The sequence below is a fragment of the uncultured Sphingomonas sp. genome, from assembly GCF_934560975.1.
In the GTDB taxonomy this organism is placed as follows: Bacteria; Pseudomonadota; Alphaproteobacteria; order Sphingomonadales; family Sphingomonadaceae; genus Sphingomonas_I.
Genome location: NZ_CAKTFO010000007.1, coordinates 1 through 57,380, shown reverse-complemented (window position 1 = coordinate 57,380; position 57,380 = coordinate 1). Strand labels below are relative to the sequence as shown.

Genomic DNA, 57,380 nt, shown 5'->3' with positions numbered 1-57,380 from the left:
GGCCAACCCCTACAAGGTTGCCATCAACCCGGTCCTGAACGTCGACGAAGCCAGCTACGACCCCACCCGCATCTGGCCGGGCCAGGTCGGCATCCGCATGGGCCGCGACCATCCCGTCGCCTGGTACCACCGCTACGACGGCGGCCGCGTGTTCGTCACGACATTGGGTCACAATGTAGAAATGTACCGCGATTCCAAGTACCTCGCCCACCTGCTGGGCGGCATCTACTGGACCGCGACCGGATTGGGTCAACAGCACTGATCGGGCCGGTCCAGATATGCGTAACGCACATCGTGCCACTGTAATGGCCTGTATTGCAACCCCCGTGTAACACAACTCGTCATCTGTGTAAGACGACATTAACGCATATGTCCTACGCTTTCTCTATAAGGAGACAGTGATGCGGATGTTGCCCAATGAATTCGTCCTGACCACGGCCAAGCCGCTTCACCACGCGCCTGTAATGCCGCACCTCAGCGTTCCGGTCCTTGTCGCGATGCTGCCGCTCATGCTCCTGTGGTGGGCTGTGCTGTCCGTCTTCATCGGCGGAAAGGTCGCGGCAGGGGCGGTCACGTCGCTCCGCACGACCGGTCGAGGCTAACCGCAGACCTCGTACGCGAGGGGTATGTCAGCAACCGCTTCCGATCCACCCGACCCGCGCTCCTGCGAAGGCAGGAGCCCGGTCGGCGCGGGAATTACCGCAAGGTCTGGCTCCTGCCTTCGCAGGAGGACGGTGTGATGCATCCCGATCGCGAACCACTCTAGTCCCGACCTCAGCCGACGGCTTGACAAACCAGAACAAACCGTGTACAAGCCTTTCCGTTCCACACGTCCGGCCGGGGTGGGGGACAAGCTTGCTTCGCCTGCCTGGAAGGGTGGGGGAAGGACGACCGGTGCGGGGCCTGCCTCATGCGTCCAGCAGGAAGCGCTTCGCCAAAATGAGTCCGTCTCGTCCGCATGCTTCGCGCTGCGGTTCATGGACTGTCGACGTCGCGTGCCGGGGTGAGCGGGCGGCGTCATGATCCTCCTTCGGGCGGATCGAGACAGCAATTCCGCAAGCCCCCACCGTCGCCGGGCAGGACGACGGAACGCACCGGTCGCAAAGCTCGCCGCGGGCCATGTTCACGCCTGCGCGGCGTCATGCCCGCAAATCCTACATCTCCGCGTACGTCGCGCCGATCCCACGTCCGATGCCACACGTCCGGTCCCGCACCCCCGATCCCGGGCCTGCATGGAAACGCCGCGATCGCGCCCTACATAAAGCGCATGACCTTTCCTCCGATCGATCACGCCCTCGCTTTCACCATTCCGGACCGCCATGCCCGCGGTCGCCTCGTGCGGCTGGGCGAGACGCTCGATTCCATCCTCTCCGCGCACAAATATCCGCCCGCCATCGAAAAGGTGCTGGCGGAGGCGCTGGTGCTCGCCGCCTTGCTCGGCGCGACGCTGAAGGATGCCGCCGGGCAGCTGACGCTCCAGGCGCAGACCGAAAACGGCGTGATCGAGCTGCTGGTGGCCGATTATCGCGGCGGTCAGCTGCGCGGCTATGTCCGCCACGATCCCGATCGCGTGGCCGATCTGCCGGAGGATGCGACGCTGCCCGATCTGTTCGGCAAGGGTTATCTGGCGATCACCTTCGACCAGGCGGTCACCGGCGAACGCTATCAGGGCATCGTGCCGCTGGAAGGCGACAGCCTCGGCGAGGCGGCGCAATCCTATCTCGCCCAGTCGGAGCAGATACCCAGCCTGGTCCGCATCGCCGTCGAGCGCACGGGTGCCGGCTGCATCGCCGGTGGCCTGATGCTGCAACATCTGCCGGAGGGCGAGGAGGGGCGCGAGCGGTTGCACACCCGCCTCGACCATCCCGAATGGGGCCATGTCGCGGCACTCGGCGGCAGCGTGCGGGGGGAGGAGCTGGCCGATCCGGCGCTTCCGCTCCAGACCCTGTTGTGGCGGCTGTTCAACGAAGACGAAGTGCGCGTGTTTGAAACCTTCCCGCCGGTACGCGGCTGCCGTTGCGATCCCGGCCACGTCGCCAGGGTCATCGCCCGCTTCCCGGAGGAGGAGCAGCGCGCCATGGCCAATGACGACGGCCTGATCGAGGTGAATTGCGAGTTCTGCGCCCGTCGCTTCACCATCGAGCCGCTGTCGGCGTGAATTCCGTTAACCCGACGTTTAGCCCGATGGGGGTAGGGAGAAGTCGTGCCGGATCGGCACTGTCCTCCCTAGCGGCCATTGCGGCCGACACTCGGGCCGCCTCCCAAGGCGGCCCTTTCTTTTGCGCGTGACGCACGCATCCGGTATCGGGTCGAACATGACGGACAATGCGGACAATCCCGCCGGCGCGGCCGTGGTGCTGGTGTCGGGCGGACTCGATTCGATGGTGGTGGCCGCGCTCGCGGTGGAAGCGGGCAAGCGGCTGGTCGCGCTGACCATCGACTATAACCAGCGCCATCGGGTGGAGCTGGACGCCGCCGCGCGCATCGCCGCCCGGCTGGGCGCGGAACGCCATGTGGTGCTGCCGCTCGACCTGTCGCGCTTCGGCGGCTCCTCGCTCACCGACAGCGCCATGGCCGTGCCCAAGGACGGGGTCGGCCCCGGCATCCCGTCCACCTACGTGCCCGCGCGGAACACCATCTTCCTCAGCCTAGCCCTCGGCATGGCGGAGGCGAGCGGCGCGCGCGAAATCCACATCGGCGTCAACGCGCTGGATTATTCCGGCTATCCCGATTGCCGGCCGGAATTCGTCGCCGCGTTCCAGAACCTCGCCAACCTCGCCACCAAGGCAGGCGTGGAGGGCGACGCCTTTCAGGTGCGCACGCCCCTGCTCCACATGACCAAGGCCGATATCGCGGCGGAGGCGGCACGGCTCGGCATCGATGCGGGGCTCAGCTGGTCCTGCTATGATCCGCAGCCGGACGACCTGCATTGCGGGCGCTGCGACAGCTGCCGCCTGCGCGCCAAGGGTTTCCAGGAGGCGGGCCTGCCCGATCCCACCCGCTATGCGGTCGAGCCGGCATGAGCTACGCCGTCAAGGAGATGTTCCTGACCCTGCAGGGCGAAGGATTGCAGGCGGGCATGCGCGCGGTGTTCCTCCGCTTCGCCGGCTGCAATCTCTGGTCGGGGCGGGAGGAGGATCGCCACAAGGCCGACTGCACCTTCTGCGACACGGATTTCGTCGGCACCAACGGCGATGGCGGCGGGCGCTACCCCGATGCCGATTCGCTCGCCGACAAAGCGTGGGAAATGTGGTCGCTCTGGATCGAGCGGGCGGGCGGCTTTCCGATGGTGGTCATCACCGGCGGCGAACCGATGTTGCAGCTGGACGCCGCTTTGGTCGCCGCGCTCAAGGCCCGCGGCTTCCGCGTCTCGATCGAAACCAATGGCACCTTGCCGGTGGTGGAGGGGGTCGACTGGATCTGCGTCAGCCCCAAGGCCGGGACGGAGATCCGCCAGCGTACCGGCAACGAACTCAAGGTCGTGTGGCCGCAGAACGGGCTCGACCTGGAGGCGATGGAGGGCTGGGGCTTCGACCACCTTCTGGTCCAGCCGCTGGACGGCCCCAGCATGCGCGACGCGCGCGAGGCATGCATCAAGTTCGTGGTGGGGCACCCCCGCTGGCGCCTGTCGCTCCAGAACCACAAGATGATCGGCCTGCGCTGACCGCCCGCGGCCCGCACCTGATCCCGCGCTTCCACACCTGACCTGCGCTCCCGCACTACCCTCGTGCTCCCGCGAAAGCGGGAGTCCGGGCCCCGGCGCGGTTCCATCTCCTGGGCTCCCGCCTTCGCGGGAGCACGGTGTTGCGTTACCAAAGCGTCATTCGTGGGAGCGACCACGCACCGGCATCGCCGTCCCGCGACCCGGCGCACCCCGCCGTTACGAACAGACCTTCTTCATGCGGCCCTTCTTGTCGAAGCAGCCCGCAAATTCCGACGCACCGGCGACCTGGACCGGGATGCCGTTGCTGTCGAGCGAGTAATATTGCTCCCCGCGCGGGATCAGGCTGCCGCGAAACTCGCGCATCCGGGTGGTGGCGATCTGGGTCAGTTCGCCAGCCGGGCGGTCCAGCGTCTCGCGACCGATCGAAGATGCCGCCTCGCAGAAATTCAGCTGCGCGTTGAGCGTCGAGAAGCTGTTATACGTGCGGGTCGTATACTGATCCAGCGCGGTGGCCCATGTCTTGCCGGTCGTGCGCTTGAAGTAACCTTGCAGCGTCGTGTAGCTGCGCTGCAACTCCCCCGAATGCTGGCGCAGCATGTTGTTGTAGTTGACGACCGTGCGGAGCGAGGGCGCGAACTGGCACTGCAAAGCCGCGACGTTCAGGCCGGCGCGCATCGTCCACACCAGGTTGGCCAGCTGTTCCTTGGCCGTGGCGCCGGCCAGCGGCAGGGTGATGCCCGGCTCGCCGCCCGCCACCGGGCCGCCATTCTCCACCGTCTGCTTGTTCCAGAACAGGAACGCCTGGCCCGGAGTCGCCGCAACCGCCGTGACCGCCACCGCCACGATCGCCGCTACCCCGTCACGCCACCCCATACGCATCGCAATCTCCCTCACCCCTCCTGCCTAAGGGGCTTTGGGGGCAAGGAAAAGAGGGTGAACGCGTGATAGCCGTTCGGCTGGTCGCAGCTTAATGGCGATGGAGGTGCTTGAGCGCGTAACGACCTTCGCTGAACGGCTCGAACAGGCCGGGGATGGCGGGGTGATCGACCGGCTCGTCACTGGAATCGCGTTCCAGATTGCCCTGGCTGCAATAAGCGACATGGCTGCCGTCCGCATGTTCGGCCAGCAGGTGGTAGAAAGGCTGGTCGCGTTCCGGGCGCACATCCTCGGGAATGGCGGCATACCATTCCTCGCTGTTGGCGAAGACCGGGTCGATGTCGAAGATCACGCCGCGAAAGCCGAACAGGCGGTGGCGCACCACGTCGCCCAGCGCGAAGCGGGCATGGACCACCGGCGGCATGATCGGAAGATCGGAAGGATTGGACGGCAGGGCACGATGCGGAATCATGCCTACAATCTAGTGTCGCGCCGTCCGCAAGCAAGCACCGCTTGGCAAGCGCCGATTTGTCGGCTAACGGCCTCCTCCTTCGACCCACCCCGCTGCGGAGAGGTGCCAGAGTGGTCGATTGGGACGGTCTCGAAAACCGTTGTGCCTTTACGGGTACCGTGGGTTCGAATCCCACCCTCTCCGCCAGCCGGTCCGTGCCAGGATCGGCTGCCCCCCCGGGGTAAGGCCGGCAGCCTGCTTTCCCTGGTCAGTTCAGGTCCAGCATCACCACCGACCTTGGCGGCAGCGTCACCGTCAGCGTGCCGCCGTTCAGCTGTGCCGCGGAAAAGGCCCGTGGGACCACCGTGTCCGGCCGCTCGAAACTGTTGATCGAATCGATCGCCGGGGCGGTGATGATGCGGCCGGTCACGGCGCTTGCGGTCACGCCGGACAGGGCCGCCGTCACGGTCGCGGGCTTGCCGGGGTCAAGGTTGGCCAGGCTGACATGCACCTTGCCGCCCGTGTCGCGCACCGCCGATGCGCTCACCGCCGGCATCACATACTGGTCCTTGTTGTACCATGGGGACGTCAGCGTGATCGGCAGGCTGGTCGCGTCCTGATACGGCTTGTAGAGGTCGAACACCCAATAAGTGGGCGTGCGCACCATCTTCGCGCCGTCGGTCAGGATCATCGCCTGCAGCACGTTCACCATCTGCGCGATGGCGGTCATCTTCACCCGGTCGGCATGTTTGACGAAGATGTTGAAGTTGATCGCCGCGACCAGCGCATCCCGCAGCGAATTCTGTTGCCGCAGGAAGCCGGGATTGGTGCCGGGATCGGGGTCGTACCAGGTGCCCCATTCGTCCACCACCAGCCACAGCCGCTTGCCCGGATCATATTTGTCCATGATCGCGGCATGTTTGGAAATCAGCTCCTCCATCCGCAGCGTGTTGGCGAGCGTGCCGGCCCACGCCGCCTCGTCGAACCCCGTCGCCGGTCCCTTATGCTCCCAACTGCCGGGGAAGGTGTAGTAGTGCAGGGTCAGGCCGTCGATCTGGCGTGACGCCTCGCGCACCAGCGTCTCGGTCCACTGATAATCGTCGGAATTGGCGCCGCTCGCGAACTTCAGCGTGTGCGTGCCCGCCGGAACCTTGACGAAGGTGGCATAACGCTTGGTCACGTCGGCGGCATAGTCCGCGCGCATGTTGCCGCCACAACCCCACAGCTCGTTGCCGATCCCGACATAAGGCAGCGCCCATGGCTGCTTGCGCCCGTTCTTCGCGCGCTCGTCGGCCAGGCTGCCGGCGGGGGAGGTGATATATTCCACCCACTCGGCCAGCTCGCGCGGTGGCGCATTGCCGACATTGCCGGAGACATAGGCCTCCGCCCCGACCAGCTCGCTATAGTTCATGAACTCGTGGGTGCCGAAGCTGTTCGGCTCGGTCACGCCGCCCCAATGGGTGTTGATCTTGACCGGCCGCTTGGCCGCCGGGCCGACGCCCTCGCGCCAGTGATATTCGTCGGCGAAGCAGCCGCCGGGCCAGCGGATCACCGGCACGTTGATCGCCTTCAGCGCCTCCAGCACGTCGCGGCGATAGCCGTTGACGTTGGGGATCTTGGAATTGCGGCCGACCCACACGCCTTCATAGATGCCGTGGCCGAGATGCTCCGCGAACTGGCCGAAGACCTGGCGGTCGACCTTGGGGCCGGGCTGGTCGGCCCGCACCGTCATGGTGGCGGAAACCGCCGCAAGCTCGGGTGCCTGTGCGATGGCCGGCATCGCCGCCAGGATCATGGCCAGGCTTGCCGCAAGCAGCCTCCAACGGGTTTGGCGCATCACGCTCTCTCCACTTGGTTGGTCCGCTTCCGGGGCGGGCGGTTGTTTTGTCGGACCAGATCATGCGCCTCGATCAAGATCAAGCCGGCAGCGGGGGTGGGGGGCGTGGCGCGGCGCGGGAACGCGGATGCGGATCGGCCGTTCGATCGGGCAACCTAGCTGGACTTCACACGCATTTATGACCGATCCTGACACGGGCGCTCTCGCCGCGCTTGCCGAACCCGTTCCCGTTCCCGCGCTGGGTACTGGCGAAACCGCCGCGGCACTTGCCGAACAGCTGGAGCAGGGCGACCTGATCGCCGCCGCCGTCGACGAACCCACCGGCATCGCGATCGCCCAGGCGCTGCGGGCGGCCGCCCCCCACGCCGTCGTCCTGTTCTGTCCGGGCAGCGACGCATTGCCGGGCGACGATGCCCCGGCATCCCCGGCCAATGTCGGGCAGCGGGTCGCGGCCCTGCGGCAATTGCGGCTGCTTCGGGGCGACGCGGACGGTGACCGCGCGCCCATCGCCTGCATCACCACCGGCGAGGCGCTGGCCCGCGCCTACCCGCCGCCGCCCGCGTTCGAGGCGGAGCCGCCCGCCGTCAAGGTCGGGGCGGAGGCCGACCTCGCCGCCTTGTGCGAGCAATTGGTGGCGATCGGCTATGTGGTGGACGAACGGGTGGACGAACCCGGCGAAGTCGCCTTGCGCGGCCAGGTGCTGGACGTATTCCCCGCCGACGTCGACCGTCCCTTGCGGATCGAGGTCGCGGACGGGCGCATCGTTTCGATCCGCATCTACGACCCCGCCGACCAGCGCACGGTGGAGGAGGTGGACGCCCACGAACTCGGCCGCGTGGCGGAGCCGGCTCTGGGCGACGACCGCACCAGCCTGCTCGATCACCTGCCCGGCGCGCAGGTGGTGATCGGCGGCGGCGCGGACGAACGCCGCCGCCGCTTCCTGGCTTTGTCCGCCGATGCGGCCAAGCGCCGGCCGCAGCGTGCGATGCGCGACGTGATCGACCAGAAGGCCTGGAACAAGGCTGTATCCGGCCACCAACGGCTGGACCTTGCCCGCGAGGGCGAACCGCCCGCCCGTTTCGTGGAGGGCAAGGCGCCGCTGCGTGCCTTTGCCGCCGCCGTCCGCGCCGCGTGGAAGGCGGGCGAATGCGTCGTGCTGCTCGGCGGCGAACGCGACCTGCGCTTCCTCGGCCGGCGCGCGACCAAGGCGCTGAACACCGATGTGGTCCCGCTCGGCGGCTGGGCAGAGATACGCGGCAGCAAGGCGGACGGCCTCCTGTCGCTGCCGATGGCGGTGGATCGCGGCTTCCGGCGAAACGGCATCCTGGCCGTGGCGGCGGCCGACCTGCTCGGCAGCCGCGCCGAACGCGACACCGCCGCGACCAACGTCGCCGACACCGCCTTGTTCGACTTTGGCGAGATCCGCGCCGGCGACGTGGTGGTGCATGAGGATCATGGCATCGGCATCGTCGCGGGCCTCGACCGGCTTGCGGGCTCCGAAGGCGGCGACGATGCCGGCGACGCGATCAAGCTCACCTACGCCAATGACGGCGTGCGGCTGGTGCCGGTGGCGGAGGCGGACCGCATCTGGCGCTACGGCGCGGAGGCGGACGCGGTTGCGCTCGACCGGCTCGACGGATCGAGCTGGGAGAAACGACGCGGCGAGATCGATGCCGCCATCGCGGAGAGCGCCCGCACCCTGACCCGATTGGCGGCCGAGCGCGCGGAGCAGACCGCCCCCGTGCTCGACCCCGATCCCGCCGCCTATGAACGGTTCGCCGCCGGCTTCGCCTTCACCGAAACGCCCGACCAGGCCAAGGCGATCGCGGCGGTGCGCACCGATCTCGCCTCGGGCAGGCCGATGGACCGGCTGGTCATCGGCGACGTCGGCTATGGCAAGACGGAGGTCGCGTTGCGCGCCGCCGCCATCGCCGCTTTGGCCGGCAGGCAGGTCGCGATCGCCGCGCCCACCACCGTGCTCGCCCGCCAGCATATCGAAAGCTTCACCGAACGGTTCGAGGGCACCGGCATCGTCGTCGCCGGCCTGTCGCGCCTGTCCTCCGCCGCCGAGAAGAAGAAGGTCAAGGCCGGGCTGGCGGACGGATCGATCCATGTGGTCGTCGGCACCGGCGCCGTCGCCGGCAAGGGCGTTGCCTACAAGGATCTGGCGCTGGTCATCATCGATGAGGAGCAAAGGTTCGGCGCGGCCGACAAGGACCGGCTGCGCAGCCAGTCCGCCGGCCACGTCCTGACCCTGTCCGCCACGCCGATCCCGCGCACGCTTCAGATGGCGCTGGTCGGGCTTCAGCAATTGTCGGTGATCGCCACCCCGCCGGCGCGCCGCCAGCCGATCCGCACCGCCGTCGGCACGTTCGTGCCGGAAACGCTGCGGGCGGCCCTGCTGCGCGAACGGAGCCGGGGTGGGCAGAGCTTCGTCGTCGTGCCCCGGATCGAGGACATGGCCCCGCTTGCGGAAACTTTGGGCAAGCTGGTGCCGGAGCTGGAAGTGCTGCAGGCGCACGGCAAGATGCCGGCGGCCGAGATCGACGAGGCGATGGTCCGCTTCGGCCGGGGCGAAGGCGACGTGCTGCTCGCCACCAACATCATCGAGGCGGGGCTGGACGTGCCGCGCGCCAACACGATGGTGATCTGGCGCGCCGACCGCTTCGGCCTGTCGCAGCTGCACCAGTTGCGCGGCCGGGTCGGGCGCGGCAGCCGGCGGGGGCAGGTGCTGCTGTTCACCGATCCCGAGCATGAGATAGCGCCGCGCACGCTCAAGCGGCTGCGCACGCTGGAGGCGTTCGATCGCCTCGGCGCGGGCTTCGCGATCAGCGCGCGCGACCTGGACATGCGCGGCGCCGGCGACCTGCTGGGCGAAACGCAGGCGGGCCACATGAAGCTGATCGGGATCGACCTGTACCAGCAACTGCTGGAAAGCGCGCTGCGCCAGGCGCGGGGCGAAACGGTGGACCGCTGGACGCCCGAACTGCAACTCGGCCTCGACGGTCGCCTGCCCGAATCGTGGATCCCGGACGAGGAACTGCGCGTCACCACCTATGCCCGCATCGCCCGCCTGGCCGACGCCGATGCGCTGGCCGCGCTGGAGGAGGAGCTGGAGGACCGCTTCGGCGCGATGCCGGAGGAGGTGCGGCGGCTGCTCGCCATTGCCGGGCTGCGGGCCGAGGCACGCGCCGCCGACATCGCCCGCATCGTCGCGGGCCCCGGCGCCATCGCGATCGAGCCGCGTCCCCGCGTTAAGATCGACGCCAGGGCGCATGGTCTGGAGGAGAAATCGGGACGCTATCTGTTGCAGGAGCGGATCGAGGATCCCCGGCAGCGGATGGAGCGCGTGGGCGAGATCGTGCGCGCGCTGATCCCGGCCGACTGACGCGGCGGCGGCGCGCCGCGACCGACCGGGCGGCTGGCGATCGTCAGCCGGTTCGGCCGGTCCTCACTGCGCGCGGCCGGCCTGCATCCAGCCGAACGACTGCGCCGCGATTGCCACCTGGGTGCGGTTGCGGACGTTCAGCTTGCGCATCAATGCGGTCATGTGCGCCTTCACCGTCGCCTCGGCGATGCCCAGGTCGAATGCGATCTGCTTGTTGAGCAGGCCGGAATGCACGCCGCGCAGCACCTTCATCTGGGTCGGCGTCAGCTGGATGGAGGGCGCCTGCGCCGGATCGGCCCGTCCTGGCAAAGCGGATTCGTTCTGTTGAAGCATGGTCGCCATCGTCACTCTCCTGCGCGCGGCGTCTTGGTGTCCGGTGCCCGATCATTGCCGGGCTTGGCTGGACTCGCCTTGCAAAGGCAGGATTAACGGTATCTGTTGGACAACTTCAAGCGATTTCCGCCCATCATGGGCCCGAAATGAACAGCGGCACGATGGTCCGATGCGAAGCTGTCGGACAGGCGGAGCCGACGCGGCCGCTGCTTGTGACGCGAACGAAACCGCGCGATGCTGGCAGCATATTGGGGGTGACGATGAGCCAAGCACGGCTGGCCGACCGGGCCTATTCAGGCATTGTCGAGATGATCAACGTCGACCGGCTTGCCGCCGGCGATCGGCTGCCGTCCGAATCCCGTCTGGCCGAAATGTTCGGCATGTCGCGCACCATCGTGCGAGAGGCACTGGTGCGTCTCGCCTCCGACGGCATCACGGAGGCGCGGCGTGGGTCGGGATCGTTCGTGAAGAGCCGGCCGTCCGACCGGCTCGGCGCCTATATGCCACTTTCGGAATTGCCCGCGACGCTCGGCAGCTACGAAGTGCGCTTCGTGCTGGAGGCGGAGTCGGCCCGGCTCGCCGCGATGCGCCGGTCGGCGGAGGATATGGACGTGATCGAGGACGGGCTGGAGCAGTTGCGCGCCGCCTTGCTGTCCAGCGCGCCGGCCCATGCCGAGGACATGGAGCTGCACCGCCGCATCGCCCAGGCGACCGCCAACCCCGCCTTTCTGGTGGCGTTCGATTCGCTCCGTTCGGAAACCGACCGGATCATGCGCGCCGGCGTGGACATCTCCCGCTCGCGCCCGCCGGAGGTGATCCGGGTGATGATGCGGGAGCATGAGATGATCGTGGACGCGATCCATGCCCAGGATGCGGACGGGGCCGCGCTGGCGATGCGCTGGCACCTGTCGGAAGGCCGCAAGCGCCTGATGCCCTGAACCGGACTCCTGTTCGACCTACACCGATCTCCTCTCGTGCTCCTGCGCATCACAGGAGCACGCTTGCCAGCCCGGGCAGGACAGAGGCTGATCGATCAGCGGCCTCGTTTGAGGGTGCTACGCCCGCAGCCAGGCGAGCGCGTCGTCGCGCAGGCGTTCGGGTGGGGCGCTGGCGTCCAGGATCAACGCCGCCTCCTGCGGCTCCGGCCGCTCCAGCGTGGCCAACTGGCTCTCCAGCAAGGTCGGCGGCATGTAATGGCCTTGCCGGCTGGTCAGCCGCCGTGCCAGTTCCTGGCGGTCATTGTCCGGCAGCAGGAAGCGGGTCGGCGCGCCGATCGCCTCGACCAGCCGCGCCCGATAGCTGCGCCGCAGGGCCGAGCAGGCGGCGACCGCAATCCCCTCCGCCGCGACGCTGGCGCCGATCGCCGCGCCCAGCCGGTCCAGCCACGGCCAGCGGTCCTCGTCCGTCAGCGGGATGCCGCTCCGCATCCTGGCCACGGCGCTGTCGTCGTGAAACGCGTCGCCCTCCAGGAACGGGCAGTGCAGCGCCTCGGCGATCAGCGTGCCCAGCGTGGATTTGCCGCTGCCGCTCACGCCCATCACGATGATGGCCATGGGCGACCGGGCTGCGCGAGTGGGTGGTGGTTGCAAGCATTCCCCCGGCAAAAGCGGTGCATGGCCGATTGTCGGGGCGACATACCGGCCGGCATCATGGTCCGCATCTAACGACAAGCCAACGTCATCCGGAATTACGACCATGGTCGCGGATGCCGGGTCCAGCCGATCGGCCTAGGCCTGCATCAATGGCGGCATTGCCGGTCATCAACGACAGAGTGGTGGGAGTGGGCATGAAGGCTGGTTTGCTGGCGGCTGCCGCAATCGTGATGGTTCCTGTGAGCGGTTGGGCCGCGACCGGATCGGTGCTGCCGACCGCGCCCAATGATCCGCGCGCCGTTACCGTGCGCGGCAAGGGCGACGGGCGCACGGACGATAGCGCGGCACTTCAGCGCGCGATCGACGCGGCGCGCGACAAGACCGGGCACGGCCTCGTCTTCCTGCCGTCGGGGCGCTACCGCCTGACCCGCAGCATCCTGATCCCGCCCGGCGTCCGCATCCTCGGCGTCGGCCCGACCCGCCCGGTCCTGGTGCTGGGCGCCAACACGCCCGGATTCCAGAAGGGCGTCGCGACCATGGTCGTGTTCACCGGCGGCGACCAATATAATGTCGGCCAGGTCCCGGTCCCGGTGCCGACCGTCGTGCCGCCCAGCCTGCAGGTGCGCGACGCCAATAGCGGCACCTTCTATTCGTCGATGAGCAATGTCGACGTGGAGATCGGCAACGGCAATCCGGCGGCGGCGGCGGTGCGCTTCCGCATGGCGCAGCATGCCTTCCTGACCCACATGGACTTCCGCCTGGGCTCCGGTTTCGCGGGTGTCTACCAGGCCGGCAACGTCATGAAGGACGTGCATTTTCATGGCGGCCGCTACGGCATCGTCACCGAAAAGACCTCGCCCGCCTGGCAGTTCACGCTGATCGATTCCACCTTCGACGGGCAGCGCGACGCCGCCATCCGCGAACATGAGGTCGACCTGACCCTGGTCAACGTCGCCATCCGCGACACGCCGGTCGGGATCGAGATCGATCGCGGCTACAGCGACTCGCTGTGGGGCAAGGACGTCCGGTTCGAGAATGTATCGCGCGCCGGCGTGGTCATCTCGAACGAGAACAACGTCTATACGCAAATCGGCTTCGACAATGCGGTGGCGTCCAACACGCCGGTCTTCGCCCGCTTCCGCGAAAGTGGGCGCACCGTCGCCGGCAAGGGCCGCGCCTACAAGGTCGGATCGTTCAGCTACGGGCTGGCGGTGCCTGGCCTCGGCAAGATGGGCGAATACAAGACCGAGGCGGACGTGACCGCTCTGTCCGCGCTGCCGGCTGCGCCGGTGCAGGCGGTACGCGCCACGCCGCCTTTGTCCGAATGGACCAACGTCAAGGATCTGGGCGTCAAGGGCGACGGCCGCACCGACGATACCGCCGCGCTCCAGCGGGCGATCGACAGCCACCGCGTGCTGTATCTGCCGATCGGCTTCTACATCGTTACCGACACGCTGCGGCTGCGTCCCGACACCGTGCTGATCGGCCTGCATCCCGCGATCACCCAGTTCGTCATTCCCGACAACAATGCCCGCCATGCCGGGCTCGGCACGGTGGTGCCGGTGGTGGAGACACCGCGCGGCGGCGACAACATCGTCTCCGGCATCGGCATCTTCACCGGGCGCATCAATCCGCGTGCCTCCGCGCTCCTGTGGCGCTCGGGGGCGAACAGCCTGATGGAGGATGTGAAGATCATGGGCGGCGGCGGCACGCCCACCGTCGACACCAAGCCGCTGGGCGCGGCCAACGCCCACAGCGGCGATCCCGTGGCCGACAATCGCTGGGACGCGCAATATCCCAGCATTTGGGTGACGGACGGCGGCGGCGGCACCTTCACCGACGTGTGGAGCCCCAACACCTTCGCCCAGGCCGGCTTCTACGTGTCCGATACCAGCACGCCCGGTCACGTCTACGAAATGTCGGTCGAGCACCATGTCCGCAACGAGATCGTGCTCGACAATGTCCAGAACTGGGAGTTCCTGGCGCCGCAGACCGAGCAGGAAGTGGGCGAGGGGATGGACGCCATCTCGCTCGAAATCCGCAACTCCAGCAATCTCAGCTTCGCCAATTACCACGCCTATCGCGTGACGCGGACGTTCCACCCGAACGAGGCGGCGGTGAAGCTGTTCAATTCGTCGGACATCCGCTTCCGCAACGTCCATATCAATGCCGAAAGCGGCTATGCCGGGTGCGAGGAGGAAGGTTGCGGCACGTTCCTGCGCGCCAGCAAGTTCCCGTTCGACAACAGCATCCAGGATCGCACCAACGGGCTTGAACTGCGCGAGCGTGAGTTCGCCAAGCTCGACCTGCCGGCCAAATCCGACACCGCCAAGCCGCCGCGCATGGGCGCCGACGTCAAGAAGCTGGAAAGCGGCTTCTGGTCGATCTCCGGCGCGACGGTGGGCGCGGACGGCGCGCTCTACTTCGTGGAGCATCGCTTCCAGCGCATCTACCGCTGGACCGAGGCGCGCGGGCTTGAGGTGGTGCGCGACAATGCGCTCGACCCCGTCAATCTCGGCATGGACCGGTCCGGCAAGCTGCTGGTCCTGTCGTCGCTGGGCGCCAAGGGCGGCGTCTATTCGATCGATCCCAACGGTCCCAAGGACCAGCTGACCGTCATCCAGCCGACGCCGGCCCGGCCGCGCGCCGACGCCACCACCCTGCTGCCGGTGAATTGGTGGAACAATGGCGAGTTCCGCGACCAGCTGAACCCCACCACCTATCAGTTCACCACCCTGGCGGAAATGTTCGCCCGCGACGCCGGCACGCCCAAAGCGCGCGAATATGTCTCGCCGGACGGAAGCCTGGTGCTGCCGGCCTTCCGCGTGTGGCAGCAGGGCACGCCCGACCATGTCGGCTGGCGCTGGTCCGACACGCTCGACAGCTTCGGCCTGATCGGGGGCAAGCCGGGCAAGCGCGTCTATGTCGCCAACGCATCGGAGAACAAGACCTACAGCGCCATCGTCGGCGCGGGCGGCGCGCTGACCCAGATCCAGCCGTTCGCCAATCGCGGCGGGGAAAGCGTGACCACGGATGCGCGCGGCCGGGTCTATGTCGCGAACGGACAGGTGTTCGTCTACGCGCCGGACGGCCGCGAACTGGGCCGGATCGACGTGCCGGAACGCCCCCTTCAGCTGGTGTTCGGCGGGCCGGACAAGCGCACCCTGTTCATCCTGACGCACCACTCGCTCTACGCGGCCAAGCCGTAACCGCAATTCATCGCACAAGAATATCGACAGGTGAGGATTACCCAATGCGCCACATCGTAGCTGACACGCCCGAAGCCCCGTCGCGACAGCGCAGCCGCGCCATGCTGGTCACCACCAGTCTGGCCGCGCTCGCCATGGCCGCGCTGACCGGGCCGGCTTATGGCCAGACGGCGCCTGCGCCGGCGGCACCCGTGCCGGACCTGCCCGCCTCCACCCAGTCGGCCGATCCGGCCGCGCCCGCGCAACTGGTCGGGCCGGCCAATCCGGCGTCGCCCGCCACCACGCCCACCGCCCCCGGTGAGGCGGATATCGTCGTCACGGGATCGCGCATCACCTCCAGCGGCTTCAACGCGCCGACGCCCACCACCGTGATCGGCGAGGCGCAGATCGCCCAGAACGCGCAGCCGAACATCTTCAACACGATCGCGCAGCTGCCGTCGCTGCAGGGTTCGACCGGCGCCACCACCGGCACGTTCAGCACGTCCAGCGGCACGCAGGGCCTCAGCTCCTTCTCGCTGCGCGGGCTCGGCGCGATCCGCACCCTGACCCTGCTCGACGGCCAGCGCGTGGTCGGCGCGAACGTGACCGGCGTGCCGGACATCAGCATGTTCCCGCAATTGCTGGTCAAGCGCGTCGACGTGGTGACCGGCGGTGCGTCCGCTTCCTACGGGTCGGACGCGGTCGGCGGCGTGGTCAACTTCGTGACCGACACGCGCTTCGAAGGAATCAAGGGCAACATTCAGGGTGGCATCACCAGATATGGCGATGACGAACAGGGCCTGGTCCAGCTGGCGGTCGGCAAGGCATTCCTCGACAATCGCCTGCACGTCATCCTCAGCGGCGAATATGACCATGAAGGCGGCGTTGGCGCGGGCGACTTCGGCACCGACCTGGCCGGCAGCCGCAACTGGTATCGCGCGTCGACCTTGCTCAACACCGGCCAGCTCAACAATGGCCTGCCGCAGTTCAACTATCGCGACTATGCGCAGCCCTACCAATATTCGCGCTACGGCCTGATCAACAACGGCCCGTTGCAGGGCATTGCCTTCGACCAGAACGGAACGCCCTACAATTTCAACTACGGTTCCGGCGGGCGGCCGACCGGCACCGGCACCGTCACCGGCTGCTACACCGGCAACAGCTTCTGCGTCGGCGGCGACCTGACGGGCGCGCCGGGTTCGGGCGCGTCGCTGAAGTCGGAGCTGGAACGCCTCAACGGCTTCGGCCGGGTGGGGTTCGACTTCGCGCCGAACAACGAGATCTATGCCACCGTCAACGTGGCGCAGGTCAAGACCAACAACCAGCCGAATCCCGGTTATAACCGCCCCAGCCTGACGGTGCAGTGCGCCAATCCGTTCCTGCCGCAGCTGGTGCGCGATCGCTGCGCCACCGCCGGCATCACCCAGTTCGGCTTCGGCACCAGCAACGCCAACTTCCCCGATCCGCACGTCTATACCGATCGTCGCCAATATCGCTTCGTCGGCGGGCTGAAGGGCAAGTTCGACGTGGGCGGAACGGATTGGAGCTACGATGCCTATTATGAACATGGCATCACCATCTCGGACATCAACGTCCGCGATATCGTGCTGCAGAACCGCTACGTCGCCGCGACCAACGCGATCACGCTGAACGGCGCGATCGTCTGCGCCGATCCGGCGGCGCGCGCGGCGGGCTGCCAGCCGATCAACATCTTCGGCGGAGCCACGCCCTCGTCGTCGGCGCTGGCGTATGTCACCCCGGAAAACGGGCCGTTCCAGCATACCAAGCTGACCCAGGACGTGGTCAGCGTGAACTTCTCCGGCACGCCGGTGGAGTTGTGGGCGGGGCCTCTGTCCGTCGCGTTCGGCGGCGAATATCGGCGTGAATATTACCGCGTGAACGGCGATCCCTATGGCGCCGGCGTCACCGATCGTAGCCCCAACAGCGATGCCTATCCTGCCGATCCGCTGCTCAACTCGGCGCTCGGCAGCAACTGGGCAGCGGGCAATTACAAGAACGGCCGCGGCAAGTATGACGTGTATGAAGGGTTCCTCGAACTCGATCTGCCGCTGTTCGACAGCGAGACCTTGGGTCGCGCGAACCTGAACGGTGCCGGGCGCGGCACCCATTACAGCACGTCGGGTACGGTGTGGGCGTGGAAGGTCGGCGGCACCTGGGACACGCCGTTCGACGGCTTCCGCGTCCGTGCGGTGACGTCGCGCGACGTGCGCGCGCCGAACCTGTCGGAGCTGTTCGCCGCGCCGACCGTCACGACGGTGCCGAACTTCAACGATCCGTTCAACAACCAGGCGGTGCAGATCTTCCAGAACACGGTCGGCAACCCCGCCCTGAAGCCGGAAATCGCGCGCAACACGGAAGCAGGCGTGGTGCTGGCGCGTCCCTCCTGGCTGCCCGGCCTCAGCCTGTCGTTCGATTATTACAACATCAAGCTGAAGGGCGTGATCTCCACCCTGACGGCTGACCAGATCGTGCGCTTCTGCTTTGAAGGCAACAATGCCTTCTGCGGCGGCTTCACGCTCAACGGTCCGCAGGGCAGCAATTTCGTCAACGTGCAGCCGTTCAACCTGGCGTCGTGGAAGACCAACGGCTTCGATATCGAGGCGAGCTATCAGTGGCAGAAACCACTTGGCCTGGATGGCAGCTTCACCATCCGCGCGCTCGGCACCCACGTTCGCGAGTTCGTGGTCAGCGCCGGCGTGCCGGGCGTGAACCCGATCGATCAGGCGGGCGCCAACACCGGCAACACGCCCGACTGGAAGTGGCTGGCGGTTCAGACCTATGCCAATGACAGGTTCAGCCTGACGCTGCAGGAACGCTGGTTCTCCGACGGCGTGTTCGGCAACCAGTATGTGGTCTGCACCACCAGCTGCCCGGCCTCGACCGGCAACAATCCGACGATCGACTATAACCGGATGAAGGGCGCCTTCTACTTCGACGTGGGCGGTACGTTCAACGTCAACAAGGCGATCCAGGCCTATTTCAAGGTCGACAATGTGTTCGATCGCGATCCCACGCCATCGCCGCAGACCAATACCGGCATCGATATCAACCCGGCGCTCTACGATACGTTGGGCCGTATCTATCGCGCCGGCGTCCGCTTCAACTTCTAACTCCACCTGTCCGGCCGGGCGCCGGACAGAATCCCTTCCCCACCGACTCGTCCCGGCCGTGAAAAGCCGGGACGCCTTTTTCTTTGTTTCGGAGCGACGGATGACCAGCTGGAGCGGCGCGGGTTTGATGGCGATCACGCTGGCGGCACTCGCCGTTCCGGCTCACGCCTCTCCATCGGTCTTCACCTCCACCCCGGACGATCCCGCTGCCGTCACCGTGAAGGGCGTAGGCGACGGCAAGGCCGACGACGGCGACGCCCTGCAACAGGCGATCGACCAGGCCGCGACGCATAAAGCGGGCGGCATCGTCTTCGTGCCGCAGGGCACGTATCGCATCAGCCGCACCCTCTTCATCTGGCCGGGCGTGCGCGTCTATGGCGTGGGGGCCAAGCGGCCGGTGATCCTGCTCGGTCGCAAGACGCCGGGCTTCCGGCGCGGCCTGTCCAACATGGTGATTTTCGCGGGTGGCCGGCGGGAGCGCGATCCCGCCGACGCCCGTCGCATCGCCTTCCCCCCGCCGGGCAGCGTGCCGTTCAACAAGGATGTGGCCGACGCCAATCCCGGCACCTTCTACTCGGCGCTGAGCAATGTCGATTTCCGGATCGAGGCGGGCAATCCCGCCGCTACCGCCATCCGCTTCCACGCGGCGCAACATGCCTTCCTCAGCCATATCGATTTCGACATCGGCTCGGGGCTCGCCGGCCTCTACCATGTCGCGAACGAGGCGGAGGACCTGCACTTTCGCGGGGGCCGCTACGGCATCCTTGCCGAAAAGCCGTCGCCGGCCTGGCCGTTCGCTTTGGTCGATTCCACGTTCGAGGGGCAGCGCGACGCCGCCATTCGCGAGCATGAGGCCGGGCTGACCCTGGTCAACGTCGCCTTCCGCAACACGCCAATCGGGATCGAGATCGATCGCGGCTATGGCGACTGGCTGTGGGGGCAGGATGTGCGTTTCGAGGGCGTGAAGCGCGCCGGCCTGGTCATCTCCAACGAACGCAACGTCTATACGCAAATCGGCTTCCAGAACGTGTCGGCCACCGGCACGCCCACCTTTGCGCGTTTCCGCGAGAGCGGCAGGACGGTCGCGGGCAAGGGCGCGTCCTATCGCGTCGCGTCCTTCACCCATGGCCTGACCCTGCCCGGTGTCGGCCAGATGGGCGCCTATCGCACCGACATGAACGCCACGGCGGAGGCGGCACCCGCCGCCGCGCCGGAGCGCGCCATCCGCCCGCTGCCGCCCGTGTCCGAATGGGTCAGCGTGCGGACGCTGGGGGCGAAGGGCGACAACAGCACCGACGACACCGCCGCGCTCCAGCGCGCGATCGACACGCACCGCGTCCTTTATTTCCCGGCGGGCTTCTACCTTGTGTGCGACACGCTGCGGCTGCGGCCGGACAGCGTGCTGATCGGGCTGCACCCCAACCGCACCCAGATCGTCCTGCCCGACCAGACCCCGGCCTATCAGGGCGCGGGCGCGCCCAAGGCGCTGGTTGAATCGGCACAGGGCGGCGACAACATCGTCGTCGGGCTCGGCCTTTCCACCGGCGGCATCAACCCGCGCGCCACCGCCTTGCTGTGGACCGCCGGCGCCAATTCGTTGGTCAACGACGTCAAGTTCCAGGGCGGGCACGGCACCAACCTGTTCGACGGCACCCGTATCAGCCCCTACAATGCCAACCAGAGCGGCGACGCCGACCCCGCCAAACGGTGGGATGCGCAATATGCCAGCCTGTGGGTGACGCGCGGGGGCGGGGGCACCTTTGCCAATATCTGGAGCCCCAACACCTTCGCCCATCCCGGCATCTACATTTCCGACACGGACACGCCGGGCCGGATCATCCAGGCCTCGGTCGAGCATCACGGTCGTACCGAAATCGGCCTCAACCGTGTCGCAAACTGGGAATTGCTGGCGCCGCAGACGGAGGAGGAGGGCGGCGAAAGCCCGCAGGCCATCTCGCTCGAAATCCGCGACTCGCACGACATATTGGTCGCCAACTGGCACGCTTATCGCGTCACCCGCACGCATGAGGCGGTGTCGGCGGCGGCGCGGCTCTACAACGTCCGCGACATCCGCTTCCGCAACGTGCACGTAAATGCCGAAAGCGGGCTCGGCACCTGCGACGAAAATGGCTGCGCGACCTTCCTGCGCGCGAACAAATTCCCGTACGAGAATGCGATACAGGACGTGACGCACGGGCTGGACGTGCGCGAGCGGGAGTTCGCGGTGCTGGACGTGCCGGCCACGCCCGCGGCCGTCGCACCCGCAACCTTCGATGGGCGCTCGGTCGAGAAGGTCGCCGACGGCTTCCACTCGATCGGCGGCGCGGCGGTGGATGGGCAAGGCACGCTCTACTTCATCGATCGCCGGCGGCAGCGCATCTACAGCTGGTCGGACGCGCGCAAGCTGTCGATCGTCCGCGACCAGACGCTCGATCCCGTAAATCTGGCGGTCGACCGATCGGGCAATCTGCTGGTCCTGTCGTCCGATGGTCGCAACGGGACGGTCTACAGCCTCAAGCCCGGCAGCCCGGACGACCAGCTGTCGGTGATCCCGCCCACGCCCGCCGCGCCCCATGCCGGTGCCGCGACCGTGCTGCCGGTCAATTGGTGGAACAATGGCGAGTTCCGGGACCAGCTGAACCTGAACACTCTTCAGTTCACGACGCTGGCGGAAATGTTCGCCCGCGACATGGCCGTAGCCAAGGCGCGGGAATATGTCTCCCCGGACGGCAGCCTGGTCCTGCCCGCCTATCGCGTGTTCCAGCAGGGGCCGGCCACCTTCCGCGGCTCGCGTTTCTCCGACGCGCTCGACACCTACGGCTTCACCACGGCCAGACCGGGCGAGCGCCTGTTCGTCACCAACGCATCGGAGAACAGAACCTATAGCGGCCTGCTCGGGCAAGGCGGTGCGATCACCGACCTGCGGGTCTTTGCCGATCGCGGCGGCGAAAGCGTCGCGGTGGATGGCGACGGCCGGGTCTATGTCGCGAACGGCCAGGTGTTCGTCTACGCCCCGGACGGGCGGGAGATCGGCCGGATCGACGTGCCGGAGCGGCCCTTGCAACTGGTGTTCGGCGGACAAGACAAAAGCGACCTGTTCATCCTGACCCACCATGCTTTCTATCGAGCGGCGCGGCGGTAGAGCCCCGGCCTGCGCATTCCCGTCCTCCCGCAAAGGCGGGAGCCTGGCCGGCCGGCGATACAGTTCGGGTTCCGTCTGCGGGAGCACGAGGGTGTGTGATGATGGCCGACGGAGTCGTTAATCCTCCGCTTCTATTACCGCCGTGCGTGCCGGTTTTGGCTGATCCAGCATGACCTGCACCAACGCGCGATAGGCCGTGCCATCGCCGACGACACCCACCTCCGCCTCCAGCGCGCGGTAAGCCGACAGGACAGTGCGGCCGCATTCGGTCAGGCGCGCGCCCCGCTCGCGACCGCCGCCGGACAGCGTTTCCACCAGCCGTTCGTGGAAGCAGCGGTTCATCTCATCCACCAGCAGCCAGGTGCGGCGATAGCTCATGCCCAGCGCGCGGGCGGCGCCCTTGATCGATTGTTCGCGGGCGATCACGTCGAGCAGGTCGGCCTTGCCGGGCCCCATCGCGACCGCGTCTCCGCAAAACAGCTGCAGCTTCACCTTGAGTGGTCCGATGTGCATGGCGCCCGTCAACTGGTTCGATCCGAGGGGCAACTTGCCGCCACCGCCGGCCGTTGATCAAGCCATCCCATTCTTCGCATCCAAGGATCCGTTCCACGATGTTCAGCAGCGTCAACCCGGCCACCGGCGACACGATCGCCACCTATCCCGAACTCGATACGGCGGAGCTGGAGCGCAAGATCGCGCTGGCGACGCAGGCGTTCGACGGCTGGCCCGCCACGCCGGTCGCGACGCGGACCGATCTGCTTCGCCGCATTGCCGACCAGTATGACGCCAACACCGACCGGCTCGCCCGCATGGCGACGGCCGAGATGGGCAAGACGCTGGCGTCAGCGGTGGCGGAGGTGGAGAAATGCGCCGCCGCCTTCCGCTTCTATGCGGAGCAGGGGCCGGCCATGCTGGAGGCCCACACCACCACGCTGAAGGATGGCGGCACGGCGGAGGTGCATTGGCTGCCGCTGGGTCCGGTGCTGGCGATCATGCCATGGAACTTCCCCTATTGGCAGGCGGTCCGCTTCCTCGCGCCCACCATCCTGGCCGGCAATGTTGGCCTGCTGAAACATGCCAGCATCGTGCAGGGCGTCGCCGGCCTGATGGAGGAGATGGTGGTCGCGGCGGGCGCGCCGGAGGGGCTGTTCCAGAATCTGGCGGTGAAATCGCCTGCCGTGGCCGACATCATCGCCGACGACCGCATCGCCGCCGTTACGCTGACCGGCAGCGAAGGCGCCGGCATATCGGTGGCGGAGCAGGCGGGCCGTTACCTGAAGAAAATTGTGCTGGAACTCGGCGGGTCCGACCCGTTCGTCGTCATGCCCTCCGCCGACCTCGACAAGGCGGCGGAACAGGCGGTCAAGGCGCGCATCCAGAATGCCGGACAATCCTGCATCTGCGCCAAGCGGATGATCGTCCACGCCGACGTCTATGACGCCTTCATGGATCGGTTCGCGGCGGCGATGCAGGCGGTGCGGGTCGGCGATCCCCTTGCGGATGACAGCGACATGGGGCCGCTGTCCAGTTTCGAGCAGCGGGACACCGTGATCGGCCAGCTGGCGGAGGCGAAGAAACTCGGCGCGACCCTGCTGTTCGGTGGCGAGCCGCTGGAGGGGCCAGGCGCCTTCCTGTCGCCCGGCATCCTCACCGACGTGCCGCCCGACAGCCCGTTCAAGCATGAGGAGGTGTTCGGCCCGATCGCGATGGTGTTCCGCGCGCGGGACGTGGACGATGCGGTGCGGCTGGCCAACGACATCCCCTTCGGCCTCGGCTCGTCCGTCTGGACGGAGGACAAGGAGGAGCAGGCGCGCTTCACCCGCGACGTGGCGGCGGGCATGATGGCGATCAACCAGATGCTGGCCTCATCGCCCGAGGCGCCGTTCGGTGGCATCAAGCGGTCGGGCCATGGCCGCGAACTGGGCGCGTTCGGCCTGCACGAGTTCATGAATGCCAAGACCGTGCTGCGCGCCAAGGCCCTGCCCGCCACCCCGTCCGAACAGGTGGAGTGACGGGCACGGGCGACGTCACGGCTTGGGCTTGAATGAGAACAGTTCGGTCCGGATCGCGGGCGGCGCGCCGGGCTTGAACCACATCGTATCCTGGATGTGGCTGGCGGTGACGTAGATCGTGCCGTCCGGCCCTTCGGAGAAAGTGTCCGGCCAGCGCAGGCGGCGGTCGGTCAGCACCTTTTCCACGCCCCCGCCGTTCAGCCGCGTGATCGAGAAATCGGTGGGCGAGGTGAGGTAGAGCGTGCCCGCCTTGCTCATCCACAATCCGTCCGCGACATGGGTCTGGGCAACCGTGCGGACGGCGCGCGCGCGATCCTGGTCGCTGACCTCGGCGCGGAGCTGCGCGGTGTCGATCGCGTAGAGCGTCTTGCCGGTCAGCGCCTGCCAATACAGCGTGCGGCCATCGTTGGAGAGGGCGATGCCATCCGACGCGAAGGTCGGCTGGCGGCCGTCCGGGCGGACCAAGGGCTTGCCGTCGATCGTTACCTTGACCGTCTTGTCGATCTGGGTCGAGGGGTGCCCGTCCAGCGCGCGCCAGCTGCGGCCGCTGTCCAGGTCGACCACGATGATCGCCCCGCGCGTGCCGCTGTCGGTGATGTAGCCGAGCTTGCCGTCGGGCGAGAAGCGGATGTCGTTGAGGTAGGTGCCCTGCAGCGCCACGTCGCCGGGCACCGCGATCACCTTGACCACCTGATTGCTGGCCAGGCTGATCTTCACCAGCTTGGGCGCGCCCTCCAGGATCTTCTCGTTACCCGGCGCGCCGGGGTCCAGCACCCAGAGGTTGCCCTGGCCGTCCGGCACGATCGACTGCACGCACACGAAATAGTCGCTCACGGGCAGCTCGTTGGCGCGCGCGTTGCGCCAGCTGTTCCAGCGTGCGTCGGGATAGGGCTTGAGCGAGCCGTCCTGCATCACCTCCGCCACCGACACCGGCGAATCCTCGGTCCAGCGGGGGAAGTTGACGAAGCGGCGGCCTTCCGCCGTGACGGCCACGCCGGTCGCCTGATGCGGGAAGCTGGCGACCTTGGTCAGGCCGGATGCCTGCTGCGCCTGGGCCGCGCCGAACGCCCCGCCGGCCACCGCCGCCGCAACGGCTACGCCCGCAAACAGCCATGTCTTTCTGGTCATGCGCCTTCTCCTTCGTCCTCGACGAATTGTTGATCGGCCACCGAACCACCCGGACTTGCGTCCGTTCCACGCCGGATCGCGCCGCACCGTCCCAGCTCGACGCCGCCGAATGGCCGCCGGTCGGAACGTCTCGCCGCCCACCTTGTTACTGGGGCATGAGGAGTGGGGGCATGATCGTTAACGGGCCGGCACGCCGTCGCGCGGCCGCGTGCATTGGGGCAGATGGCGGCACGGCAGGGTCATGGGCGCGATGACAGGATTGCGGAACCCTGCCGCGGACGATGGCCGTCCACCGCCTGTCGACCTGCTGAACGGCGCGAGTCTGTTTCTCGACTTCGACGGCACGTTGGTCGCCATTGCGGAACGGCCGGACGCAGTGGAGGTCGACGCGGCGCTGGATAGCCTCTTGGACCGGTTGGGCCGGGTGCTGGCGGGGCGCGTCGCCATCATCAGCGGCCGTGCCCTGGCGGAGATCGACCGGTTGATCGCGCGTGGGCGGTTCGCGATCGGCGGCAGCCACGGACTGGAATTACGGTGGCCGGACGGCCGGCTCGACGCGCCGGCCGTTCCCGAATGTTTGGAGGAGATCATAGCCGAGATGCGAAGCCTGCAAGCCACCTATCCCGAGCTTGTGGTGGAGGAGAAGCCGTTCGGCGCCGCGCTCCACTACCGCCAGCTACCGACGGCCGAGCCCGAGTGCCGCGCCCTGGCCGCAAGGTTGGCGCGGCATGAAGGGTTCGCGCTGCAATCCGGCAAGATGGTGTTCGAGATTCGCGCCGCCGGGCACGACAAGGGATCGGCGGTACGCGCGTTGATGGGCGACCCCGCGCTGACCGGATCCCGCCCGATCTTCATCGGCGACGACGACACGGACGAAGCGGCGTTCCGCGCCGTGGCCGAACTGGGCGGCGCGGGCATCCTGGTCGGGCCCGGGCGGGGTACGGCGGCGCGCTACCGGCTGGCGGACGTGCCGGCGACACATCAATGGCTTCACCACGCAGCGGAGGCGCTGGCATGACCCCCGATCTCGATCTTTGGCCCATCGGCAATTGCCAGGTCAGCGCGCTGATCGACCGCGCCGGCAGCTTCGTCTGGGCGTGCGTGCCCCGCGTTGACGGCGACCCCGTCTTCTCGGCGCTGGTCAACACGCATGAGGGCGATCAGCACGGCATCTGGTCGATCGAGCTGGAAGGCGGCAAGGTCGTCGAACAATCCTATCGCCGCAACACCGCCGTGCTGGTGACCCGGCATGAGGACGAGCAGGGCAACGCGATCGAGGTGACGGATTTCAGCCCGCGTTTCCGCCACCACAACCGGCCCTATCGCCCGGTGGCGTTCGGGCGGATCGTCCGCCCGATCGCCGGCGCGCCGCGCATCACCGTCCGGCTGCGCCCCTCCTGTGGCTGGAGCGGCGAGACACCGGCGGTCACCAGCGGGTCGAACCATATCCGCTACCTGCTCGACGCGCAGACCCTGCGCCTCACCACCAACGCGCCGGTCGGCCTGGTGCTGGAGGAGCGCACCTTCCGGCTGGAGCGGGAGCAATGCTTCTTCCTCGGACCCGATGAAAGCTTCAGCGGCGACCTTGCCATCACGCTGGGCCAGATGCTGGCCGACACCACCGCCGAATGGCAGGATTGGGTGCGCGGCCTGGCGACCCCGGTGGAGTGGCAGGAGGCGGTGATCCGCGCCGCCATCACGCTGAAACTCTGCCAGCATGAGGAAACCGGCGCGATCGTCGCCGCCTTGACCACGTCCGTGCCCGAACATGCCGGGTCGCAGCGCAATTGGGACTATCGCTACTGCTGGATCCGCGACGCCTATTACACGGTGCAGGCGCTCAACCGGCTGGGGGCGCTGGACGTGCTGGAAGGCTATCTCGCCTATCTCCGCAACATCGTGGATGCCGCGCATGGCGGGCACATCCAGCCGCTCTACGGCGTGTTGGGCGAGGCGCAGCTGGAGGAGCGGGAGGCGCCCGCGCTCGCCGGCTATCGCGGCATGGGGCCGGTGCGCGTCGGTAACCAGGCCTATGAACAGATCCAGCACGACGCATACGGCCAGATCGTCCTATCCAACGTCCAGGCCTTCTTCGACCAGCGCCTGTTCCGCATGGCGGGCGACGAGGATTTCGACGCGCTGGAACGGGTGGGCGAACTGGCGTGGCAGGTGCATGACAAGGCGGATGCCGGCCTGTGGGAATTGCGCACCCGCCAGTCGGTCCACACCTATTCCGTCGCCATGTGCTGGGCGGCGTGCGACCGCCTCGCCAACGCCGCCGAGGCGCTGGGCCGGGAGGAACGCCGCGCCTTGTGGCAGGAGCGGGCTGACGCGATCCGCGCCACCATCGTCAACCAGGCCTGGCGGGACGATACGCAGCGCCTGTCCGCTACCTTCTCCGGCGACGATCTGGACGCCAGCCTGATCCAGCTGCTCGACCTGCGTTTCCTCCAGCCCGACGATCCGCGCTTCCTCAGCACTTTGTCGGCGGTGGAGGAGGGGCTGCGGCGCGGGTCGCACATGCTGCGCTATGCCACGGAGGACGATTTCGGCCTGCCCGAAACCGCCTTCAACGTCTGCACCTTCTGGCTGATCGAGGCGCTGCACCTGACCGGTCGCCATGCCGACGCGCGCACCCTGTTCGAGGAGATGCTGAGCCGCCGCACCCAGTCCGGGCTGCTGTCGGAGGATATTGATCCGGCATCGGGCGAATTGTGGGGCAATTTCCCGCAGACCTATTCGCTGGTCGGCATCATCAACTGCGCGGTGCTGCTGAGTAAGCCCTGGAACGCCATTCGATGAGCCGCCTGATCATCATCTCCAACCGCGTTTCCACGCCGTCGCCCAGCGGCGGGGCGCAAGGCGGCCTGGCGGTGGCGTTGCAGGCGGCGTTGCGGGAGTATCGCGGCCTGTGGTTCGGCTGGTCGGGCGAGACCACCGAGACCTTTACCGGCCACATCAACTTCCAGCGCGAGGCGGGCGTCACCACCGCCACCGTCGACCTGGAGGAACAGGATGTCGACGAATATTATAACGGCTACGCCAACCGCACCCTGTGGCCGCTGTTCCACTATCGCATCGACATTGCCGAATATGAGCGCGGCTTCGCCGGCGGCTATCAAAGGGTGAATGATCGCTTCGCCGATACCGTCCTGCCGCTGATCGAGCCGGACGACATGGTGTGGGTGCAGGACTATCATATGTTCCCGCTGGGCGAGGCGCTGCGCGGGCGGGGGGTGAAGAACCGGATCGGTTTCTTCCTCCACATTCCCTGGCCGCCGCGCCGGCTGCTGGCGACCCTGCCCGAGGCGGCGGAGCTGACGCGGACCATGTTCGCCTATGACGTGGTCGGTTTCCACACCGACGAATGGCTGGAATCCTTCCGCGACTTCGCCGTGCACGAACTGGGCGCGGTGGAGGAGCAGCCCGGTGTGCTGCGGCTGGACGGGCGCTGCGTCCGCCTGGTCACCGCGCCGATCGGGATCGACACAGCGGCCTTCGTGGACGCATCCCGCTCCACCCAGGCGCGCCTCTCCTATCGCCGGATGCGCGACAGCGCCGACGGGCGCGACATGATCGTGGGCGTCGACCGGCTGGATTATTCCAAGGGGTTGGAAGAACGCTTCCTCGGCTATGAACGCTTCCTCCAGGAGCATCCGGAGGAGCGCAAGGAGGTGTTCCTGCTCCAGATCGCGCCGCCCTCGCGCGGGTCGGTCGAAAGCTATCAACGCATCCGCACCTCGTTGGAGGCGTTAGCGGGGCGGATCAACGGCGCCTATGCCGACGTGGACTGGGTGCCGATCCGCTACGTCAACCAGGGCTATCCGCGCGACGTGCTGGCCGGCATCTACCGCGCCGCCCGCATCGGGCTGGTCACGCCCTTGCGCGACGGCATGAACCTGGTCGCCAAGGAATATGTGGCGGCGCAGGATCCGGAGGATCCGGGCGTCCTGCTCCTGTCCCGCTTCGCTGGTGCCGCCGCGCAGATGGAAGTGGGGGCCGTGCTGGTCAATCCGTACAGCGCGGAGGAAATGTCGGACGCGATCATGCTCGCGCTCAAGATGCCGCGCGAGGAACGGATTACGCGCTGGCGGGCGTTGATGGACAATGTCGCCAAGGAAGACGTGCTGTGGTGGCGCCAATGCTTCACCGACGCGCTGGAGGCGGTGGAGGCGTGATCGCCGGGCTCATCGAAGGAGCCCGGCGATCAAATACGACTATGCGGCGGCGATTGGTCGATCGTCATTTGCCGGGCGACGTCTGCCTGTGTTAACTTCTGATATACGGCCTTGGTTGATACCCAAATCGGCTGCTAGATCGTGCTGTATCTCGCCAGCGGCGAGCCTCCGCTGATTAACGCGGATAGTGTCGTCATTGAGTGTGTGCGCTCTGGTCTGGCAGCCATGTACAACTTGCCCCGATCCGAAGCTCCGACGCGCCAACGTCGGAGCTTCGCCCTTTATAGGGGCTATCAATCCATGTTCCCGGTTCTGAGTGGATCAATCGCAAAATTTGGGTGAGTCTAGTAAATTGCTCACCCAAAAGCACGCTTTACTCCGCCGCCACGCCGGTCGCACCGAACAGCCCGACTTCACCGCTTTCCTCCTCATTCGCCGCATTGCGGGCGGAGTTGGCGGCCTTGCGGCGGTCGAAGCTGTCCCACACGTCGCTCCACTCGCCGCGGGTGGCGGCCTTGGAATATTCGGTGGCGCGGGTTTCGAAGAAGTTGGCGTGCTCGACACCGTTCAGCAGGGGGGCGAGCCAGGGCAGGGGATGCTCCTCGATCATGTAGATCGGCTTGAGGCCGAGCTGCCCCAGGCGCCAGTCGGCGATGTAGCGGACGTAACGCTTGATATCCTTGGGCGTCATGCCGTTGACCGGGCCCATTTCGAACACCAGGTCGATGAACGCGTCCTCGATCTGCACCGTCTTGTGGCACATGTCGGTGATGTCCTGCTTCACCGCCGGCGTCAGGCAGCCGCGTTCCTTGCAGAAGGCGTGGAACAGGCGGATGATGCCTTCGCAATGCAAGGTCTCGTCGCGGATCGACCAGGTGACGATCTGCCCCATGCCCTTCATCTTGTTGAAGCGCGGGAAATTCATCAGCATGGCGAAGCTGGCGAACAGCTGCAGCCCCTCCGTGAAGCCGCCGAACATGGCGAGCGTGCGGGCAATATCCTCGTCGCCGTCCACGCCGAAGGTGGCGAGGTAGTCATGCTTGTCCTTCATCTCCTTATATTGGAGGAAGGCGGAATATTCGGTTTCCGGCATGCCGATCGTGTCGAGCAGGTGGCTGTACGCCGCGATGTGTACCGTCTCCATATTGGAGAAGGCGGTCAGCATCATCTTGACCTCCGTCGGCTTGAACACGCGGCCGTACTTTTCGTGGTAGCAATCCTGCACCTCCACGTCGGCCTGGGTGAAGAAGCGGAAGATCTGCGTCAGCAGGTTGCGCTCGTGATCGGACAGCTTCTGCGCCCAATCGCGGCAATCCTCGCCCAGCGGCACCTCTTCGGGCAGCCAGTGGAGCTGCTGCTGGCGCTTCCAATATTCGAACGCCCACGGATATTCGAAGGGCTTGTAGGAGCGGGAGGCCTGGAGAAGCGGCATGGGAGTAAACTCCGTCGGTTAAGCTGAATAAAGCCAGAAGGCGATGGCGAAGACGATCAGGATCAGGCCGAGGCTGGCGAGCATCGCGCCGGTGATCCTGAGCACATAGGCAAGCTGCGGCGTGGGCGCGAGGCCGAGCAGGCGGCGGACCCGCGCGGGGGCGAGCAGCACCGGCAGCCCCGCCAGCCCGATCACGACACCCAGCGCCGCCATGATCCTGAGCGATAAGGGCATGACCGAACTCATGCGGCTTTCCGCCGGGTCGCGCGTTCCACCGCCGCAACCTCAACCCAAGGAGTAGCAGAATGGCTGACCTGTCGCAGATCCGCGAGCATATGGAAGTGATCGGCGCCGATGGCGTCCACGTCGGAACGGTCGACAAGGTCGAAGGCGACCGCATCAAGCTGACCAAGAAGGATTCGGGTGCCGAAATCGAGGGCGCCGAGGGCGGCCATAGCGGACACCATCACTTCATCTCCGCCGGCCTGATCGCCGACGTCGAGGGCGACCAGGTCCGCCTGTCCGCCAACGCCGACGTCGCCGTGACGTTCGAAGAGGAAGAATAAGGCCGCGCCCTCCCTTCCCGCACGGGAGGGGAGGGGTGCCACCCCGGGCTTCATCCCACCGTCGCTCCTGCGAAGGCCGGGGCGCATTTCTGTTGAGGCTGGGTACAGGCCTTTGAAGTGCGCGCCGGGTGCCACGCCCCGGGCGGTGTCGCCGGACGTGAGAGGCCTGGGCCCCGGCCTGCGCAGGGGCGACAGGGTAGGAGAGAGGCGGACGTGTGCGCTCCCGCTCCGCCTACGCCTTACTGGCAGTCCGGAATGTCCCGCCCCGCCCGCAATCGGGAGGATTACCGGCAGGCAAGCATGTCCCACACCGCCGGTAATCCGGGGGTTTACTGGCAGGCCAGGCACTCGTCATAATCCTTGGCTTCGACCTCGATCTGGCGAAGCTGGGGCGTGTTGTCCGCCTCCACCCCGCCGGCGAAGCCCGCGCGCTGGATCGACTTGGAGCGGAGATAGTAAAGCGACTTGATGCCGAGTTCCCACGCGCGGAAGTGGAGCATCAGCAGATCCCATTTCTCCACGTCGGCCGGGATGAACAGGTTGAGCGACTGCGCCTGGTCGATGAAGGGCGTGCGGTCGGCCGCCAGCTCCAGCAGCCATCTTTGATCGATCTCGAACGAGGTCTTGTAGACGTCCTTCTCGTCCTGGCTCAGGAAGTCGAGGTGCTGGACCGAACCGCCCTGTTCCAGAATCGAGTTCCACACGGCATCGCTGTTCTTGGACTTTTCGATCAGCATCTTTTCCAGATAGGGATTGCGGATCGAGAAGCTGCCGGACAGCGTCTTGTGGGTGTAGATGTTGGCCGGGATCGGCTCGATGCAGGCGCTGGTGCCGCCGCAGATGATGCTGATCGACGCGGTCGGCGCGATCGCGGTCTTGCAGCTGAACCGCTCCATCACGCCCATGTCGGCGGCGTCGGGGCAGGGGCCGCGCTCCACCGCCAGGTTCATCGACGCCTCGTTCACCTGCGCCTGGATGTGCTTGAACATGCGCAGGTTCCAGCTCTTCGCCATCGCCCCTTCGAACGACAGGCCGCGCGCCTGGAGGAAGGAGTGGAAACCCATCACGCCCAGGCCGACCGACCGTTCGCGCGCGGCGCTATATTTGGCGCGCTCCATCCCCGGTTCGGCCCGGTCGATATAGTCCTGCAGCACATTGTCGAGGAAGCGCATCACGTCCTCGATGAACTGCCGGTCGCCATTCCACTGGTCCCACGTCTCCAGGTTGAGCGAGGACAGGCAGCAGACGGCGGTGCGATCCTGCCCGAACTGGTCCTTGCCGGTCGGCAGCGTGATCTCGGAGCAGAGGTTGGAGGTCGACACCTTCAGCCCGGCATCGCGATGATGCTTCGGCATCGCCCGGTTCACCGTGTCGGCAAAGACGATATAGGGCTCGCCGGTGGCCAGGCGGGTCTCGACCAGCTTCTGGAACAGGGCGCGGGCATCCACCTCGCCGCGCTTGGACCCGTCCTTGGGGCTGCGCAGCGTGAAGGGCGCGCCCGCGCGCACCGCCTCCATGAATTCGTCGGTCAGCAGCACGCCGTGGTGGAGGTTCAGCGCCTTGCGGTTGAAGTCGCCGGACGGCTTGCGGATCTCAAGGAACTCCTCGATCTCCGGATGCGAGACGTCGAGATAGCAGGCGGCCGAACCACGACGGAGCGAGCCCTGGCTGATCGCCAGCGTCAGCGAGTCCATCACGCGCACGAACGGAATGATGCCGCTGGTCTTGCCGTTGAGGCCGACCGGCTCGCCGATGCCGCGGACATTGCCCCAATAGGTGCCGATCCCGCCCCCGCGCGAGGCAAGCCACACATTCTCGTTCCAGGTGTTGACGATCCCGTCGAGGCTGTCGTCGACCGAGTTGAGGTAGCAGGAAATGGGCAGGCCACGGCCCGTGCCGCCGTTGGACAAAACCGGCGTCGCCGGCATGAACCACAGGCGCGAGATGTAATCGTACAGCCGCTGGGCGTGCGCCTGATTGTCGGCATAGGCCGAGGCGACGCGCACGAACAGGTCCTGGTAGCTTTCGCCGGGCAGGAGGTAGCGGTCGCGCAGCGTGTCCTTGCCGAATTCGGTCAGCAGCGCGTCGCGGCCATGATCCACCTCAAGCGGAAAGGGCGTGTCGCGCCGGCGGGAACCGGTGGCGGGTGCTTCCGCCGCATGATCGATCAGGGTGGCCATGTCGTGTGTCGCCGTCTCGCCGCTGCCAGAAAGGTCCATTGCGAATCCTGCCCTTGTTCTCGTTCCGTTCGTGCCCGCGCGTCAAGCCCCAGGCCTGATGCATCGCCGCCATCGGGCGGAAAAAGCCGCATACGCGCGCAAAGCCGTTCCATCCCCATGACATAGGAAATGGTTGGTTCTCGGCAGCGATATGGTGGTCGCTCCAGCACATCTCAACTGACTGTCGCGCCTTACGCTCGACACAAGGGATAGTGTCACCGGAGAATCGCGCGCACAAGATGTTTAATTGTCGCCCGGTAAGATTGTCCGCTTGACGGAGAAGAAAGCGGCGGAATTTCGCGCCTGCACCGGCGAGGTAAAAGCGGCTGTCGAGGCCCGACGCGCCGGCTCTAGCCGGCGGTCAGGACGCGCCCCGCCAGCGCAGCCAGCGCCACCACCGCGATCGCCATCTGCGGCGGGCGGAGGCGGGCGAAATGGGCCGGGGCCAGTCCCTGCCGGGCGGCGGACGGATCGTTCGCGCCGACCAGGGCATAGCCGATGGCGAGCAGCGGAAAGGCGACGGTGAGCGGGGTGGCAAGCGCCGCCAGTCCCAGCAGGAACAACAGCATCATCAGCACGATCTGGCGGGGGCGCGGGCCACCGTCCGTCGCGAAGCTGAGTCCACGCGTGACCCCGGACAGGAACAGCAGGATCGCCGACCCCCACAGCCATGCGCCGGCCACCGCCCACCGCCCGCTTTCCACCGGCAGCAACCATGATGCGACCGCCAGCAGCAGCAGCAGCAGAACAGGCCCATAGCCGAAGATCAGGCTGAGCGGCGGAATATTGGGGGAGCGATCCATGGATGCGCGAACGGGCAGGCGCGCTTCGGGTTGCGCCGGACAGGCACGACGCTTGCGCAATCCGGTACGGGTCCGTACCGAACGATCGGCATATCGTTCGCGGCATAATGACGGAACCGGATGCGGAGCCGGCGCTTGCATATCCGACCAAGGTCAAGAGGGGCTTCGAAGCGACAATGCGATGCGGCGGCTGGGACGATCTGGAAGAGGTGCTCCGGCCATGCGGCGGGCGTTGAGGGTTGCGGGCACGGTGCTGCTGTGGCTGGCCGTCGTGCTGCTGTTGCTGCCGGCGCTGCTGCCGCCGTTCCTTGACCGCATCTATTATCGCGGGCCGGTGAGCGACCACTATAACGGCGCGCGCTTCTTCAACCCGGATGGCGAGTTCGGAACGGGCGGCTCGCAGAAGCGGCGGCCGATCGGCTGGATGATGCGCTTCATGAGCGGCGGCGGGCGCACGCCGTGGCCGAAGCATGTCGCCGTGCCGCCCGGTTATCCCGCGGCGGCGGGCACGGCCTGCCCGGTGACGCCGAACCGGGCGCGCGAGAATTGGGGCCGCTGCGTCGACCATGTCGATCCGACCCGCATGTTCGCGACCTGGGTGGGCCATTCCACCGTGCTGGTGCAGGCGGGCGGGATCAACATCCTGACCGATCCGGTCTGGTCCGAACGGGTGGGGCCGTTCGGCGTCACCGGGCCGAAGCGGGTGCGCAATCCCGGCATCCGCTTCGACGATCTGCCCAAGATCGACCTGATCCTGATCAGCCACGACCATTACGACCATATGGATCTGGCCACGCTGAAGCGGTTGTGGGCGCGCGACCGGCCGCTGATCGTCACCAGCCTGGGCAATGACACGATCCTGCGCGGCGTGGGCGTGCCGGCGGTGGCGAAGGATTGGGGCGAGACGGTGGCGGTGCCGCGCGCCAAGGGTGCCGCGGGCGGGCCGATCACGGTGCGGATCGAACGGGTCCACCATTGGGGTTCGCGCTGGATGCAGGACCGCAATCGCGCCTTGTGGTCGGGCTTCACCGTGGCCTTGCCGGGCGGCAACCTGTTCTATGCGGGTGATACCGGCTTCGGCGACGGCAGCTGGCCCAACGACGCGCGCAAGGACGGGCCGTTCCGGCTGGCGATCATCCCGATCGGCGCGTTCCGTCCGCGCAACGTGATGAGCGGCAACCATATCGGCCCGGAGGAGGCGGCGGAGGTGTTCCAGCGCGTGGGTGCGGCCCATGCGCTGGCGGTGCATTGGGGCACGTTCCAGCTGTCGGAGGAGGGGATCGACCAGCCGCCGATGGTGCTGCGCCAGGCGCTTGGCCGGCGCGGCATCGCCCCCGGACGCTTTCGGGCCATGGAGGTCGGGCGCAACTGGGAGGTTCCGCCGCTACGCTGAACGCGGGCGGCTTTGGCGCATGGCGAGGGTGGCGATCAGCGCCACCGCGATCATCGCCGTGACGTACCAGAAATACAGGCTTTCGTGGCCCGCGCGCTTGAGGCCGAGTGCCACCGCCTCGGCCGATCCGCCGAAGATCGACTGGCTGATCGCATAAGGCAGGCCGACGCCCAGTACGCGGACGTGGGCCGGGAACAGCTCGGCCTTGACCACCGCATTGGTGGCGGTCGCGCCCGACAGGATCGTCAGCGCAGCCAGCACCAGCAGGAACAAGAGGAGCGGATCCTGCGTGCGGCCGATCAACGTCATCAGCGGCACCGTCATCAGGATGCCGCCGCCCGCGAACCAGTAGAGGAGCGGCTTGCGCCCGATCCGGTCGCTCAACCCACCCAGCAGGGGCTGCAGCAGAATCGCGACGACGGTAGCGGCAGCACAGATCTGGCTGGCGAGCGGCTTGGCTACACCCGACGTCACCACCAGATATTTCTGCATGTAGGTGGTGTAGGTGTAGAAGGCGACATTGCTGCCCACCGCCAGCCCGAAGGCGATCAGCACGCCGCGCCGGTGATCGCGCCACAGCACGCCCACGCCGCCGTCGCGCCGGGCGCCCTGCGGCTCGGCCGCGAAGTCCGGCGTCTCGGCCAGGTTGCGGCGGAGCAGGAACACGCCGCACGCCAGTAGCGCGCCCATCACGAAGGCCAGCCGCCAGCCCCAACTGGACAAGGCCGCCTCGCCCAGGCCGATCCCCTGCATCCCCAGCAGCAAGGCGAGCGCGAGCAGCTGCCCGCCATAGAGGGTGACATATTGGAAGCTGGACCACAGCCCGCGCCGGCCGGGCGGCGCGACCTCGCTAAGATAGGTGGCGGCGGCGCCATATTCGCCGCCTAGGCTGAGGCCCTGCACGATCCGGGCGAGCATCAGCAGCAGTGGGGCGGCGATCCCCGCCTGCGCATAGGTCGGCGCGCAGGCAACCATCAGCGACCCGCCGCCCATCAGCCCGACGCTCCAGGCGAGTGCTGCGCGACGGCCATGGCGATCCCCGATCCGCCCCATCAGCCACCCGCCGAGCGGGCGCATCAGGAACCCGATCCAGAAGATGCCGCTCGTCGCCAGGAATTGCGCGGTCTGGTCGCCGCCGGGAAAGAAGGCGTTCGCGAAATAGAGCGAGAAAGCGGAATAGACGTACCAGTCGAACCATTCGACCAGGTTGCCGGCCGACCCGCCGACGATCGCGCGGGCCTGTTCCCGCGTCACGGCGCGTCGAACAAGCCCAGCCCGGCAACCTCCTCCGCCGTCAGGTCGAGCCCGAACAGCAGGCTCAGCCGCATGCGGAAGACGCGCGGATCGTCGATCACGCCTTCCGCCTCCCGGTCGCCGTTGCGGCGGCGATAGGAGCGATCGGTCAGGCTGGCGAAGCCCTGCGGCAGGACCAGGCTGACGATGCTGGTCTGGCGGAAACGGCTTTCCGGCGCGGTCGACGTCCAATGGTTGGACAAAGCGAGGTCGGCGGGAAAGACCGGATCGAGCGTGAAGCTGAACTGCGGATGCCGCCCGGCGGAGGTGGTGCGCCCGTCGGTGAAGCGGTGATCGCCCTCCCGCTCCAGCATCCAGCCGTGCAGCGGGTCGTGGGCGAGGTGAAAGGTCGCGCCGTCGGGGGCGGATGCGGTCTCCCCCTCCGCCAGCGGCATGGGCGGGGCATAGGAGCCGCCGAAGCCCGCATCCGCGATCCAATCCTGCCCGTCGATCGTGACCAGGGCCAGGGTGTGCGTCCGGGGCGGGATCGGCCCGGGCTGGCCCAGCCACACGCGGGCGAGCAGCGGACGCGCGACAAAGCCGAGCGCGTTCAGCGCGTCCAGGAACAGGCGGTTATGTTCGAAGCAATAGCCGCCGCGCCTGGCGGTCACCAGCTTGGCGAATACCGCGCCGCTGTCGATCGCGATGCCGCGCCCCAGCAGCACGTCGAGGTTCTCGAACGGGATGGACAGGCGATGCGCGCGTTGCAGCGCGACCAGCCCGACGGCGTCGGGATCAGGCCGGGCGGAGAGGCCGATGCGGGCGAGGTAGAGGTCGAGATCGAAGGACACGGGCTAGGACATGCCCGCCCCGACACCCCCGGCGCAAGCCTGTTCTGGCCCGATCCTGTTCCGCAGCAGAAGCGGCGCGCTTACAGGTTGGGGTAAGCGGTAAGGGCGGCTGTTGCCACGCCCCAGCCGATGCCTACGCCGACCGCGCCCGCCATCAGGCCATAGGCCTCCTCGCGCAGGTTCAGCAGCCCGGCGCGGCGCAGGTTGAACAGGAAGCAGAGATAGCCCGGCACCTCCACCGTGCCGACGATCGCCACCAGCAGCATGATGTTGCCGGTCCACAATCCGACCGCGCCGCCGATCGCCAGCCAGATGATGCGCAGCACGTTGGCGTAGAATTGCGACCGCGTCTTTCCGAGCGCGACCAGTGCCTCGTTGGCGGCAAGGGCGGGCAGGCGCAGCAGCGTGGTGATCAGGATCAGCTGCAGGAATACCGCAACCAAGTGGTAGCGGGGATCGTAGAGCAGGGCCACCAGCAGCGGCGCACCGCCGATCATGCCGCCAATGCACAGCATATAGAGCAGCACCACCTTGCGCCGCGCATCGTACAGCACGCGGCGCAGGTTGCCGGGGTCGGTCCGCGCCGTGTTGGAATAGACGGCGAACAGCACGCGGCTGGCATACGGGCCCGCCAGCGCGGTGGGCGCGCCGGCCAGCGTGATCGCAATCGCGTACAGGCCAAATTGAGCGAGCGGCATCAGCTTGGCCAGCACCACCTTGTCCGACTGCATGATCAGCAGGGACAGGATGCTCGACATCGCGATGTAGCGGGAAAACGCCCACAATTCGCGCATGCGTGCCCGATCGACCTGCGGCCGGCGAAACGCCGGACGGAACAGCAGGTAGGATGTTGACGCCTTTGCCGCGGCGCCAACCAGCATTCCGATCACCATCGCCCAATAGCTGCGCAACAGAACCGCAAGCGCAATGGACACGATGATCGTGGTGACGCTGCTCGACAGATCGAGAAACATCAGCCGCCATAGACGCTGCTGCCTGACCGCGGTCGCAAAGGCGAGCGACGACAGCCCTTCCAGAGCAAAGCTGATGCTCCACACCGCCAGGACGGGCCCGAGCTCCGGCTTGCCCAGCAGCTGCGCGATCGGCATCGCCGCTACTGCCATCGCCGCCGCCAGAGCGAACCCGCGCACCGCCCGGATTGTCCACACCTGATCGAGGAAGCGTGGATCGTCGCCTTCCTTGTGTCGCACGATGAAGCCGTAGAGGCCGAGGTCGGTGAGCATCGTCAGCGCGAACGCCACGGACGTGATCACTCCCACCACGCCATAAGCGTGCGAGTCCAGCAGCCGCGTCAGCGTCATCGAACTGGCGATGCGCAGCAGGTTGGTGATGCCGACGCCGACGGCGATGCTGGCGACGCCCCCCGTTGCGAAGCGGCGAAGACGGTCGGAAAGGGTCGGGGAAGCGGCGCTTGTCATGATGGTCCGTGCTTGCGGGCGCAGCCGCTATATCCCGCATCCGTTATTTCGCAATTGCGAAAGGATCGTCGCGCCGTTGCCGCCGCGCGCGCTGACACTATTTTCAGGGAATGGCGATCCAGATCCGCACCAGCTTGGCCGAACCCGAAACCGGCAGCTCCTTCGTTCCCCATCGTCCCGAACGGCCGCAAAAGAGCCAGGGCGGCAAGCCGTTCCGCCTGGTGTCCGATTACGACCCCGCCGGCGACCAGCCGACTGCCATCGCCGAACTGGTCGGTCAGGCACGCGCGGGCGAGCGGGACCAGGTGCTGTTGGGCGTGACCGGATCGGGCAAGACCTTCACCATGGCCAAGATCGTGGAGGAATTGCAGCGCCCGGCCCTGGTGCTGGCGCCCAACAAGATCCTGGCCGCGCAATTGTACGGCGAGTTCAAGAGCTTCTTCCCCGACAATGCGGTCGAGTTCTTTGTCAGCTATTACGATTATTACCAGCCGGAAGCCTATGTGGCGCGGTCGGACACCTATATCGAGAAGGAAAGCTCGGTAAACGAGGCGATCGACCGGATGCGCCACTCGGCCACCCGCTCGCTGCTGGAGCGCGACGATGTGCTGATCGTCGCGTCGGTATCGTGCCTGTACGGCATCGGCTCGGTCGAAACCTATTCGGCGATGATCTTCGACCTGAAGAAGGGCCAGTCGGTCGACCAGCGCGAGATCATCCGCAAGCTGGTGGCGTTGCAGTACAAGCGCAACGACGCCGCCTTCCAGCGCGGTAGCTTTCGCGTGCGCGGCGACAATCTTGAGATCTTCCCGTCGCATTACGAGGATAGTGCGTGGCGGATCAGCTTCTTCGGCGACGAGATCGAGGAGATCGCCGAATTCGACCCGCTGACCGGCAAGACCTCGGCCAAGCTGGGCAGCGTGCGCGTCTATGCCAACAGCCACTATGTCACGCCCGGACCGACGATGAAGCAGGCGGCGGAGGCGATCCGTTTCGAACTGACGGAGCGGCTGAAGGAGCTGAACGGTGAGGGGCGCCTGCTGGAGGCACAGCGGCTGGAGCAGCGCACCAACTTCGACCTGGAGATGATCGCCGCGACCGGCAGCTGCGCGGGGATCGAGAATTACAGCCGCTTCCTGACCGGCCGCCTGCCGGGCGAGCCGCCGCCGACCTTGTTCGAATATCTGCCCGAAAATGCCTTGCTGTTCGTGGACGAGAGCCACCAGACCGTGCCGCAGGTCGGCGGCATGGCGCGGGGCGACCATCGCCGCAAGATCACGCTGGCGGAATATGGCTTTCGCCTGCCCAGCTGCATCGACAATCGCCCGCTGCGCTTCAACGAATGGGATGCGATGCGCCCGCAATCCATCTACGTCTCGGCTACGCCGGGCACGTGGGAGATGGAGCAGACCGGCGGCGTCTTCGCCGAACAGGTGATCCGCCCGACCGGGCTGATCGACCCGCCGGTGGAGGTGCGCCCGATCGAAAGCCAGGTGGACGATCTGGTCCACGAGGCGAAGCAGGCGGCGGACAGGGGCTATCGCAGCCTGGTGACCACCCTCACCAAGCGGATGGCGGAGGACCTGACCGAATATCTCCACGAAGCGGGAATGAAGGTCCGCTACATGCACTCCGACGTGGAGACGCTGGAGCGCATCGAGCTGATCCGCGACCTCCGGCTCGGCGTCTATGATGTGCTGGTCGGCATCAACCTGTTGCGCGAAGGCCTCGACATCCCCGAATGCGGGCTGGTCGCGATCCTGGACGCGGACAAGGAGGGATTCCTCCGCTCGGAGACCTCGCTGATCCAGACGATCGGGCGGGCGGCGCGCAATGCCGAGGGCAAGGTGATCCTGTACGCCGACCGCATCACCGGGTCGATGGAACGCGCCATGGCGGAAACGCAGCGTCGGCGCGAGAAGCAGCAGGCGCATAACGAGGCGCACGGCATTACGCCGGAATCGGTGAAGCGGAACATCAGCGACATCGTCGCCCACCTGTCCAGCCGCGATCAGGTGACGGTGGATACCGGGATCGAGGATGCGCCCCACATGGTGGGCCACAATCTGCGCGCCTATATCGAGGATCTCGAAAAGAAGATGCGCACCGCCGCCGCCGACCTGGAGTTCGAGGAGGCCGGACGGATCCGCGACGAGATCCGTCGCCTGGAATCGGACGAACTCGGCCTGCCGAGCGAACCGAGCCGTGCGCCGGTCAGGGGCAATTCGACCCTGGGCAAGCCGGGAACCCGCCAGACCCGCTATGGCAAGGCCAAGGCGGCACGGGCCGATCGGCGCGAACGGGCGCGCTAGAGGCGCCTCGTGGATGGGTGGGCCTGCCGACGCGGCGGCCCGTCCATGCGCCGTCGCGTCACGGGGGCGGAGCAGAGTGTTGCCGATAAGACACGTTTCTGCTTTTCGTCTCATGTCACGCAACCGACGCCGACCGCGCAGGGTTATTGCGCCTGCGAGAGGGGCCCGAGGGCCGCTCGCCCGATGAACATCAGGAGTTATGTATATGTACAAGATCGTCCTCGCTGCCGCGCTTGCGGCGGGCGTGTCCGTTGCCGCTTCCGCGCAGGATACCGCTCCGGACGGCAGCCGTCCGTTCGGGATCGAGCCCTATGTCGGCGTCCTCGGCGGCTATCACAGCTTTGACCGCCGCAGCGAGTTCGGCACCAACGGTCGCCGCGGCTATCCGGACGGCGCGCTGATCTCCGGCATCGCAGGCGTGAACGTGCCGCTCGGCGCATTCTTCGTCGGTGCCGAAGGTAACGCCACCAAGGGCTTCAAGGATATCGATTGGGAATATGGCGCCAAGGGCCGCGCCGGTTTCCGCGCTGGTGACAGCGGCCTGATCTACGTGTCGGCCGGCTACCAGTGGGTCAATGGCCGTCGCGGCTTCTCCGATCAGAAGGACGTGATGTACGGCGCGGGCGTCGAAGTCGGTCCGAAGGACATCGGTCTGGGCGGCATCACCGGCAGCGCCGGTCCGCGCCTGCGCCTGCAGATCGACACCTATGACTTCGACTCCATCCGTCCGATGGCCGGCGTGGTGTTCCACTTCTAAGGTGGAGAAAGGCGACGGGGCGACCCGTTGCCTTGCTACAGGATCTCATGGATCCTTTGCGGAGGGCGTCCCAGGCGGACGCCCTTTTCCGTTCGGACCAGCGGCCGTTCGATCACAACGGGATTGCCTGCCATCGCGTCGAGGATCGCGTCGTCAGACGCATCCTTCAGCCCCTTTGCCTCCGCTTCGGCCAGACGCAGCCCATCGCGCGGCGTCATTCCCGCATCGGCAAAGAGCCGCGCCAAGTCGGCACGGGCAGGCGGGTTCTTCAGATATTCGACGATGACGATGTTGGCCCCGGCCTGCTGCAACAGCGCCAGCGCCTCGCGCGATTTGGAGCAGCGGGGATTGTGGTAGATCGTGGCCTTCATGCGGTCTCCCATGTGCAAGCCTGGATCGTAGCACGCTGGCGCGGCAACATGCAGCCGCCCAAACCGCACGCCCTTTTCATCACGCAAGCACATCTTGTGTGACGGCGAGCCTGTCCCCTCCTAAGCGCGAGACGACGAAGCTGTTGGAACCCATATGCGCGCTTATTTCGTTCCGATCCTGGCCGGCGGCAATCTGCCGGATCGGCTGTTCGCCTGTATCGGCGCGTTCGTGGGTATTGCCCTGACCGGGCTGATCAGCGCGCTGCTGGTCCATCCCGCAGGTGCCTGGCTGTGGATCGTCGCGCCGATGGGCGCATCGGCTGTGCTGGTATTCGCAGTTCCGGCGAGCCCCCTGGCGCAGCCGTGGCCGGTGGTCGGCGGCAACGTCATCTCGGCAATGGTCGGCGTGACAGTGGCGAAGCTGGTGCCGATCCCCTCGTTGGCGGCGGGGTTGGCGGTGGCTCTGGCTATCCTGGCCATGTCGCTGACGCGCTCGCTCCATCCGCCGGGCGGGGCGGCGGCGCTGACGGCAGTGGTGGGCGGACCGGCGGTGACGTCGGCGGGATATCTGTTCCCGCTGCTGCCGATCGGCCTGAATGCTGTCATCCTCGCCGGGATCGGTCTCGCCTTCCATCGCTGGTCGGGGCACAGCTATCCGCACCGTCCGGTGCCGGTAGCGGGCTATGTCGTGCCGCCGCTATCCGGCCTGCCGCATCCCGAGGATATCGACCTTGCGTTGGAGGAACTCGGCGAAACATTCGATGTCAGCCGGGAGGATCTCGACCTGCTGTTCCGGCGCGTCGAGTATCACGCTGCGCAGCGTCGGGGTGGGGCGAAGACGGCATAGCCGGGCGCGGCAGGCGATACGGAGCAAGGAAAAAGGGCCGGCGCGCTTGCGGCGACCGGCCCTCCATCCGCTACATCCCCGGCTTATTCGCCCTGTTCGGCGAGCCAGCGTTCCAGCCACTTGATCGTATAATCGCCCTGCTGAAATTCGGGATCGTCCAGCAGCGCCTGGTGAAGCGGGATGGTGGTCTTCACCCCCTCGATCACGAACTCCTCCAGCGCGCGGCGCAGGCGGCGGAGCGCGCCCTGACGGGTGGTGCCATAGACGATCAGCTTGGCGATCATCGAATCGTAATAAGGCGGGATGCGGTACCCCGCATACAGGCCGCTATCGACGCGGACGTTCATGCCGCCCGGCGCGTGATATTGCTTCACCGTCCCCGGCGACGGGGCGAAGGTGCGCGGATCCTCGGCATTGATGCGGCATTCGATCGCATGGCCCCGGAACACCACGTCTTCCTGGCGCAGCGACAGCGGGTGACCCTCCGCGATGCGGATCTGTTCGCGAACGAGGTCGAGGCCGGTGATCGCCTCCGTCACCGGATGCTCCACCTGCAGGCGGGTATTCATCTCGATGAAGTAGAATTCGCCGTCTTCCCACAGGAACTCGATCGTGCCCGCGCCGCGATAACCCATGTCGGCCATCGCGCTGGCGACGATGCCGCCCATCCGTTCGCGCTCCTCCGGGGAGATGATCGGGGAGGGGGCCTCTTCCAGTACCTTCTGGTGTCGGCGCTGGAGCGAGCAGTCGCGCTCGCCCAGGTGGATGGCGTTGCCGTTGCCGTCGCCAAAGATCTGGAATTCGATGTGGCGGGGATCGCCGAGATATTTCTCCATGTAGACGGTGGCGTCACCGAACGCGGCCGCAGCCTCCGTCCCGGCCTGCTCCATCAGGGTTTCGAGCTGGTCCTCGCTCGGCACGACCTTCATGCCGCGCCCGCCGCCGCCCGATGCGGCCTTGATCAGGACGGGATAGCCGATCTCACGTGCCAGGGCCTTCGCCTCGGCCACGTCGCTCAGCGCGCCATCGGAACCGGGCACGAGCGGCAGGCCGAGCGCGCCGGCGCTACGCTTGGCCTCCACCTTATCGCCCATGGTCCGGATATGTTCGGGCTTGGGCCCGATCCAGATGATGTCGTGCGCCTCCACGATCTCCGCGAAACGGGCATTCTCCGACAGGAAGCCGTAGCCCGGATGGATCGCGTCCGCGCCCGAAATCTCGGCGGCGGAGATGATGTTCGGGATGTTGAGGTAGCTTTCGCCCGCGCTCGGCGGACCGATGCAGATCGCCTCGTCCGCCAGCCGGACGTGCATTGCGTCGGCATCGGCGGTCGAGTGGGCCGCGACCGTGCGGATGCCCATTTCGTGGCAGGCGCGGTGGATGCGGAGCGCGATCTCGCCGCGGTTGGCGATCAGGACCTTCTTGATCTCGGGCAAGGGCGCTTACTCGACGACGACGAGCGGCTGGTCGAACTCGACCGGCTGGGCATTGTCGACCAGGATGGCCGTGACCTTGCCGGCGCGCGGCGAGACGATCGGGTTCATGACCTTCATCGCCTCCACGATCAGCAAGGTGTCGCCCGCGCCGACCTGATCCCCGACCGAGACGAACGCCTTTGCACCGGGCGCGCTCGACATGTAGCAAGTGCCGACCATCGGCGAGCGGATCGTGCCGGGATGCTCGCCCGAGGGAGCCGCCAGCGCCGGTGCGGCGGCAGGCGCGGCGGAAGCGGGCGCCATCGGCGCGGCGGCGACGGCGACCGGCGCCGCCGAGGTCATGGTGACGCTGCGCACGACACGGATGCGGCGATCGCCATCCTGCACCTCGATCTCGGTGAGGCGCGTGTCATCGAGCAGTTCGGCGAGCTGGCGGACCAGCCCGGCATCAACCTGCATGGTGGTGTTATTGGTTTCGGTCATCCGACGATGGCCCCTGAAAGTGAAGCGGCGCTATTGGCAGGGACGGCCGCGAACGTCCAGCGCATCAAACGCATCCGGGTTTCATCCTGCGTCGCAAAGCCCTAGATCGGGTGCATGACGACACCCATCCATAGCGACGGCACCATCACTATCACGGTCAATGGCGGACACAAGCGCGTGGCCGCCGGCATGACCATCGCCGACCTGGCGCAGGAACTGGGCCTGGTCCCCGAAAAGGTGGCGGTGGAACGCAATTTGGAGGTGGTGCCGCGCTCCACCATCGCCCAGGTCGAGCTGGAGGATGGCGACGAGCTGGAGATCGTCCACTTCGTCGGCGGCGGCGACCATGCCGCGTCGATCGCGCAGGATACGTGGACGGTGGCGGGGCGGACCTTCCGCTCGCGCCTGATCGTCGGCACCGGCAAGTATAAGGATTTCGCCCAGAATGCCGCCGCTCTGGAGGCTTCGGGCGCGGAGATCGTGACCGTGGCGGTGCGGCGCGTGAACGTCAGCGATCGCAACGCGCCGATGCTGACGGATTATATCGATCCCAAGAAGGTCACCTACCTGCCGAACACCGCCGGCTGCTTCACGGCGGAGGATGCGATCCGCACGCTGCGCCTGGCGCGCGAGGCGGGCGGTTGGAACCTGGTGAAGCTGGAGGTGCTGGGCGAGGCGCGGACGCTCTACCCCGACATGGTCGAGACGTTGCGCGCGACCGAGGTGCTGGCCAAGGAAGGCTTCGAGCCGATGGTCTATTGCGTCGACGATCCCATCGCCGCCAGGCGGCTGGAGGATGCGGGCGCGGTGGCGATCATGCCGCTGGGCGCGCCGATCGGGTCGGGGTTGGGCATCCAGAACCTCGTCACGATCCGCCTGATCGTGGAAGGGGCCAAGGTGCCGGTGCTGGTCGATGCGGGCGTCGGCAGCGCATCCGACGCGGCGGTGGCGATGGAGCTGGGCTGCGACGGCGTGCTGATGAACACCGCCATCGCTGAGGCCAAGGACCCGATCATGATGGCGGCGGCGATGAAGGCGGCGGTGGAGGCGGGACGCCTGTCCTATCGCGCCGGCCGCATGGGCAAGCGGCTTTATGCCGATCCGTCCAGCCCGCTTGCCGGCCTGATCTGATCGCGATCGCACGCCCGAACGGTTCGTCGCGTGAAAGCCCCGGTTCAACTTGGCGCCCCTAAGCGCCGCCGTATGCGCCACACCCTGCTGACCCTGCCGCTGCTGTTGACCCCGATGATGGTGGCGGCCCAGACCGCCAGCCCGACCGAATCGGCAATTGCCGCAGGCGAGCCGGCCACGGCCGAGCATCCCGCCGCGGCGGCCGACGCGATGGAGGCGGAGGAGGAGATCACCGTCACCGGGCAGAAGCCCCCGGGGTCGGTGATCGGCGACATCCAGCCGGAGGTGACGCTGAGCCCGGCGGATGTCCGCTCCTACGGCGTCAACAATGTCTCCGACCTGCTCGATCAGCTGGCGCCGCAGACCACCAGCGGGCGCGGGCAGGGCGCGCCGGTGGTGCTGCTCAACGGCCGGCGGATCACCGGCTTCGGCGAGATACGCGACCTGCCGACCGAGGCGATCCTGCGGGTGGAAATCCTGCCGGAGGAAGTGTCGCTGAAATACGGCTACTCCGCCGATCAGCGGGTGGTGAACTTCGTCCTGCGGCAGCGTTTCCGGACGCTGGTGGCGCAGGCCGGCGCGGGCATCGCCACGGAGGGCGGCGGCGAGAACACCAATCCGGAGGTCAACCTGGTCCGCATCCGCCGCGACCAGCGGCTGAGCGTCAACCTCCGCTACCAGGGCAATGCCAAGCTGAAGGAAAGCCAGCGCGACGTCCAGTCGATCGCGAGCGGGCAACCCTATGACCTCGCGGGCAACGTCACGGCGCCGATCGGCAGCGCGTCGGCCGAGATAGATCCGGCGTTGAGCGCGCTCGTCGGTCAGGCGGTGACCGTTGCTGGTGTTCCGGTGACGGGCCGCACGCTTGCGGACTTTGCCGCCACCGCCAACACGCCCAACGTCACCGACGTGTCGCGCTATCGCACGTTGCGTGGATCGTCGCAGCAGATCAGCACCAACATCGTCTATTCGCAGCCGGCCTTCGGGCGTTCCACCGCGACGGTGAACGGCAGCCTGGCCTATACGGAGACGGACGCCCTGCGCGGCCTACCCGGCGCGACGCTGGCGGTGCCGGACGACAGCCCGTTTTCGCCTTTTGGCGGTAGCGTCGCGGTGCAGCGTTACCTGTCGACCGATCCCTTGCACCAGCGCGGCAGCACGCTGGACGGGCATCTCGGCCTGGGGCTGAACGGAGATCGCGGCAATTGGCGCTGGACCGTCACCGGCAATTACGACCACAGCGACACGCGCACCCGCACCGATCGTTCGCCCGACATCGCGAGCCTGCAAGATCGCCTGACCGCGCTCGACCCCGCTCTGGATCCGTTCGGGCCGCTGCCGGACGGGCTGGTCGGCGGCGCGCGGACGGATCGGGCGCGCTCCATCGCCAATAGCGGCGAGCTGCAGGCGATGGTCGGGGGTCCGGTCGCCAAGCTGCCGGCCGGGCCGATCAACACCAACCTGCGCGTCGGGCTTGATTATATCCGGCTCGATTCGTCGTCGGAACGCGCCGGCCTGCGCCAGTCCGGCGACCTCGACCGCCGCAATGCTAGCGGGCAGATCAATGTCGACCTGCCGATCGCCAGCCGTCGCAACGGCGTGTTGCCATGGCTTGGCAGCCTGTCACTGAACGGCAACGCGGCGGTGCGCGACCTGTCCGACTTCGGCACGCTGACCACCTATGGCGGGGGTGTGACGTGGACCCCGGTGACCAGGCTCAACCTGATCGGCTCCTTCACCCGCGACGAGGCGGCACCGACCGTGCAGCAACTCGGCAATCCCACCGTCATCACGCCGCAGGTGCGCGTGTTCGACTATGTCGCGGGCACCACCGTGGACGTGACCCAGACCAGCGGCGGCAATCCCGATCTCGACGGCAGCCGGCGGCGCGTCCTCAAGCTCGGCGCGACGCTGAAGCCGTTGAACAAGGGCGACCTGACCTTGATCGCCAATTATGTGCGGACGCGGACCACGGGATCGATCTTCAGCCTGCCCGAGCCGACCATCGATGTGGAAGGGGCGTTTCCCGACCGGTTCGTGCGCGATGCGGCGGGGCGACTGATCTCGGTCGATACGCGCTCGGTCAACTTCGATTCGGAACGGCGCGACGAGCTGCGCATCGGCTTCAATGCGTCCATCAACCTCAAATCGATCATGCAGCGCAAGTTTGAGGCGTGGCGCGCCGCGCGAGAGGCTGGTCAGGACGTGCCGCCGCCATTCCCCATTCCGCAGCGTCGCCAGCAGGAGCGGGCACAGCAATCGGCCGATCGCCAGCAGGCCGGGGACCAGCGACCGAGGGGCGAGGGGGCTTCACCCTCCGACGGTCCGCCGCCCGGCGATGCACCCGCGCCACCCCCCGGCGGTGGCGCGGGGCCTGGCGGAGGCGTTGGCGGAGGGCCCGGAGGCTTCGGCCGGGGTGGCGGCGGTGGTTTCGGACGCGGCCAAGGCGGCGGGCGGCTGCAATTCGCGCTCTATGACACGTGGACGCTGAAGAGCGACATCCTGATCCGTCGCGGCCTGCCGGTGATCGACCTGTTGAACGGCGGATCGATCGGCAGCGGCGGCGGCACGAGCCGCCACCGTGTGGAAGGGCAGGTCGGCTATTCCAACAATGGCCTGGGCGCCCGGCTCAGCGCCGACTGGCAAAGCGCGACCGCAGTGCGCGGCGGCGATACCGGCGCGTTGGGCGACCTCCATTTCTCGCCGCTCGCCACCGCCGACCTGCGCCTGTTCGCCGACTTCGGCCAGATGCCGGCCTTTGTCGGCAAGCCATGGGCGCGCGGGTTGCGGCTGACCTTCGCGGTCAACAACATCACCAACGAACGCCAGCGCGTGCGCGACGCGGCCGGCGACACGCCGCTCCGCTACCAGCCCGCTTACCTCGATGCGCTCGGTCGGACGGTGATGGTGACGGTCAGGAAGCTGCTGTTCTAACCATCATCTTACACAAGGTTACGCTACTTAACGCTTTGTAAGTGCAGCCGGCTTAAGCCCGGTCCAGCCATGTAGGGCTGGAGTGCGTGCCGTTGATCCTGATGTCCTGTTGCGTGCGGCTGCGTGCTCTCCTGCGCCAATTGGGTCGCAACGAAGCGGGCAACGCGCTGATCCTGACCGGCGCGCTGCTGATCCCCTTGCTGGCACTGGTCGGGTCCAGCATCGATGTGGGGCGCTATTATGTGGTGCGGTCGCGCATGCAGCAGGCGTGCGATGCCTCGTCGCTTGCCGGCCGCTGGGCGCTGAGCCAGGGGCAGAGCACCACCAGCGCTTCCACCGAGGCGGTCAAGTTCTTCAACTTCAACTTCAAACAGGGCCTCTACGGCACCACGCCGTTCACTCCCAGCGTGTCGGTGACGGGCACGTCGACCAAGGTTGTGGCCGTCACCTCCACCACCAAGCTTGGCGCATCGGTGATGGGCCTGTTCGGTTTTCAGCCGACGACGATCAGCACCACCTGCACCGCGCAGCAGGATTTCGTGAACACGGACATCGTGCTGGTGCTGGATACGACCGGCTCGATGGCGGACAAGGCATCGTCCAGCGACAACCAGACCAAGATTGCCGCGCTGCGTTCCGCCGTGCTCGCCCTCTACGACCAGCTTGCGCCGATCCAGCAGCAATTGTCGGCGGCGGGCATGCGGCTGCGCTTCGGGGTGGTGCCTTATTCAAGCACAGTAAATGTTGGGAAGCTGCTGTATAAGGTGAATGCGGATTACATTCGCAATCCCGTACCTTACTATCGCAAAGTCTGCAACAACAACAACTGCTACGCGCAACAGAATAGCGTCTCGCACAAGGCCTCTTCGTTTGCCGACTGGAGCGGGTGTATTGAGGAGCGGCAGACCGTATCCACGATCACAGCCAGCACGCAGACGATCCCGTCGGGCGCTTACGATCTGGATATCGACGCTCCGGCTGACAGTGCCGAAAAGCGCTGGCCGCCCTACGATCCCGATGCTGGATCGCAGACGTTTACCTATGGCAATAACAATACTCCGACTCAGACTGCCTGTCCGTATGAAGCGAGGCGATTGCAGGCGTGGTCACGAGGCGATCTGAACAGCTACCTCAACGCGTTGGCCCCGGACGGCGGTACTTACCATGATATCGGCATGATCTGGGGTGCGCGTCTGATCTCCCCGGCCGGTGTGTTCGCGGACAGTCCTGCGAGCTATAATGGCATGCCGACCAACCGCTTCATTATCTTCATGACGGACGGCCAGCTCGATACAGGCTCCACGATCTATTCAGCCTACGGCATCGAAGCCTATGACCAGCGTGTAACAGGCGGCAGCCTCAGCACCCAGGACGCGCGTCACCAGCAGCGTTTCAACCTGATGTGCAGCACGGTGAAAAATCGCGGCGTGTCGGTGTGGGTGGTGGCGTTTGCCAGCAGCCTCGACACCAGCCTGAAGAATTGCGCGACCAATCCGGGGCAGGCGTCCACCTCCGGCAATTCCGCCGCGCTGATCGCCAAGTTTACGGAGATCGGCCGGAATATCGGCGCGCTGAGGCTCACCAAGTGAGGCGGCTGCTACGCGACCGCCGGGGTGCCACCGTGGTGGAGTTCGCCTTGATCGCGGCCCCCCTGATCATGACGATCATGGCGCTGACCGACCTGGCCTTTCGTGCTTTCATGGGCGTGCAGCTGCAGGGCGCGATGGACCAGGCCGCGCGCCAGGTGACGGTGGGCGGCGTCACCACCCAGACGGTGACCACCTTTGTTCAAGGGCGGATGCGGACCCTGCTGAGTTCCGCCGACGTGAAGGTCAAGCCGATGAGCTATGACGATTTCAGTACGGTCGGAAAGCCGGAGCCGATCACCACCGACACCGCCCCGCTCGGCACCTACAACAAGGGGGATTGCTTCCTCGACCTCAACAACAACAAGCAGTGGGATGCGGACGGCGGCGCCGGTGGCAATGGCGGCGGCGACGACATCATCTATTACACCGCGACGGTCAGCTACCCCGCGCTGATGCCGCTCGGCCGGTTCCTGGGCTTCCCCGACCTGACGACGATCACCGCCACCATGATGATGCGCAACCAGCCTTATGAGGCGCAGGCGCAGCCGGTCACGGTCTGCACATGACGGCCCATACCCTGGCGGGCGACCAGCGCGGCGTCGCCCTGATCGAATTCGCGCTGACCCTGCCGTTGCTGCTGCTGGTCGGGCTCGGCGGGATCGAGGTCGCGCGATACGTGCAGATGGTGCTGCGCATGAACCAGATCGCCCAGACGGTGGCGGACAATGCCGCGCGGGTGCGCAACGCGATGGACGAAACCGACGTGAACGAGGTGATGATCGGCGGCAAGCTGATGGGCGGCGACGATTTTGCCGCCAACGGCCGCATCATCCTGAGCGATCTGGAGCAGCGCACCACGAAGGCGAATGGCACGTCGGATTTCGCGCAGTGGATCCGGTGGCAGCGATGCGCCGGCGCGCTCAACATGGCGTCCAGCTATGGCGTGCCGCGCAACAGCTCGGGCGGGGCGGTCACCAACCTGGATAGCACCGTCAACACCGATCATGGCGCGGTGGAGAGCGCGTCCACCATCACCGGCATGGGGCCGGGCGATGCGCAGATCGCCGCGTCGGGCGGCACGGCGGTAATGGTGGCGGAAATCTTTTACGCTTATCGCCCGCTGGTGCCGTTCTTCACCTTCGGCCCGCAGACCTTGCGCGCGGTGGAAGCGTTCAACGTACGCCAGCGCACCGATTATTCGGTCTACAACGGCAACAAGGTCAGCGGCGACGGGCGATCGGATTGCCGGCTGTTCAAGGCGGGCATCCCCACCGGCTGATCGGCGTACGGCCGGTCAGAAGATCGGGTCGTTCTCGCTCGGGCTGATCGGGGTGTGGATGCCGCATTCCACCTTGTCCCAGCCGCGCCAGCGTCCGGATCGCGGATCCTCGCCCGGCAACACCTTGCTGGTGCAGGGCGAGCAGCCGATCGAGGGATAGCCCTGCGCCTCCAGCGGGTGGCGGGGCAGCTTGTGCGCATCGAAATAGGCGTTCAGTTCGTCCTTGGACCAGCCCGCCAGCGGGTTCAGCTTCAGCTTCGGGCCATCGGCATGGTCGACGTCCAGCTCGAACAGGGGCAGTGCCCGGCGGGTACCGGCCTGGAACCCCTTGCGCCCCGAAATCCACGCATCGAAGCCCTTGAGCGCGCGCTGGAGCGGCTCCACCTTGCGGATCGCGCAGCAGCCGTCGGGATCGTAGGACCAGCGCAGGCCCGTATTGTCCCTGTCCGCCAGGATCATCGGATTGGGACGGTAGACGCGCAGATCGACGAAGCCGAGCCGTTCCGCCACCTCGTCCCGATAGGCGAGAGTTTCGCCGAACATCTTCTGCGTGTTGGTGAAGATCAGCGGGATGGCCTTGTCCACCTCGCTCACCAGATGCAGCAACACAGCGGATTCGGCACCAAAGGAGGAGACCAGGGCGACCCGGCCGGCGAGGTCGCCGGTCAACAGGTCCCGCAGCATCTCGCCCGTCGGTCGACCGGTATGACGCGCATTCAGCGCGTCCACGTCCGCCTGGGTGAAGGCGGGGCGAACGTCCAGCGTATCCAGCCGCCGTGCCGCCTCAGCCATGGCGCAGCCTCCACACCGGCGCGCGCGCATCGGCGGCCGGTTGGTAGACCTGCGGGAAGCGGGACAACGCCGTCTCGACCGCCGCGGGATCAAGCTCCCGTTCGCTCGCCAGGGCATCGAAGCCGCAGCGGCGATATTGCACCACCTGGTCGAGCAGGATCTCGCCCTGCGCGCGCAGTTCGCCGGCATAGCCCGCCTCGCGCAGGATACGTGCGGCGGAATAGCCGCGCCCGTCGCGAAAGGTGGGGAAGGCGATCTCGATCAGCGCCAGCCGATTGAGGTGGGGGAGAAGCGCGCGCGCATCCTCGCCCGCTTCCAGCCGCACGGCGGTGGCGTTGGTCTGGCCGAGGAAGTCGTCGAGCGTCCCCGCCGGCTCTTCATGCGCGGCATCGTCGCGGAAGCGGATCAGGGTCATCCGTAAATCGCCTGCTTGAAGGGTTCGAGGCCGACGCGACGATAGGTGTCGAGGAAGCGTTCCCCCTCCGCCCGCAGCCCGCGATAGGTTTCCAATGCCCGTTCCACCGCATCGACCACGCCGTCTTCGGAGAAGCCGGGGCCGACGATCCGGGCAAGGCTGGCATCCTGCGCGCCCGATCCGCCGAAGGAGAGTTGGTAATTCTCCTCCCCCTTACGATCGACGCCCAATATGCCGATGTGCCCGGCATGGTGGTGGCCGCAGGCGTTGATGCAGCCGGAAATCTTGAGTTTAACCTGGCCCAGGTCGCGCTGGCGATCGAGGTCGGCGAACCGCTCCGCAATCTTCTGCGCCAGCGGAATCGAACGGGCATTGGCGAGGCTGCAATAATCGAGCCCCGGACAGGCGATGATGTCGCTCACCAGATCGAGATTGGGGGTGGCGAGGCCCGCCCCGTCCAGCGCCTGCCACACCGCATACAGGTCGGCCTTGCGGACATGCGGCAGGACGATGTTCTGCGCGTGGGTGATGCGCAGTTCGTCATAGCCGTAACGCTCGGCCAGATCGGCGATCAGGTCCATCTGCGCCGATGACGCATCGCCGGGGATGCCGCCGATCGGCTTCAGGCTGATCGTGACGATGGCATGGTCGGCCCGCTTGTGGGCGGCGGTCTGCTGGTCGAGCCAGATCGCGAAATCGGGATCGCCGCGGTCCAGTTCCGCCGCGCCCTCCACGAATGCCGGGGGAGCGAAGAAGGCGGTAATGCGCTCCAGCTCGGCGGCTGGAGGATCGATGTCCAGCGTCTGCACATGAAGGAACTCCTCCTCCACCTGCCGGCGATATTCGTCCGCGCCGATCTCGTGCACCAGGATCTTGATCCGCGCCTTGTAGATATTGTCGCGCCGGCCGTAGCGATTATAGACCCGCAGGCAGGCCTCCAGATAGCTGACGAACCGGTCGGCGGCCACGAAGTCGCGGATCAGCGGCGCCACCATCGGGGTGCGCCCCTGACCGCCGCCGACATAGACCGCGAAGCCCAAGGTGCCGGTCGAGTCCCGCTTCAGCTGCAGACCGATGTCGTGGAGGCGCATCGCGGCGCGATCCTCGTCCGCCGCGATCACCGCGATCTTGAACTTGCGCGGCAGGTAGGTGAATTCGGGGTGGAAGGTCGACCATTGCCGCAGCAGTTCGGCATAGGGACGGGGGTCCGCCACCTCGTCCGCCGCGGCACCGGCATATTGGTCCGAACTGATGTTGCGGATGCAATTGCCGCTGGTCTGGATGGCATGCATCTCGACCGTCGCCAGTTCGGCCAGGATTTCCGGCGCGTCCTCCAGCTTGATCCAATTGTACTGGAGGTTCTGGCGGGTGGTGAAATGGCCGTAATCGCGGTCATATTTGCGCGCGACATAAGCCAGCATCCGCATCTGGCGGCTGTTGAGCGTGCCATAGGGAATGGCGACGCGCAGCATGTAGGCGTGGAGCTGGAGGTAGAGGCCGTTCATCAGCCGCAGCGGCTTGAACTGGTCCTCGCTCATCTCGCCGGACAGGCGGCGGGCGACCTGGTCGCGAAACTCCTCGACACGGGCGTCGACGATCGCCTGGTCGTGTTGGTCATACTGGTACATGCGTCAGCCCTTGGAGCACGTCGCCCCTGCAAAGGCAGGGGCCCATGTCTCTCGTGGCGAGAGATGGTGCGTGTAGAAACCGGTATCGGTCCGCGGCGTCGCGGCACGGCGTGAGCGTGTCATATCACCCAGCTTTCGCGCGCGACCTGCTCCGCCTGCACGCCGAGGTCGGGGCGCACGGTCGGGCCGGCGGCGCGGATACGGTCCTTGATGTGGAGCGGGACGGGGCCGGTTTCGCCCAGGGCTGCGTCGAGCAGATAGGGCACGTTGACGCGGCGCGCGGCCTCCTCGCGCTTGGCGATCGCCTCGCCAGCGTCGGCCACGTCCACCGCATCGGCGACCAGCCGCGACCAGCCGTCGCCGGTCCACCAGACGACGTCGCCGGTCACCAGGTCGTTCCCGGTCAGGATCTTCACGCCAGCGCCTCCGCCTGCGCGGCGAAGGCGGCCAGACGGCTCTCCGCATCCGACAGCAGCACGACCTCGCCCACGACAATGATCGCGGGGCTCTGTACTCCATCGCGATCGACCATGTCGCCAAGGTCCGCCAGCAGGGTGCGCAGCGCGCGCGATCCGGGCAAGGTGCCGCGTTCCAGCACCGCAACCGGCATGTCGGGCGCGACCCCATCGTTCATCAACTTGTCCGCGATCGCGCGGGCATTGGCGAGGCCCATGTAGATGACCAGCGTGCGCCCACGTCCCGCCAGACCCGACCAATCCTGTTCCGACAGCCCCTTGCACTGGCCAGCGACGAAGCTCACCGCACTCGACCAATCGCGATGGGTGAGGGGCAGCATGGCCTCCGCCGCACAACCCAGCGCCGCCGACACGCCGGGGACCACCTCCACCCGCAGCCCGGCGGCGCGCACGGCTTCCACCTCCTCGCCGCCGCGCCCGAAGACGAAGGGGTCGCCGCCCTTCAGCCGCACAACCACCGACCCCGCCTTCACATGGGCGACGATCAGGGCATTGATCGCCTCCTGCGGCAGGGTGTGGCGGGAGCGTTGCTTGGCGACGGAGATGCGCTGCGCCGACGCGGGCGCATGGTCCATCACGCGCGGGTCGATCAGCCCGTCATGGACGACCACGTCCGCCTGGCGGAGCGCCTCCACCGCGCGCAGGGTCAGGAGGTCGGGATCGCCGGGGCCGGCACCGACCAGGATCACGCGTCCGCGCGCATGGGGATCAAGAAGGCTCGCCATGGTCCCGGCATGGGCGGATCCGCGTGGGCGCGCAATCCAGCGATCCTTTGGCCCATGCTAGAGATACTTGTGCGCGCCGGTTCTTTCCCGAAATCACGCGGGAGCGCGGCAGACATGCATCGGTCGGCGGTTAATCGGGCCTGCCGGTTGACGCGGGCTCGCCAAGCCCGGCAATGGACACGCTGCGGCGCGCCGTTCCGTTGCGCGCGGCCTCACGGACAAGGACCAAGTGAACGATCTCGACCAGACCAAGGCGGACCTGCTGAGCGCCATTTCCACCGCCGATGCGGATGCGCTGGAGTCGATCCGCGTGGGCGCGCTCGGCAAGAGCGGCAGCATCACGGCATTGCTGAAGACCCTGGGCCAAATGGCGCCGGAGGAGCGGCAGGCCAAGGCCCCCGCCATCCAGGCACTGCGCGGCGCGGTGGCCGATGCCATCGCCGGGCGCAAGGCGGTGCTGGATGCGGCCGCGCTCGATGCCAAGCTGGCGGCCGAGACGCTGGACATGACGCTGCCGCTGGCGGGCACGGCCGCGGGTTCGATCCATCCCGTCAGCCAGGTGATGGACGAACTGGCGGAGATCTTCGCCGACTTGGGCTTTTCCGTCGCCACGGGGCCAGAGATCGAGGACGACTGGCACAATTTCACCGCGCTCAACATTCCGGAGACGCATCCGGCGCGCGCGATGCACGACACCTTCTACTTCCCGGACAGCCAAACGCACGGGGATGGGCAGGAGCACAAGATGCTGCTCCGCACCCATACTTCGCCCGTCCAGATCCGCACCATGACCAGGCAGGCGCCGCCGCTGCGGGTGATCGCGCCCGGCCGCGTCTACCGATCGGACAGCGACGCCACCCACACGCCGATGTTCCACCAGATCGAAGGGCTGGTGATCGACAAGGGTATCACCCTCGCCCACCTCAAATGGACGCTGGAGACCTTCCTCAAGGCGTTCTTCGAGCGCGAGGACATCGTGCTGCGCCTGCGCCCCAGCTACTTCCCCTTCACCGAGCCCTCCGCGGAGGTCGACATCGGCTACACGATGCAGAAGGGCAAGCGCGTCGTCGGCGGTTCGGAAGGCTGGATGGAAGTGCTGGGCAGCGGCATGGTCAACCGCAAGGTGATCGAAGCGGCCGGGCTCGATCCCGACGAGTGGCAGGGCTTCGCCTTTGGCACCGGCGTCGATCGCCTCGCCATGCTCAAGTACGGCATGGACGATCTGCGCGCCTTCTTCGATGGCGATGTCCGCTGGCTTTCGCACTACGGCTTCTCCGCGCTCGACGTGCCGACCCTGTCGGCCGGCGTCGGCACGGCTGCCTGAGGGAATACAACGATGAAGTTCTCGC

47 protein-coding genes and 1 tRNA gene (1 of these 48 running past the window's edge) are annotated in these 57,380 nt (G+C 66.9%); 26 read left to right on the top strand and 22 right to left on the bottom strand.

The window, feature by feature from the left end; genetic code table 11:
• From Q0D93_RS07120 to queE, 5 genes are all read left to right on the top strand, one after another.
• On the top strand, window positions 1-262 hold the 3' portion of the coding sequence (locus Q0D93_RS07120) for a ThuA domain-containing protein (protein WP_294392388.1). It extends 512 nt beyond the left edge of the window; the window shows 262 of its 774 coding nt (coding positions 513-774); the start codon falls outside the window, past its left edge; the stop codon is at window positions 260-262.
• 145 nt (window positions 263-407) lie between these two features.
• Window positions 408-602 carry a hypothetical protein gene (locus Q0D93_RS07115; RefSeq protein WP_294392386.1) on the top strand — a complete coding sequence of 65 codons (195 nt, stop codon included), beginning with the start codon at window positions 408-410 and terminating at the stop codon, window positions 600-602.
• A 665-nt stretch (window positions 603-1,267) separates the two neighbouring features.
• Window positions 1,268-2,158: an Hsp33 family molecular chaperone HslO gene (locus Q0D93_RS07110; RefSeq protein WP_294392384.1), complete on the top strand. Its 891-nt coding sequence runs from the start codon at window positions 1,268-1,270 to the stop codon at window positions 2,156-2,158.
• Window positions 2,159-2,315: 157 nt separating this feature from the next.
• The gene (gene queC / locus Q0D93_RS07105; RefSeq protein WP_294392382.1) at window positions 2,316-3,023 is read left to right on the top strand and encodes a 7-cyano-7-deazaguanine synthase QueC; all 708 of its coding nucleotides are present in this window, start codon (window positions 2,316-2,318) and stop codon (window positions 3,021-3,023) included.
• Window positions 3,020-3,664 carry a 7-carboxy-7-deazaguanine synthase gene (gene queE / locus Q0D93_RS07100; protein ID WP_294392380.1) on the top strand — a complete coding sequence of 215 codons (645 nt, stop codon included), beginning with the start codon at window positions 3,020-3,022 and terminating at the stop codon, window positions 3,662-3,664. The genes queC and queE overlap by 4 nt, the downstream gene beginning before the upstream one ends.
• Before the next feature lie 216 nt (window positions 3,665-3,880).
• On the opposite strand, the gene Q0D93_RS07095 is transcribed toward queE, so the two are convergent.
• A complete protein-coding gene (locus tag Q0D93_RS07095; RefSeq protein ID WP_294392378.1) occupies window positions 3,881-4,543 on the bottom strand; it encodes a hypothetical protein in 663 nt (220 codons plus the stop codon).
• Window positions 4,544-4,631: 88 nt separating this feature from the next.
• Window positions 4,632-4,964 (bottom strand): heat shock protein HspQ, encoded by a 333-nt coding sequence (gene hspQ, locus Q0D93_RS07090; RefSeq protein WP_294392509.1) that lies wholly within the window; start codon window positions 4,962-4,964, stop codon window positions 4,632-4,634.
• A gap of 144 nt (window positions 4,965-5,108) precedes the next feature.
• Here hspQ and Q0D93_RS07085 point away from each other — a divergent pair.
• Window positions 5,109-5,198, top strand: a tRNA-Ser gene (locus tag Q0D93_RS07085).
• Window positions 5,199-5,259: 61 nt separating this feature from the next.
• Here Q0D93_RS07085 and Q0D93_RS07080 read toward each other — a convergent pair.
• Window positions 5,260-6,771: an alpha-L-arabinofuranosidase C-terminal domain-containing protein gene (locus tag Q0D93_RS07080; RefSeq protein WP_294392508.1), complete on the bottom strand. Its 1,512-nt coding sequence runs from the start codon at window positions 6,769-6,771 to the stop codon at window positions 5,260-5,262.
• A gap of 235 nt (window positions 6,772-7,006) precedes the next feature.
• Between Q0D93_RS07080 and Q0D93_RS07075 the strand changes: the two genes are divergently transcribed.
• Window positions 7,007-10,216, top strand: a complete 3,210-nt coding sequence (locus Q0D93_RS07075; RefSeq protein WP_294392376.1) for a helicase-related protein — start codon at window positions 7,007-7,009, stop codon at window positions 10,214-10,216.
• Between the two features lie 63 nt (window positions 10,217-10,279).
• Here Q0D93_RS07075 and Q0D93_RS07070 read toward each other — a convergent pair whose 3' ends face one another.
• Window positions 10,280-10,549: a response regulator transcription factor gene (locus Q0D93_RS07070; RefSeq protein ID WP_294392506.1), complete on the bottom strand. Its 270-nt coding sequence runs from the start codon at window positions 10,547-10,549 to the stop codon at window positions 10,280-10,282.
• A 260-nt stretch (window positions 10,550-10,809) separates the two neighbouring features.
• Here Q0D93_RS07070 and Q0D93_RS07065 point away from each other — a divergent pair, with 260 nt between their 5' ends.
• Complete coding sequence (locus Q0D93_RS07065) at window positions 10,810-11,487, top strand: FadR/GntR family transcriptional regulator (protein WP_294392374.1); 678 nt, start codon at window positions 10,810-10,812, stop codon at window positions 11,485-11,487.
• 117 nt (window positions 11,488-11,604) lie between these two features.
• Here Q0D93_RS07065 and Q0D93_RS07060 read toward each other — a convergent pair whose 3' ends face one another.
• Window positions 11,605-12,102: a gluconokinase gene (locus Q0D93_RS07060; protein ID WP_294392371.1), complete on the bottom strand. Its 498-nt coding sequence runs from the start codon at window positions 12,100-12,102 to the stop codon at window positions 11,605-11,607.
• Between the two features lie 233 nt (window positions 12,103-12,335).
• Between Q0D93_RS07060 and Q0D93_RS07055 the strand changes: the two genes are divergently transcribed.
• The 3 genes from Q0D93_RS07055 to Q0D93_RS07045 all read left to right on the top strand — a co-directional run bounded on the left by Q0D93_RS07055 (window position 12,336) and on the right by Q0D93_RS07045 (window position 21,602).
• Window positions 12,336-15,350 carry a glycosyl hydrolase family 28-related protein gene (locus Q0D93_RS07055; protein ID WP_294392369.1) on the top strand — a complete coding sequence of 1,005 codons (3,015 nt, stop codon included), beginning with the start codon at window positions 12,336-12,338 and terminating at the stop codon, window positions 15,348-15,350.
• A 101-nt stretch (window positions 15,351-15,451) separates the two neighbouring features.
• Window positions 15,452-18,460 carry a TonB-dependent receptor gene (locus Q0D93_RS07050; RefSeq protein ID WP_294392504.1) on the top strand — a complete coding sequence of 1,003 codons (3,009 nt, stop codon included), beginning with the start codon at window positions 15,452-15,454 and terminating at the stop codon, window positions 18,458-18,460.
• A gap of 100 nt (window positions 18,461-18,560) precedes the next feature.
• Complete coding sequence (locus Q0D93_RS07045; RefSeq protein WP_294392367.1) at window positions 18,561-21,602, top strand: glycosyl hydrolase family 28-related protein; 3,042 nt, start codon at window positions 18,561-18,563, stop codon at window positions 21,600-21,602.
• A gap of 117 nt (window positions 21,603-21,719) precedes the next feature.
• Here Q0D93_RS07045 and Q0D93_RS07040 read toward each other — a convergent pair whose 3' ends face one another.
• The gene (locus Q0D93_RS07040; RefSeq protein WP_294392364.1) at window positions 21,720-22,115 is read right to left on the bottom strand and encodes a LysR family transcriptional regulator; all 396 of its coding nucleotides are present in this window, start codon (window positions 22,113-22,115) and stop codon (window positions 21,720-21,722) included.
• A gap of 98 nt (window positions 22,116-22,213) precedes the next feature.
• On the opposite strand from Q0D93_RS07040, the gene Q0D93_RS07035 reads away from it, so the two are divergent.
• Entirely contained in the window at window positions 22,214-23,614 is a 1,401-nt protein-coding gene (locus tag Q0D93_RS07035) for an NAD-dependent succinate-semialdehyde dehydrogenase (RefSeq protein WP_294392362.1), read from the top strand.
• A gap of 15 nt (window positions 23,615-23,629) precedes the next feature.
• Here Q0D93_RS07035 and Q0D93_RS07030 read toward each other — a convergent pair whose 3' ends face one another.
• Window positions 23,630-24,742, bottom strand: a complete 1,113-nt coding sequence (locus tag Q0D93_RS07030; RefSeq protein ID WP_294392360.1) for an L-dopachrome tautomerase-related protein — start codon at window positions 24,740-24,742, stop codon at window positions 23,630-23,632.
• A 241-nt stretch (window positions 24,743-24,983) separates the two neighbouring features.
• On the opposite strand from Q0D93_RS07030, the gene otsB reads away from it, so the two are divergent.
• From otsB to Q0D93_RS07015, 3 genes are read left to right on the top strand one after another with little or no spacing between them, the layout of a single operon-like run.
• Window positions 24,984-25,760: a trehalose-phosphatase gene (otsB, locus tag Q0D93_RS07025; RefSeq protein ID WP_294392358.1), complete on the top strand. Its 777-nt coding sequence runs from the start codon at window positions 24,984-24,986 to the stop codon at window positions 25,758-25,760.
• Window positions 25,757-27,544 (top strand): glycoside hydrolase family 15 protein, encoded by a 1,788-nt coding sequence (locus Q0D93_RS07020; RefSeq protein ID WP_294392356.1) that lies wholly within the window; start codon window positions 25,757-25,759, stop codon window positions 27,542-27,544. Before otsB ends, Q0D93_RS07020 begins: the two co-directional genes overlap by 4 nt.
• Window positions 27,541-28,920: a trehalose-6-phosphate synthase gene (locus Q0D93_RS07015; RefSeq protein ID WP_294392355.1), complete on the top strand. Its 1,380-nt coding sequence runs from the start codon at window positions 27,541-27,543 to the stop codon at window positions 28,918-28,920. The genes Q0D93_RS07020 and Q0D93_RS07015 overlap by 4 nt, the downstream gene beginning before the upstream one ends.
• A 373-nt stretch (window positions 28,921-29,293) precedes the next feature.
• On the opposite strand, the gene Q0D93_RS07010 is transcribed toward Q0D93_RS07015, so the two are convergent.
• Both Q0D93_RS07010 and Q0D93_RS07005 read right to left on the bottom strand, forming a co-directional pair.
• Complete coding sequence (locus tag Q0D93_RS07010; RefSeq protein ID WP_294392354.1) at window positions 29,294-30,352, bottom strand: ribonucleotide-diphosphate reductase subunit beta; 1,059 nt, start codon at window positions 30,350-30,352, stop codon at window positions 29,294-29,296.
• Between the two features lie 18 nt (window positions 30,353-30,370).
• Window positions 30,371-30,586: a hypothetical protein gene (locus Q0D93_RS07005; protein WP_294392352.1), complete on the bottom strand. Its 216-nt coding sequence runs from the start codon at window positions 30,584-30,586 to the stop codon at window positions 30,371-30,373.
• A gap of 71 nt (window positions 30,587-30,657) precedes the next feature.
• Here Q0D93_RS07005 and Q0D93_RS07000 point away from each other — a divergent pair, with 71 nt between their 5' ends.
• On the top strand, window positions 30,658-30,918 hold the full coding sequence (locus Q0D93_RS07000; RefSeq protein ID WP_294392348.1) for a DUF2171 domain-containing protein: 261 nt from the start codon (window positions 30,658-30,660) through the stop codon (window positions 30,916-30,918).
• Between the two features lie 329 nt (window positions 30,919-31,247).
• Here Q0D93_RS07000 and Q0D93_RS06995 read toward each other — a convergent pair whose 3' ends face one another.
• Window positions 31,248-33,137: a ribonucleoside-diphosphate reductase subunit alpha gene (locus Q0D93_RS06995; RefSeq protein ID WP_294392347.1), complete on the bottom strand. Its 1,890-nt coding sequence runs from the start codon at window positions 33,135-33,137 to the stop codon at window positions 31,248-31,250.
• A gap of 350 nt (window positions 33,138-33,487) precedes the next feature.
• Entirely contained in the window at window positions 33,488-33,940 is a 453-nt protein-coding gene (locus tag Q0D93_RS06990) for a DUF3429 family protein (RefSeq protein WP_294392345.1), read from the bottom strand.
• A 220-nt stretch (window positions 33,941-34,160) separates the two neighbouring features.
• Here Q0D93_RS06990 and Q0D93_RS06985 point away from each other — a divergent pair, with 220 nt between their 5' ends.
• Entirely contained in the window at window positions 34,161-35,333 is a 1,173-nt protein-coding gene (locus Q0D93_RS06985) for an MBL fold metallo-hydrolase (protein ID WP_294392343.1), read from the top strand.
• Here the strand turns inward: Q0D93_RS06985 and Q0D93_RS06980 are convergent.
• The 3 genes from Q0D93_RS06980 to Q0D93_RS06970 form a co-directional block, all read right to left on the bottom strand.
• Window positions 35,325-36,587: an MFS transporter gene (locus tag Q0D93_RS06980; RefSeq protein WP_294392341.1), complete on the bottom strand. Its 1,263-nt coding sequence runs from the start codon at window positions 36,585-36,587 to the stop codon at window positions 35,325-35,327. The genes Q0D93_RS06985 and Q0D93_RS06980 overlap by 9 nt on opposite strands.
• A complete protein-coding gene (locus tag Q0D93_RS06975; RefSeq protein WP_294392339.1) occupies window positions 36,584-37,417 on the bottom strand; it encodes an arylamine N-acetyltransferase in 834 nt (277 codons plus the stop codon). Before Q0D93_RS06975 ends, Q0D93_RS06980 begins: the two co-directional genes overlap by 4 nt.
• Before the next feature lie 80 nt (window positions 37,418-37,497).
• Window positions 37,498-38,856 (bottom strand): oligosaccharide flippase family protein, encoded by a 1,359-nt coding sequence (locus Q0D93_RS06970; protein ID WP_294392337.1) that lies wholly within the window; start codon window positions 38,854-38,856, stop codon window positions 37,498-37,500.
• A gap of 110 nt (window positions 38,857-38,966) precedes the next feature.
• Between Q0D93_RS06970 and uvrB the strand changes: the two genes are divergently transcribed.
• Both uvrB and Q0D93_RS06960 read left to right on the top strand, forming a co-directional pair.
• Window positions 38,967-41,168: an excinuclease ABC subunit UvrB gene (gene uvrB / locus Q0D93_RS06965; protein WP_294392335.1), complete on the top strand. Its 2,202-nt coding sequence runs from the start codon at window positions 38,967-38,969 to the stop codon at window positions 41,166-41,168.
• Between the two features lie 205 nt (window positions 41,169-41,373).
• Window positions 41,374-41,925, top strand: a complete 552-nt coding sequence (locus Q0D93_RS06960) for an opacity protein (protein WP_294392333.1) — start codon at window positions 41,374-41,376, stop codon at window positions 41,923-41,925.
• A 35-nt stretch (window positions 41,926-41,960) separates the two neighbouring features.
• Here the strand turns inward: Q0D93_RS06960 and arsC are convergent, their stop codons facing one another.
• Window positions 41,961-42,296, bottom strand: a complete 336-nt coding sequence (arsC, locus tag Q0D93_RS06955; RefSeq protein ID WP_294392331.1) for an arsenate reductase (glutaredoxin) — start codon at window positions 42,294-42,296, stop codon at window positions 41,961-41,963.
• A gap of 154 nt (window positions 42,297-42,450) precedes the next feature.
• Between arsC and Q0D93_RS06950 the strand changes: the two genes are divergently transcribed.
• Window positions 42,451-43,143, top strand: coding sequence for an HPP family protein (locus Q0D93_RS06950; RefSeq protein WP_294392330.1), 693 nt, complete (start codon window positions 42,451-42,453; stop codon window positions 43,141-43,143).
• Between the two features lie 83 nt (window positions 43,144-43,226).
• On the opposite strand, the gene accC is transcribed toward Q0D93_RS06950, so the two are convergent.
• Entirely contained in the window at window positions 43,227-44,579 is a 1,353-nt protein-coding gene (gene accC, locus Q0D93_RS06945) for an acetyl-CoA carboxylase biotin carboxylase subunit (RefSeq protein ID WP_294392328.1), read from the bottom strand.
• Between the two features lie 6 nt (window positions 44,580-44,585).
• On the bottom strand, window positions 44,586-45,062 hold the full coding sequence (gene accB, locus Q0D93_RS06940) for an acetyl-CoA carboxylase biotin carboxyl carrier protein (protein ID WP_294392326.1): 477 nt from the start codon (window positions 45,060-45,062) through the stop codon (window positions 44,586-44,588).
• A 114-nt stretch (window positions 45,063-45,176) separates the two neighbouring features.
• Between accB and thiS the strand changes: the two genes are divergently transcribed.
• The 5 genes from thiS to Q0D93_RS06915 all read left to right on the top strand — a co-directional run bounded on the left by thiS (window position 45,177) and on the right by Q0D93_RS06915 (window position 51,995).
• On the top strand, window positions 45,177-46,193 hold the full coding sequence (gene thiS / locus Q0D93_RS06935; RefSeq protein WP_294392324.1) for a sulfur carrier protein ThiS: 1,017 nt from the start codon (window positions 45,177-45,179) through the stop codon (window positions 46,191-46,193).
• A 72-nt stretch (window positions 46,194-46,265) separates the two neighbouring features.
• Window positions 46,266-49,127 (top strand): TonB-dependent receptor, encoded by a 2,862-nt coding sequence (locus tag Q0D93_RS06930; protein ID WP_294392322.1) that lies wholly within the window; start codon window positions 46,266-46,268, stop codon window positions 49,125-49,127.
• A gap of 101 nt (window positions 49,128-49,228) precedes the next feature.
• Window positions 49,229-50,716, top strand: a complete 1,488-nt coding sequence (locus tag Q0D93_RS06925) for a pilus assembly protein (RefSeq protein WP_294392503.1) — start codon at window positions 49,229-49,231, stop codon at window positions 50,714-50,716.
• Window positions 50,713-51,282 (top strand): TadE/TadG family type IV pilus assembly protein, encoded by a 570-nt coding sequence (locus tag Q0D93_RS06920; RefSeq protein WP_294392320.1) that lies wholly within the window; start codon window positions 50,713-50,715, stop codon window positions 51,280-51,282. Before Q0D93_RS06925 ends, Q0D93_RS06920 begins: the two co-directional genes overlap by 4 nt.
• Window positions 51,279-51,995: a TadE/TadG family type IV pilus assembly protein gene (locus tag Q0D93_RS06915; protein ID WP_294392318.1), complete on the top strand. Its 717-nt coding sequence runs from the start codon at window positions 51,279-51,281 to the stop codon at window positions 51,993-51,995. The genes Q0D93_RS06920 and Q0D93_RS06915 overlap by 4 nt, the downstream gene beginning before the upstream one ends.
• Before the next feature lie 15 nt (window positions 51,996-52,010).
• Here the strand turns inward: Q0D93_RS06915 and Q0D93_RS06910 are convergent, their stop codons facing one another.
• From Q0D93_RS06910 to cobA, 5 genes are all read right to left on the bottom strand, one after another.
• On the bottom strand, window positions 52,011-52,787 hold the full coding sequence (locus tag Q0D93_RS06910; protein ID WP_294392316.1) for a phosphoadenylyl-sulfate reductase: 777 nt from the start codon (window positions 52,785-52,787) through the stop codon (window positions 52,011-52,013).
• On the bottom strand, window positions 52,780-53,202 hold the full coding sequence (locus Q0D93_RS06905) for a DUF934 domain-containing protein (RefSeq protein ID WP_294392314.1): 423 nt from the start codon (window positions 53,200-53,202) through the stop codon (window positions 52,780-52,782). Before Q0D93_RS06905 ends, Q0D93_RS06910 begins: the two co-directional genes overlap by 8 nt.
• Window positions 53,199-54,830: a nitrite/sulfite reductase gene (locus Q0D93_RS06900; RefSeq protein ID WP_294392313.1), complete on the bottom strand. Its 1,632-nt coding sequence runs from the start codon at window positions 54,828-54,830 to the stop codon at window positions 53,199-53,201. Before Q0D93_RS06900 ends, Q0D93_RS06905 begins: the two co-directional genes overlap by 4 nt.
• Before the next feature lie 119 nt (window positions 54,831-54,949).
• Window positions 54,950-55,246 (bottom strand): DUF2849 domain-containing protein, encoded by a 297-nt coding sequence (locus Q0D93_RS06895; RefSeq protein ID WP_294392310.1) that lies wholly within the window; start codon window positions 55,244-55,246, stop codon window positions 54,950-54,952.
• Window positions 55,243-56,031, bottom strand: a complete 789-nt coding sequence (gene cobA, locus Q0D93_RS06890; protein WP_294392308.1) for a uroporphyrinogen-III C-methyltransferase — start codon at window positions 56,029-56,031, stop codon at window positions 55,243-55,245. Before cobA ends, Q0D93_RS06895 begins: the two co-directional genes overlap by 4 nt.
• Before the next feature lie 229 nt (window positions 56,032-56,260).
• On the opposite strand from cobA, the gene pheS reads away from it, so the two are divergent.
• Complete coding sequence (gene pheS / locus Q0D93_RS06885) at window positions 56,261-57,355, top strand: phenylalanine--tRNA ligase subunit alpha (RefSeq protein WP_294392307.1); 1,095 nt, start codon at window positions 56,261-56,263, stop codon at window positions 57,353-57,355.
• Window positions 57,356-57,380 lie beyond the last annotated feature (25 nt).

Coding starts and splice junctions, on each gene's coding strand:
- Q0D93_RS07020 (WP_294392356.1), top strand. CDS start 25,757: ATGACCCCCGATCTCGATCTTTGGCCCATCGGCAATTGCCAGGTCAGC.
- Q0D93_RS07095 (WP_294392378.1), bottom strand. CDS start 4,543: ATGCGTATGGGGTGGCGTGACGGGGTAGCGGCGATCGTGGCGGTGGCG.
- thiS (WP_294392324.1), top strand. CDS start 45,177: ATGACGACACCCATCCATAGCGACGGCACCATCACTATCACGGTCAAT.
- Q0D93_RS07040 (WP_294392364.1), bottom strand. CDS start 22,115: ATGCACATCGGACCACTCAAGGTGAAGCTGCAGCTGTTTTGCGGAGAC.
- Q0D93_RS07060 (WP_294392371.1), bottom strand. CDS start 12,102: ATGGCCATCATCGTGATGGGCGTGAGCGGCAGCGGCAAATCCACGCTG.
- Q0D93_RS07035 (WP_294392362.1), top strand. CDS start 22,214: ATGTTCAGCAGCGTCAACCCGGCCACCGGCGACACGATCGCCACCTAT.
- arsC (WP_294392331.1), bottom strand. CDS start 42,296: ATGAAGGCCACGATCTACCACAATCCCCGCTGCTCCAAATCGCGCGAG.
- Q0D93_RS06905 (WP_294392314.1), bottom strand. CDS start 53,202: ATGACCCTGATCCGCTTCCGCGACGATGCCGCGCATGAAGAGCCGGCG.
- Q0D93_RS07080 (WP_294392508.1), bottom strand. CDS start 6,771: ATGCCGGCCATCGCACAGGCACCCGAGCTTGCGGCGGTTTCCGCCACC.
- accB (WP_294392326.1), bottom strand. CDS start 45,062: ATGACCGAAACCAATAACACCACCATGCAGGTTGATGCCGGGCTGGTC.
- Q0D93_RS07010 (WP_294392354.1), bottom strand. CDS start 30,352: ATGCCGCTTCTCCAGGCCTCCCGCTCCTACAAGCCCTTCGAATATCCG.
- queE (WP_294392380.1), top strand. CDS start 3,020: ATGAGCTACGCCGTCAAGGAGATGTTCCTGACCCTGCAGGGCGAAGGA.
- Q0D93_RS07110 (WP_294392384.1), top strand. CDS start 1,268: ATGACCTTTCCTCCGATCGATCACGCCCTCGCTTTCACCATTCCGGAC.
- Q0D93_RS06985 (WP_294392343.1), top strand. CDS start 34,161: ATGCGGCGGGCGTTGAGGGTTGCGGGCACGGTGCTGCTGTGGCTGGCC.
- Q0D93_RS07055 (WP_294392369.1), top strand. CDS start 12,336: ATGAAGGCTGGTTTGCTGGCGGCTGCCGCAATCGTGATGGTTCCTGTG.
- Q0D93_RS06950 (WP_294392330.1), top strand. CDS start 42,451: ATGCGCGCTTATTTCGTTCCGATCCTGGCCGGCGGCAATCTGCCGGAT.
- cobA (WP_294392308.1), bottom strand. CDS start 56,031: ATGGCGAGCCTTCTTGATCCCCATGCGCGCGGACGCGTGATCCTGGTC.
- queC (WP_294392382.1), top strand. CDS start 2,316: ATGACGGACAATGCGGACAATCCCGCCGGCGCGGCCGTGGTGCTGGTG.
- Q0D93_RS06995 (WP_294392347.1), bottom strand. CDS start 33,137: ATGGACCTTTCTGGCAGCGGCGAGACGGCGACACACGACATGGCCACC.
- Q0D93_RS07050 (WP_294392504.1), top strand. CDS start 15,452: ATGCTGGTCACCACCAGTCTGGCCGCGCTCGCCATGGCCGCGCTGACC.
- Q0D93_RS07115 (WP_294392386.1), top strand. CDS start 408: ATGTTGCCCAATGAATTCGTCCTGACCACGGCCAAGCCGCTTCACCAC.
- Q0D93_RS06900 (WP_294392313.1), bottom strand. CDS start 54,830: ATGTACCAGTATGACCAACACGACCAGGCGATCGTCGACGCCCGTGTC.
- Q0D93_RS06970 (WP_294392337.1), bottom strand. CDS start 38,856: ATGACAAGCGCCGCTTCCCCGACCCTTTCCGACCGTCTTCGCCGCTTC.
- Q0D93_RS07000 (WP_294392348.1), top strand. CDS start 30,658: ATGGCTGACCTGTCGCAGATCCGCGAGCATATGGAAGTGATCGGCGCC.
- otsB (WP_294392358.1), top strand. CDS start 24,984: ATGGGCGCGATGACAGGATTGCGGAACCCTGCCGCGGACGATGGCCGT.
- Q0D93_RS07015 (WP_294392355.1), top strand. CDS start 27,541: ATGAGCCGCCTGATCATCATCTCCAACCGCGTTTCCACGCCGTCGCCC.
- Q0D93_RS07065 (WP_294392374.1), top strand. CDS start 10,810: ATGAGCCAAGCACGGCTGGCCGACCGGGCCTATTCAGGCATTGTCGAG.
- Q0D93_RS06910 (WP_294392316.1), bottom strand. CDS start 52,787: ATGGCTGAGGCGGCACGGCGGCTGGATACGCTGGACGTTCGCCCCGCC.
- Q0D93_RS06930 (WP_294392322.1), top strand. CDS start 46,266: ATGCGCCACACCCTGCTGACCCTGCCGCTGCTGTTGACCCCGATGATG.
- Q0D93_RS07005 (WP_294392352.1), bottom strand. CDS start 30,586: ATGCCCTTATCGCTCAGGATCATGGCGGCGCTGGGTGTCGTGATCGGG.
- Q0D93_RS06925 (WP_294392503.1), top strand. CDS start 49,229: ATGTCCTGTTGCGTGCGGCTGCGTGCTCTCCTGCGCCAATTGGGTCGC.
- Q0D93_RS06915 (WP_294392318.1), top strand. CDS start 51,279: ATGACGGCCCATACCCTGGCGGGCGACCAGCGCGGCGTCGCCCTGATC.
- Q0D93_RS06960 (WP_294392333.1), top strand. CDS start 41,374: ATGTACAAGATCGTCCTCGCTGCCGCGCTTGCGGCGGGCGTGTCCGTT.
- Q0D93_RS07030 (WP_294392360.1), bottom strand. CDS start 24,742: ATGACCAGAAAGACATGGCTGTTTGCGGGCGTAGCCGTTGCGGCGGCG.
- Q0D93_RS06990 (WP_294392345.1), bottom strand. CDS start 33,940: ATGGATCGCTCCCCCAATATTCCGCCGCTCAGCCTGATCTTCGGCTAT.
- Q0D93_RS07045 (WP_294392367.1), top strand. CDS start 18,561: ATGACCAGCTGGAGCGGCGCGGGTTTGATGGCGATCACGCTGGCGGCA.
- Q0D93_RS07070 (WP_294392506.1), bottom strand. CDS start 10,549: ATGCTTCAACAGAACGAATCCGCTTTGCCAGGACGGGCCGATCCGGCG.
- hspQ (WP_294392509.1), bottom strand. CDS start 4,964: ATGCCGCCGGTGGTCCATGCCCGCTTCGCGCTGGGCGACGTGGTGCGC.
- uvrB (WP_294392335.1), top strand. CDS start 38,967: ATGGCGATCCAGATCCGCACCAGCTTGGCCGAACCCGAAACCGGCAGC.
- Q0D93_RS07075 (WP_294392376.1), top strand. CDS start 7,007: ATGACCGATCCTGACACGGGCGCTCTCGCCGCGCTTGCCGAACCCGTT.